Source organism: Streptomyces sp. NBC_00237, assembly GCF_026342435.1.
Classification (GTDB): domain Bacteria; phylum Actinomycetota; class Actinomycetes; order Streptomycetales; family Streptomycetaceae; genus Streptomyces.
On the sequence record NZ_JAPEMT010000009.1, the window covers coordinates 1 to 44432 of the forward strand.

Sequence of the window (44432 nt, forward strand, 5' to 3'; positions counted from 1 at the left end):
CCCGGCAAGCCGGGGCATAAAGCGACGAATTGCGCAAGCGCAATTCGAATTCCGGCGCAAGCGCCGGAATGGAATTCCGTAAACGGAATTCCGAACGGAATACAATTCGCGCAAGCGCGAATTGATGTGACCGCGCAAGCGCGGTCACTGGGGCTGGCTACGGGAGGAGGGTGCATCATGTGCGGGCCTGTGTAGCGTCTGGGATTCCCAGCCACCACCCCCGCAATGAGGGTGACGGGCCGTCGGCTTGATCAGGCGCTGGCCTTACCGTGGTGACGGGTTCCGCTGCGCTCCACCCTGCCCCTCCTCCCCCTGGGGCCGTCCGGTCGAGCCCACCAGCAGACCGCACCTTCGGGACGGAATCTGATACCGCGCTACTCACAGGAGCGGACGCGCCCCAGGGGTGGTGCATCACGTTGTCTGGCTGTGTAGCGTCTGGGTTCTGGCAGCACCACCCTGGACCGCGCTGAAAGCTCCCGGCAGAGTCCGGCCGAAGGCTTGCACCCCCGAACTCATTCCCTCGCTCTTCCCGGAAAGCAAGCCACGAAAAAGGGGCCGCACCCCCGGGCAAAACGCCCGGGGAGTGCGGGACAAATTCACGTCTCATTCGGCGGGTCTGGAATCCGCTTCATTTGCGTCCGGGCCAGTTGAAAAGCCGCTGGGCACGTTTCTGCTCGTCCCAGTACGCCTCTTCCTCCGCCCGCACCCGCTCCGTCTCGATGCAGCGTCCGCAGGGGCCGCCGGTGACCAGGCCGGGGGCGGGGTAGGGGCGTTCGTCGCAGGACGGGCAGAGCCATCGGAGCGTTTCCAGGCGTGCGGCCTTTGCCGCGCGCTCCTGTGCCTCGTGCTGCCGACGGGCGTTCTCGCGCTCCTGGCGGGTCTTCTCGGCGGCGCGGCGGGCGTCGTCGCGTACGCGGTAGGCGCGGTAGTCGTCGGGGTTGTCGAGGGCGTCAGCGAGCGTCTGCCAGCCTCGGTGGCCGTACCGCCACCAGATGGGCCCGCACGGCCCGTGGGCCGTCAGGCGGGCCAGGGTGGTGGCCAGGACAGGCAGCGCCTGGCCGTAGTCGCGGTAGCCGTCGCGTTCCTCGCCCTGCTGGTAGGCGGCCCGCCACGTCCCGGCCCAGTGCTCTGTCGAGAGTTCCGCGATCTGCCGCATCCGGGCGCGCATCGGTTCTTCGCCCATGGTCTTGGTGAACACCAGGGCGAGGGGCGGGTGTCCGTCGCGGCCGGGGTCGGGCCACACCGTGCGCCACAGCAGGGTGTCCTGCTGGCCCGTGGTCCCCCTGCCGCTCACGGTGACCCGGCGGGTGAAGAACTCCCGGTAGCGGGCGATCTTGTCCGCGAGGATCGGCGGGCCTTCGGTGCCGTTGTCGACCTCCACGAACAGCACGGGCACGTCCTGGCCCACCGCTGTGTAGACGAGGTCCGCGCGCACGCTGCGACGGGCCGGGGCCGCGAATGTCCCGCCCACAGGCAGCACCTCCTCCGTGGACCACGCCGAGAGCGGCCCGAGCCCCGCCGGGGGCATCACGAGCGGCCCGGCCGGGGCCGGGGCGGGCTGGTGTGGCTATGTACGTGGGTAGAGGGTTCTGGCACACATTCCGTGAGGGCGATCACCAGGGTTCCCGTGCAGTGACGTAGCGTCATCTGGGACCGTGGTGCGGTGTGACGAGCTAGTCCGTGTGCTGTTCCCGTACCTCGCTCCCGTGTGGGTGGACGACGTCTTCTCTGTGGACGACGTGGTTCATGTGGTGGCCAGAACCCGGGATACCGCTGTGTTGTGCCCGGACTGCGCGGCACCGTCTCAGCGGGTGCACAGTGCCTACGAGCGGCATCTTGCCGACGGCCCGGTGGGGGATCAGCCGGTACGGATCGACCTGTCTGTCCGGCGGTTGTACTGCGAGAACACCGCCTGCCCGCGCCGTACGTTTGTCGAGCAGGTCGACGGGCTCACCGTGCGCTACGGCAGGCAGACCCCGGCCTTCCGCCGGGTACTGGAGGCGGTGGCCGTCGCTCTCGCCGGCCGTTGCGGTGCTCGCTTCGCGACGATCCTGCACAGTGTGGTCAGCCGTATGACGCTGCTCAGGTTGGTGATGGCCATGCCCGATCCGTCCTGGACGGTGCCGAAAGTGCTGGGGGTCGACGACTTTGCCACGCGCAGAGGACAGCACTACGGCACGGTTCTGATCGACTGCGAGACCAGCCAGCCCTTGGACCTGCTTCCCGGGCGGGACGCGACGACGCTGGCCGTCTGGCTGCGCGCCCATCCCGGCTCGGAGATCATCTGCCGGGATCGGGCGGGCTCCTACGCCGACGGTGCCCGCACCGGGGCACCCCACGCAATCCAGGTCGCTGACCCCTTCCACTTGCTCCAGAACCTTGGCACTGCGGTCGAACGCTGCGTGCGCCAGCACAACGCCTGCCTCAAAACGCCCGAGGCCGACGAGAACGGCATCGTGCACATCCCCTTCGCCGAGCCGGAGCACACGACGAAGGAGATGTCGCCCATCGAGGCCCGGCTACGGCAGCGCCATGCGATCATTCACTCCCTTCTCGACCAGGGGCACGGCATCCGGGAGATCGCCCGCGAACTGCATATGGGCGGCAACACCGTCCGCAAGGCCGCCCGTGCCGAGACGCCTGAGCAGATACTCAACGGCCGTCACCAGCCCCGCCCGAGCCAACTCGACCCGTTCAAAGACCACCTCGACCGGCGCTGGGCCGAGGGCCAGACCAACGCCATCCTGTTGCACCAGGAACTGAAGGAACTCGGCTACCCGGGCAGCTACCAGATCATCAGCGACTACCTCAGGCCCCGCCGCCGACAGCGCATCCGCATCGTCGGCCCGGCACAGCCAGGGGTTCGCCAGGTCACGGGCTGGATGATGCGCAACCCTGACCACCTGCGGGACGACGAGCGAGAACAGTTCACCGGCGTCCTCGCACGCTGCCCTGAGCTGACCGCCGCCGAACGGCTCGTCCGCTCCTTCGCCGAAATGCTCGCCACACGCTCCGGCCAGCACCTCAAGGACTGGACCGTCGCCGTTCAGGCCGAAAACCTTCCGGGCCTGCACACCTTCGCGCACGGCCTGGAGAAAGACTGGGACGCCGTACTCCAAGGGCTGACCACCCGCTGGAACTCTGGACCCGTCGAAGGCCGCGTCAACCACATCAAGATGATTAAGCGCCAGATGTTCGGCAGGGCGAAACTGCCCCTCCTTCGCAAACGCGTCCTCCTCACCGCCGCTCGTCCGCAAGCACGTCCCGTAACCGCCGGGGAGGCCCGGTGATTCGTGACCACAGACGTAGAGTGACTTCCTCGACGGACCGGAAGGGGAGCGCCGTGGAGATCACCGTGCAATGGATCCGGACGTCCTGGACGAAGGATTCCCGGGGCGGCGAGCCGGCCGCGCGCAGGAACGCGGCTCCGGTCGGTTTCGCCCTCCCACATGCCGAGGCATCCTCCGCGCATGTGATCCGCATGCAGGAAAGCGACGGCTTCGTCCCGTATGACAGCTGGGAAGACCTGCGCAAGGTCGATGTCCAGCTTCGCGAGGTCGACGGAAAGTTGCGTGTCCTTCCCCGAGTGCAGCCCCTGTTCGGTCTGCCGCCCCGCCCCCGACGGCCTCCGGCCGTACGGCTCGTCCCCGGACAGTGGGTGCGCTGGCAGTTGAACTATCGGTTCAGCAGCGCGGCCGGAATCCGCGGCTGGTCGTACTGGCTCGACACCTTCAACATCGCCTACGGCCCAGTCAGCGCCGATGTATTCCTATCCGATCCCACCGTATTTATCGACGAGCAGGGGCCGCTGCGATAGCCCCGCAGCGAAAGTCGCCCCACCCTCAGATGACGCTACGTCACTGCACGGGAACCCTGGTGATCGCCCTCACGGAATGTGTGCCAGAACCAAGGAGAGGGCCCGCATGTCTGGGGCAGTAAGCAGGATGAATTGCATTTGATGCAACATCCCCCATGCGTGCGGGACGGCTGTTCTCGCTGGTCGTGGCCCTGAGCCTGAGTCAGCGGCCGGAGTCGTTCCGGTCGCTGACCTGCACCCTGGCAGGCAGACTCATCAATGTTGCGTCTGATGCAACAGGGTCGTGACCACCCAGGCTTGAGGAGGTTGCGGCCGAGGCGGTCGACTTCCTGGGCGGTGAGCATGTCGCCGTCCAGGAAGTCGAGGACGGAACTCAGGCCGGGCCGGCCGTCAACGGCGAACCTGCGGCCAGGGCCCGGACGGGCTCGACGGCGACATAGGCGGCGAGGACGAAACGGAAACCGCTCTGGCATGAGGAAGGGTGCGCCGGTGGTCAGCTTCGGACACCGACGTCATCCTCCCGAATCCGCGTCCCGGAACCTGCTGACGCCCCCTTCCAATGGGAGGGGGCGTCAGAGGCAGGGGCGGCCAACCGGTCTGCTGCGCGGCGTCGTGTGAAGTCCGGTGCTGCTAGTTCTTCTCAAGACGCGCGAGGACGTCGTGCTCGCGATAGATGAACAGTTCGTTGTCGTCGATCTCGACCTTGGTCCCCCCGTATTCGGGGAGGGCCGCGGTGTCGTCGGCACTGACTCCCATGGGGATGCTTGCGCTCCTGGCGCGAGTGGGCTGCTCCGCCGTGTAGGCGGCAACCCGACTTCCTGTCTCGTCGACCACCAGCAGCTTCACCGGAAGGGCCGTTCCGCCGCTGACCACGAGCCGGGCCACACCGTCCTCGTATCGCAGGCTGAGGCTTCCCGCATCCTTGGCCTCGACCTCGGATACCGGGGTCGCAGTCGACGGGATGTCGCCCAAGTTGGTTATCTTGATGCCGCTTTGCTCGTCAGACATGGCTGACTCCCTCCCCCTGACCGGCTCTCTGCCGACCATCTGCGATCTTGTCATGACGGCCCGTTACCGCGCCATCACCCTTGACAGACCCCCCGCCGCCAGGTCGGGCTTTCCGCTCCTGAAAAGACCAAGGCGGCCATCCGGCAGGGGGCCTGGGGTGGTCGTGGTCAGAAGTCGGCGGAGCGGTAGACCACGTGGAGTTCGCCGGTGCCGGAGGTGCCGACGGCAGGGCTGGAGAGGGTGATGGCGTCTTCGAGGAGGTGCCCGAATTGGGTCCAGGTGGTGCTGGTGCCGGTGAGGTTGCTCTGCCAGATCTTGTTGTCGCCGCCGCGGACGGTGCAGTGGAGGGTGTTACCGCTGACAGCGAGGGAGGGTGCGGAGGGGGTGGTGCCGGCGCGGGTGACGGGGGCGCCCCAGCTGTTGTTGGTGTGGGCGTTGATGACAACCCGGTCGGTCATAACATCCCGGTGGGCCACGTAGAGCGTGCCGCCGTGGACGGCCATGGCCGGGGCACTGTTGGCCAGGCCACCGTATGGCCCGCCGACCGGGGCAGGGCTGCTCCAGGTGGTGGCGTTGGCCGAGGAGTGGATGACGAGTGAGCCGTAGGAATTGCGGGTGTAGTACAGGAGCCCGTTGCGTACGGCCAGGGCGGAGCCGGTGACGGCGTAGCCGGGCAGCTGGATCCGCGAGTGCCAGTTGGTGCCGTCGGTGGAGGCCAGCAGGAGTGGCTCGTTGGCCATCCCGGTGTAGGCCAGGTACAGGGTGTTGTTGAAGACGGCCAGCGCCGGCGCGTGGGGGGTGGTCCGCTCCGGGATCGGGTAGAACCAGCTCCACCCGCCCGCCTCAAGGCGGCTGATGAAGATCGAGTTGCCGCCGCGGACGGCGCAGTACAGGACGCCGTTGAAAGTGGCGAGGGCGGGCGTGTCAGTGGTGGTGCCGGGGAGACGGACAGGAGCGCCCCAGGTTCCCCTGGTCTTCTTGACTGCGGTCACGGCGTTGGTGGGCGTGGCCCCCTGCCACTTGAGGTACAGGTCGAAGATGCCGCCGTCACCCTGGAACCGGAAGGAGGCGGACCGGTCGGGCTGGGAAGCGAGCTGGGCGAGCGCCGCACGGTCGAGGACGAAAGTGCGTTCCTGGACGAAGTCGTCGTCGTTGGTAAGCCATTCGAGCAGCTCGGCGATGAGGCGCGCGACCATCGCCGCCAGCATGATCCAGTCCGCTGTGTTCTCCCACTGGCCCGCGGGGAAATCACTGATCAAGTCGGAAAATCTCGTCAGCTCGAAGGAGATGCCAAGGAGCTTGCGGGACAGCTCCCTGGTGAAGTCGGCGCCGCTGTCGTCGGCTTCCCAGCAGGCGAGATGGAAGCCCACGGCACGCTGGATGGCCCCTTCGAACAGGACGTTCTCATCGCTCCGGATGGTCGCCCAGTCGCCCTGGGTGATCGAGCCGTACTCCCGGGTCCGGCGTGCCGTCCTCGTGTTGTCGTCGCCGCCCGCGCTCAGGCCCCAGTAGATCTCGTCCCGGGTGGCCTCGTTGGTGTCATCCACGCAGTGGAACTTGTCCAGGATGATCCGGGCATGGAACGGCGTCTCGGCCTGCCGGGCGTGCGCGGAGGAGGTCAGCAGGGTGACACCCCAGCCGGCCTCCTGCTGCCCCTGGCGGAACTCCTCGGTGTCGAAGGACTCCGTCCCCTCCCCGGCGCCGACGTCCACCACGTGCACGTTCGCCTGCGCGGAGGCGTCGCCCATCTCCGGCAGATCCTTGAGCAGATCCGCTATGGAGTACCCCTCGGTCGCCGACCGCCCGGTCAGTGCCGCAGGGAACAGCTCATCCACCCCGTGCGAGGATGCCTCCTCCGCGTACACCCGGCCCAGCTCACGGATCTCCTGCTCACCCAGCACGGACTCCAGCGGGCGCAGCAACCCCGCCTCCAGGTCGGTCAGCTCCAGGCCCGCGTCCAGCCGGGACGCCGCCCGCAACACCACCCCGTACAGCAGACCCGACTCCCGCGTCGACGTCGCCAGCCGCTGCCCCCGAGCCGTCACCGGCCGACCCTGCAACTGCGCCCGCAACCGCTCCACACGCTCCGCCTGAGACACCACAGCCACCACGAAAATCCCCCTCAACGGACGCCTCCGCCCTCCACACGGGACCGAGCTGCGCCATGATGATCTTCCCAGTGTCATGACCTGCCGCAATAGACCATTTACGGACAGTGAAAACCGGGCGGCCCGCGCGACCGTCCGGCGCGGCCAGGGCAACACCCTGCACATCAAGGCCATGCCCGCGATCCGCTGCCGGTTCGAGCCCGGAGGACAGTCACGCTCCATTCATGACGGGTAGCGGCAGCTTCACGAGTACAGGGGCATCTGCTTCGCCTTGGAATAACTCAGGGATGGAACACCGCCTCTTCCCCAGTCAAACTGGCAGCCCGCCATCGATAGCTCGATGGCGGGCTGAGAATGTACAGGAGGAACTACCTCAGAACAGCCAAGGCCGCATCGTAGTTGGGTTCTTGGGTGATCTCATTCACCAGCTCCGAGTACAGGACCTCGTCGTTGCCATCCAGCACGACGACCGCCCTGGCGGCCAGCCCGGCCAGCGGGCCCGAAGTCATATCCACACCGTAGTTCAGCTTGAACTCGGCGCCACGGAGCGTGGACAAGGTGACCACGCTGTCCAAGCCCTCTGCCCCACAGAACCGCGACTGCGCGAACGGCAAGTCCGCGGAGATGCACAGCACTACGGTGTTGTCCAGGCCGCTCGTCAGCTCATTGAACTGCCGTACGGAAGCAGCGCAGACACCGGTGTCGACGCTGGGAAATATGTTCAGGACCTTGCGCTTCCCGGCGTAACTAGTCAGACCGACGTCTGACAAGTCCTTAGCGACGAGCGTGAAGGGCTGGGCCTTGTCACCCGCCGACGGCAGGCGGCCAGCGACTGCGACTGGACTCCCCTGGAAGTAGACCGTCTCACTCACTCAGTTCCCCTAAAGGTAGGTCCCTATAAAACGCGTGATCATACTGTCGCACTCTGCCCTACCCCGCTCGGCTCCAAGTAAGCGGAGCTCGGCCCTTGATCAGCAGCGGAATAGTGTTGGGCGGAACACGGCCCCTTCGCCAGTCCCATGTGCGGACCATCGACTGCGTAGTGGGCGGGTGGGTACCGGGGCTCGGCTCCCTGTCCGGCCTGCCCGGCGCCGTGCTCCTGGGCGAGCCCCAGCCGGACGGCAGGCTGGAGTATGTGGGCAGTGTCGGCACCGGCTGGTCGACACGCGAACGGGCCGACCTCGCCCGGCTCCTGGCGGTGGCCACCGTCGACGACTGCCCCTTCACCACCGTCCCGCCCGTGCCCGGCGCACGGTGGGTCCTGCCCCGCCTGATCGGCGAGATCCGCTACGGCCACCCGCACCCGCGCCGGACTTCTGCGCCACCCCTCCTGGCACCGGCTGCGCCCCGACCTCGCCCTGCCGTGAAACAAGACGCGTCGGTAGGTGAGTGACTTCCGCTGCCCGCAGATAGCTCCCTGGTAGGGGCAAGGGTGTGGACGCCCATCGGTTCGACCCGGTGGGAGTGAGGTCCCTGCCCCCTTCAAATCGGCATACCTGCCAGGCGTCAACGAAGGAGGCGGCAGCGGTGCGTGGCTCTGCTCAGCAGCGTCAGCTCGGCCCATTGGAGTGGAGACGTTGCACAGGCACTCACTCAGAACGGCACTTGGACGGAGAAGCTGCTGGGGCGCCCTCGCCGGGCTGTGACCTCAGATGCCCTCTTCTTCATTTCGTCGTGATTTGAGTCGTAGATCAAGGACAGGGCATGATCCAAGAACTCGACCCCTTCCAAAACGTCACGGATGCGGAGAACGTCCTCGTGGCTACCCACGTTTCCGATCCACTTAACGGCCAGAAGCAGGTCAGCTGCGTCTGTGTGATCAGGCAACGCCTTGAAGTTCGCGATCCGTCTATCGAGGGTGAGTCTGACGGGCTTCCCCTTGGGGTTGAGTTGCACACGGAAGATCCCCCGGTCGTCCATGAGGGCCTCAACCGCCGCCCGGATCCTATTCGCAGCAGCGTTGGGGTCGATCCAAAGAATCTTGGCTGCGGCGTCCACTCGTTCCCCTACCTCTGAGGGGCAGAGGCTGCGGCTTTCAATCAGGGGCAGCGCCGGGAGGAACATGGTCGGAATCAAATACTGCTCGTACTGGTCGTGATTGTAATGACCGTTGTACCGACGTGCCAGACCGACAGACATCTCCCCGACGACACGAACGCGGTCGCAAGTCGCTCTCCTACACGTGAGCACGCAGTGGAAGCCCCCTTGGATCCACTCGGGCTCCCAAGCGTCGTGGGTATGCAAGGTACTGCTGGTAGCCGACTCCTCTGCCACGAAAGAGTCGGAGACCGGAAGCAGGGCCCCTCGCGTACACGTGGGACACGGGATATGAGGCCAGTCCTCAAGGTTCTCGGGGAAGCCCTCAGCTATTTCCCGCAGATCCTTAATCAAGAAGTTCGCCATGCCGCCTCATCTTGCCAGCGCCAACGGCCCAATGTGGAAGGTATTTCGAGTGGGCCGTCGGGCGCGGACTGCGTCCTGGCTACGGCCTGCGTTTGCCCTGCCGTGATGCAAAGCATCAGCGAACGCCGGAGCAGCCGCTGCCACCAAGTGGTCGCGCAAGGTAGCGCCTTGACGGGTCATCAGGGGGCGTCGCCCGACCAGTCCCACTGGTGTCGTGCCCCGGGGCGCGGGTCGTACAGGGCCCGGCCGCCGGGGCCGAACTGTCCGAGCTCGGTCATCAGCGCGGCACCGTCGCTGATCTCGTTCTCGGTCCAGTGGGTGATGTCGAGCAGCAGGCCGTCCAGCGGGCCGCCGACCAGTTCGGCGTAGGTGCGGCCGGGCTTGGGGCCGGGCCTGGGGTGGTCGTGGTCCTCGCCGTAGATCCGGCCGCGAAGGAGTTCCTCATCCCTGTCCATGTACCCCAGCCTTCCAGCCGCCACTGACAACCGGGCCCCGTCGCCCTACTCGCGCTACGGCGGTGCTCCCCCGTCCACGGTGTCCCAGCCCTCCAGGAAGGTCGTGAGGGTGCGGCGTTGGGCTTGCTCGCGGACGATCTGCCGGGCCAGGACGTCGCGGTCGACGTACGGGTCGACGGCGGCGAGCACCAGCCGCTGGAGCTCGTCCGGCTCCAGCGCTTCCACCTCCCACTGCACCGGGCGGCGCGGATCGAATCCGGCCGGGGGCTTGCCCAGGGTTGCTTGGGCCTGCCGACCCGGCCGGTGGCGGTACCGGTCAGGTGCGGCGTGAGAACCAGCGGCCGGCCTTCTTCTGCGGCGGCAAGATCTCCCCCTGCTCCTGTGGCTGTTCCTGCTTCTGACGCGGCTGCACGTGCTCCCAGGCGCTCTCTACGCTGGCGATGTACTCCTGGTCGCAGTCCTCGCACAGCGACGGGCGGGGCTCCTGGACGGATGTGCCCCAGCCGACGCACTCGGTCGCCTTCCACCGTTCGTCGGTGAAGGCAGTCCTGCACTCGGTGCAGACGGGACGGCGGACTGAACGCCGGAAGTTCCGCCAATCTTCCCCGTCACGCGCCGGTTCCTGGTGGTGTTCCTGCGTGCCAGCAACGCGGCTTCCACCAGTGCCCAGGGCCTGCTGCTTGCAGGCGTCGCACAGTTGAGGGTGGGATTCTCCCGGGGTGTCCCACCGCGCTGACTCCACCGCCTTCCAGCGGTGGTCGGTGAACTTCTCCCCGCAGCCGGCGCAGACGGGACGGCGGGCCTCCCGCTGGGCTGCCTCCTTCGCCTCCCGCGCGGCCTTCGCCTGCGCCTCGCGCTCCCTCTGTGCCCTGTACTGCGCCGCGCGAGCCTCTCGCTCTTCCGACTCGCGGGCTTCGGCAGCATCACGGCGCGGGTTGCCGATCGCCTCCAGGAGCGGTTGCGGGTGGCTGCGGCCGAAGCGGTGGAACACGGCACCGGCCGGTCCGTGCGCGCGGAGGTTCCGCAGGCCAACCGCGATGATCGGGATCTTCCTGTCGTAGAGGTGGTAGTCGCCCTGCTGCCACTCCCCCTGCCACAGGTGGCGGGTGAGTTCTTGCAGGCGCGGCTTCGTGCGGTTGGGGTTGCGCTCGCCGATGTGGTTGAACACCAGCAGCACGGGCGGGTGCGGCTCTTCGCCGTACCGGTCCTCGGGGACCGTCCAGCGGGTGCGCCACATCGGGCGTTCCTTGCCGTCGGTGTCCTTCGTCTTCCGCTTGACGAACCGGGCGTACTTCTCCAGCTTGGCGGCGAGTTCCTCGGCAGTCTCGTGGCAGTTGTCGACCTCGATGAACAGTAGCGGCACCCCATCCTGCGGGGCGGTGAGCACGATGTCGGCCTGGGCGCCGCCCTTGCCGGGGGCGTTCCAGGTGCCGGTGGCGGGCAGCGGGACCTCGGTCCAGTACGAGGCGATCGTGCCGATGCCGTCGGATGCGTCGACGACCGCCTGGGCGGCCGCCTGTATGTCGGCGGATTCGCGGGCGAGCTTGGCCATGTCCGGTTTCGGGCGCAGCATCGCGATCACGGTCTCGTTGACGGCCAGGGGGTGGGAGGCGCCGCTGGCGCCCGCGCCACGGGCGGTGGAGCCCATCTCCGATTCCGGGCGGCGCAGTTCGTAGGAGGCGGCCTTGAGGCCCTTGGGGGTGAGGTTCCGCAGGACGTCGCTGGTCTCGGTGGTGCCGCCGTTCTCGGACAGGCCGTGCTTGCGCATGTCGGCGAGCGCACCAGTGTGCGTGGCGGTGCGGGCCTGCTTCTGCTTCGCCGGGGTCGCCTTGTCTGCGTGCCGGAAGGTCAGGTGCGGCGCGCTGATCCGCTGGATCTGATCAGTGGTAGCGACCTTCAGCGCTCCGAGCACGCGCAGCACGTCGCCGCGGGAACTGTTCGTCGAACCCGCTGGATTGGTCTTCCGGTTGCCCGCCATCAGCTCTGCTCCCTCGTTGTGTACGACCGGCCGCCGGCTGTCTGCCGACCGCGATCGGTTGGGGAGGGCGTCCGGGCCCCCCGGAACCCGATGATCTTCTCTACTCCGGACAACAAGAGGAGAGAAGAGGGTTGTGACGGTTCGGATTTCGCGCAAATTCGTGGGCTGACCAGGGAGTTTGCCGTGCTCTTGGGTGCCGGGCACCAAAGGGGGTTCCCAAGGGGCCTCCCAAGTGGTGCCCGCAGGAGGCTGCTTCGGCTTGCCCACCACGAGCGGCTCGTCCGCCCTGATGGGTTCGCGGACGGCCTGCGCCTGGTCCGTGAGTAGGTGATCTCCATCGTTCCTCTCCCTCGCTGCCCCGGTATGGGGTTGATCCGAGGGAGCAGCGTGCAGGGACCCCCCTTGCCCGCGGTCTAACGGCGGCCGACAGCGCAGGTGGTCAAGGGGGTAGCAGCCGGGTTCGCCCTCAGAGGCGACACCTGGTCAAGGGGGCCAGGTTTGGGCCTTTCAGAACGGTTCGCCCCACCTTGGTTTCAGAAGCTCGTTTCCCTGCGCCTCTTGCACGGCGGCCGGGTCCGAGCCGGGTGGCAGGGCGTGCAAGGTGCGCTCGATGTGGCCGAACAGGTCGCCCTCGCAGTAGTCGGTTACGCGATCGAACGGGCTTCGGGCAGCTGCGGTGAGTTCCGTGGCAGCCCGGCCGAGCAGGCCGGGGCCGACAGGGGTTCCGTCGAGGCTGGCGAGGCGAATGAGGGCGGTGGCCGCGGCCCATCGCATCAGCGGATCTGTCGCATCCAGGTACGGGGCGATGTCCTCGGCCGTGGAGGAAGGTCCGACGATGCCGGCGGCGAGCAGTGCGGTGGCTGCGGTGACCGGGTCCTTCTCATGTGCGGCAAGGGCAAGGAGGCGAGGCAGGGTGGTAGTGGAGAGTTCTGGAAACCAGGCCAGGAGGTAGGCGATCCGGGTCCGCAGTCGTGCGTCATCGTCGTCGAGTAGGGCGAGAAGGAAGGGGAGTTCGGCGAGGACTGCGTCGTATGACTGGAGTGCCGACCACCGGGCGTCGGGCGAGTTACCGGCGGCCACCCAGTCCCGTATCTCCTGCAGCTGTGCGCGCTGATCGGCATCCGGTGCGGCGGCCAGCTGCTCCTCGTACCACGGCAGGAGTTCCTCCGGTCCGACCTCCGCCGCGGCCGCACGCCATCCGGCCACGTTGATGCCGGTGGTCACGTCGTACTCGTCGTGCCAGTCCACGGCCAGGCGGGTGAGCAGCCACATCGTGTCCTCGCGGGCGGCGGCAGGGCCTGCGAGGGCGATCCTCGCGAGGAACGGCACGGCGGCCGGAGAGGCCGAATAGCGGCTGCCCTGATGAAAGATGCTGCTGAACAGGCTGCTGAACGCTTGCTTGCGCGCCTCGTCGTCGCTCCCGCACAGGGTGCGTATATGCCCTGGAACGTCATACGCCGACTCGTAGGCGTGGGACAGGCTGGCCCAGTCCACATCGTCCAGCCCCGCCAGCAGCTTCTCGTACTCGTTGACCATCGAAGAAGGATCGCAGGAGGCACTGACACAGCCTCCGCGCGGCACAGCAACAGCTGGTCCTGCCCGCGGCACCAGTCCGCAACCTGCTGCAGGTGAGGAATCGCGGCGAGCAGGTCTGAGGAACTCCATGCACCTGGAGAGGGCCGCCCTCGCCACGTAACCCCGGTGTGCATCGCGGTCCATCCGGTGCGCATTGAGCGGGGTTGGTGCAGCCCGTTTCCCCTTGACACGGTCCCTGGACTCTGTTGGCCAATTCCGCTGAGTGGGTGTTGAGACTTTTTCCCTCGTGTCTTGGCAGTACTTCGGGGCCATCTTCTTCTTCGTTGCGAAATGACCTTGGGGGTAGCGCGAGGGGGTGCGAATCAGGTGCTGGCGGCTGGTGGCCTATGGGGCTCCCGGTGATGCGGGCGGGGTCAGCAGGTGTTCAGCGAGGGCACGTCGGGCCTAGAGCACCGCGACGGTGGCGGTCTTTGTGTCGAACTGCGAGTACGCCGCCTGGCCCACCCCGGGCAACCGTGCGAGGAACACGTTTGTCCCGCCGATCGAGGCGCGCGCCTCCGCCTTCCCCTTATGCCAGTTCTCCGGGGCGGAGGAGCCTTGCTGGCCGCTGTGCACTCGGAAGCCGATGATGTGCTTCTTGCCGTCGCAGACCGTCTTCGTCCCGCTGTCGGCGGCACGGCTGATCCCGTCCTGCGTGACGGTCAGGCTGAGGGCAGTATCGGGGAAGGTCTGCGCGAAGGCACCAAGGTCGCACGAGTAGGTGACAGGGACCAGGATGGTGGCCCTCGATTCCCTGTACGCATCACCAATCTCGTGGATGGTCGCGATCCTCCCGTCATCGGCCACGGCGGCAGGGGCCGCTGACAGCAACACCGGGAGGCTCAGGGCGGCGGCGGCCAAGGTGCGGCAGCGGCGCGAGGTCTTCGTACGGAGCATGTGGAGTCCCTGGGGGTTGTGCCCGGCGGGTGCCGGGACGCTCCGGCCACTTAACAATCGCCGCCCCGGCATTGTCCGACCGGCACGACCGCACACGGTCAAGCAGGCCCTCCTTCACCCGGCCAGGGGAAGGACCGACTCGCTCAGCGCTGAATGGTCAAACCCCGGGTCCTCAAGCTCCAGGCCAAGTGCGTACTTCCAGTCGATACGTGCCCTGACAGCCAGGGCAGCCTGACGATCGGAAAGCCCCTCGGCGAACTGCAGGGTCGACACCATCGCGAGAACCGCCGGCGACAGGGCAGGCCGTCCCCGCTGGGGAAACAGGTCAGCGAAGTCCTCGTCACGGAACAACTCGCCCAGCGCATCCCGCACCCTCATTGCCGGGCTGCCCTGAGGCAAGGCAGCTTCGGCGACCCTTCGTGTCATCTCCGGAACCCAACCTGTCCCGCCCGTACGCAGCGACACTGACGCCTCCCCGACGCTGTCCGCTCCCGGCACCGACACCGGCTAATTTGGTCAACGACGCCGGACCGCGAGGGACCACATCGAAATTAGACAACACGGTCCACCACGCCAGAGCAGCCGGTACGCGTGTGCAGAACGGCGTCGTCCGGGGTGAAGGCAGGCGAGCCAGCTCGAAGACGTTGGGTGCTGCTCCCCGGGAGTTGGTCGCTGAGCCAGCGGAGTGAGTTTGCGGCCGGGAAGGTGGGGTCTGGCTCGCCGACTTGAGGCCATGTGGTGGGTTTATCCCGTTATCCGAGATGCGGCCCAGAGAAACGCAGGAACGCATGCCCCTGGTGCCGCAGCCACCTACGAAGGGGAACGTCATGAGACTGAAGGTGCCCGTTCTCGCCCTCACCGCCGCACTGTCCGTCATGTGTACGACTGCCACCGCTGCCACCGAGCCCAGCAATGACGCCAACGTTCCGTCACTGCTCAGGGCCATCGGCAAGAGCAACCAGTGCCTCGACAGCAGCAGCGTGGGCAATGTCTACACCCGCAACTGCACCCGTCATCTGAACAACCCGCACATGAAGTGGCGTGTGATCTCGGTGAAAACCGGCGGGACGCTCTCCACTCCGTACACTCACGCATCGAACAAGTGGGTCCAGGTCCAGAACGTGGCCACGAAGCGGTGCCTGGCCGACACCGGCTACAAGATCGTCACGCAGAAGTGCAACGCCAACAGCGACCAGCAGCGGTTCAACTTCCTGCGCTCCAAGGACCAGGGGCCCGCTAGCTTCGACGTGTCGTCCATGGTGTTCGGGTCCCTCGCCTACGACCAGGACAGTGACAAGGTCACCAACGGCAAAGAAGTAGGCAACTCGTACTGGCAGGTCCTTGAAAGGGGAACCGGCAAGGTGCTCGACAACCTGGACGGCAACCCGACCTGACGGCCCGGTCTGACCCTTCACCCTGCCGTTGACAACACCTCCCCCGCTGCCCTCGGGTCAGCTCAGGGCGGCGGGGGCAATGCGGATGCTCTGCTCGATCGGACGAATGCGCACCCGTGGGAATGCGCATTCGTCTGGCGCGGGCACTGAGCGTGCCGTTGTAACCTGCCCGATCTGTACTGCTCCACCCTCGTCAAGTAGGCCAACCCCACGCGCAGAAGCAACCCTGCAAGACCCGCATGCCCCACACCACGAATCCCTGGGCCAGGCAGGCCAGCGGAATTGGCCAACAGAGTCACGGGCCCTGGTCAAGGGGAAACGCGGCAACGCGCACCGGGTGGATGCGCAACATCGTCCCCCTGATGTCGCACACTCCCCCACGATGTTCTCCACCCCCGGCCGGTGGGCTCCACTCGCTGAAGTGGATGCCGAACATCGCGGTGCGCACCGCGACATCGGATGCTCAGTGACCGGCTTCCCGGCCATGGTGCATTCCGGGTCCCTGCGGGCGGTGCGCCTGCTGGTCGTCCTGTAGCACCGGAGGCACTCCGTCGGCATGGCCCCCTGCGGTGTGGGAGTCCGTGCGGGCGCGGGAGTCGTCGGCCGCCTTGCTGAACACGTCCTGGAGGTGGCGCAGCCGTTCGTCGGTGAGGTCGAGGGCTTCCACGTCGGTGCGGGACTTCCTCAAGGCCCGCAGTGCCGTCAGGTCGATCACCTCCTGGCCCTGTTCGTCGTCGTCGTGGTCGTGGTCGGCGACCGCCGGTGCGAGCAGCTGCTCGGGCATCGCCGCCTGCTGGTGCCGGGCGACGTCGTACGCCCGGCCCCGCACAGCAACGCTGGTCGCGGTGCGCAGCTTCTCCCGCACCACCGCACCGGCAAGGACGGACCGCTCGTACTGCAACGGGATGCGGGGAATCTCCCACTCCCCCGCATCCTGACCCGGGGGCCGGGGCGCAATCGGCTCGCCGGGATCAGCCCGGGGGTACCGGTCCGGGTCGGGCCCGGGGGTGGGTGGGCGGCGGCGGGCAGGGAGGTCGGACAGCGCCCACCGGGCGGTGTAGAGGCGGGCACCGGCCTCCAGGCCGCGTATGGTCGTCGGCTCGCTGATGTCCAGACAGTGCGCGGAGATGGCGGCGGCCACGATCTGGTCGTCCAGGCCGCGCTCGCGGCGGCGGCCGCGCAGGACGAGAGCGAGGTGGCGTCGGGCTTCGGCGAGCAGGTGCCGGCGGTGGAAACGGCCGCCGTCGTTCATCACGAACACCGTCGCGGCGACGTCAACGGCCGCCAGGGCGACGTCGACCACGGCGGCGACCCGGGCCCGGATCACCGCGGCTGCGGCGCGGGCGTACTCGAGTAGGGAGGTGATGACGTCGGCGGCGACACCGGAGGTGAGGATCGCGCTCGCCTTCCACCAGACGCGCAACTGCGCGAGCGGCCGGGTCTGCTGCTTGGCCGGGCGGGTCTTGCGTGCGGCGATGGCGTTCAGCTTGGCGCGGGCTCGCTCGGAGACCACGGGCCGGAACTTCTGCTCGCCATCGTCGTCGACGGCGGTGACGTACTCGTGCTCCAGGTCCTCCCGGCAGGCGGCGATCTGATCGCTGCGCTTGGCGGTCCAGCGGATCAGCTCGTGCGGCACCCCGGCGATCTCCATCACGGGTCGGCGCCCCGGAGTGACGGTGCGCGGCTCGGTGGCCAGCCCGAGCGACTCGCAGACCTCTGCCGCCACGAGCTCGTTGTAGAGAGCGGAGGCGGCCACGGTGTTCTCGTGCAGGGCCAGGGAGTGAACCGACCCCCACCGCCCGTCCAGGCGCTGCCCCTTCACCGACAGCAGCAGATGATCGTGGAGCAGCGGCCTGCCGGAGCGGGCCTCGTAGTGGCGGAAGCGGGCGGCAACCAGTCCGCCGGGCGGCCGCACCCGGTAGATGCCGTCCTTGCCGTACCGGATCACCGCGACCTCGTCCTCGATCCACTCCACCACCCGCACGATCGCCCGCTCATGCGCGGCCTCGATCACCCGCCGGGTCTCCTCATCCCCCAACGCCCAAAGGAGGTAGATCGTCGGCTGCGGCCGGAAGACGAAGTCGACACCGGTCACCATCACCCGGCGTCCGAGGGCGCCCGCCTTGAACGCCTGCGTCGGGGAGTCGCCCTGGGCGAGCCGGTCGGCCTCAATGCGGTCCGCGTACGGGTGACGGCCCCGCTCGCCGAACAGGTTTCGCAGCTGCGCCTCAGTGACCTCCTCGCCTTCCGCCAGTCCGAGCGCGGCCAGGCCGCGACCCATCCACCGTCCCGCCGGGACACCGGCTTGCTCCTGAGCGGCGCGCGCGCCAGGCGGCGGCCGTCACCGACCACGGTCTGGCGCAGGTAGTAGCGGTACATCTGACCGGCCCGAATGACCTTGATATCCACCGTCATACAGACCACGTCACACGGCCCTGAACTGCGAGAAAAGGCCGACCAGCAGTACGTCCCGCAGGGCGGGAGCAACGGCCGAACTTTCTTCTCACGTGCCCGCCAGGCGGGAAGCAAGCGGCCCTGCGCCGAAGGCAAATGTCATCGCTCTCCGGCGGCCCTCACATCACAACCCGGACGACACCAACACGCACCACTGAACACCACCGCGTACCTACCAAGGAACGCCCACCACCAACGAGCACCACCTACCTCAGCCCCTGGCAACCGCCGGGGGCTTCGTCGTGCTGCCCGGAGGAACCTGTGCCCACCTTCGAGACCCTCCCCCGCTTCACCGCCGACCTCCAGCACCTCTCCCCCGCCCAGCGCCGGCGCTTCCGCCGCGTCGTCCTGGACGCCTTCGTGCCCGACCTGCGCCACGACCGTCCGTTCCGCCCCGGGTTACGGATCAAGGGTGTCCGCCGCGCTCCGGGCGTCTACGAGCTCACCTGGGCACCGGACGGACGCGCAACGTGGTCGTACGGCCGGGAAGTCGTCGCCGGGGTGCGGCACATCGTGTGGCACCGGATCGGGACCCACAGCATCCTGGACCGGCCCCTGGCCGAAGGCCATCTTGTGGGCGCGGGAGGCCGGTTGGTCGGCTGACGTCCTGAGTATGGGGCGGAGAAAGCGAGGGCGACAGCTTCCCGGTATGGGGGTACTGCGGTCTGTCAGGCCATGCCTGTCACGGGTGGATACCGAAGTTTCGTATTCGCAGAGCGTGTTCACGCTGGTGAGGGCATCCTCGCGGTACTGAGCAGGGCGGGATGCGGAACAGGGGGATTCGTGGGACTGCGAGATGGCCGGACGGCGGGCCGGGGTCGATGGCGGTGGGTACTGACCTTCTTCGCGAAGGAGAGCGATCGGTGAACGACACGTACGCGTTCATCGAGGCGGAGAAGACCACCCACGGCGTCGCTTTCCTGTGCCGGCTGCGGAAGGTGGCCCGCTCCTCCTTCTACGCCTGGCTCGCCGCGGCCAGGACGCGCTCGGCCCGCAAGGCAGCCGACGAGGCCCTGGCCCACGAGATCACCGTCATTCATGTCGCCTCCCGCCACACCTACGGGGTCCCGCGCATCCATGCCGAACTGCGGTGCCTGGGGCGACGCGTGAACCGCAAGCGCGTCGCCCGCCTGATGCGCGAGCACGGCATCCAGGGAGCCCACCGCCGCAGGCGACGGTCGCTGACCCGGCCGGACAAGAAGGCGAAGCCGGCCCCCGATCTGATCGGCCGCGACTTCCACGCCAAGATTCCCGGCACGAAGCTGGTCGGCGACATCACCGCCCTGCCCACCGGCGAGGGCTTCCTCTATCTCGCCTGCTGGCTGGACCTGGCCACCCGTGAGGTCGTCGGCTACTCGATGGCCGAGCACCACCGCGCCGGCCTCGTTGTCGACGCGCTGGAGATGGCCGCCGGACGCAGCCGTCTCCAACCCGGCTGCATAGTGCATTCGGACCGCGGCAGCGAATACACCAGCAGCCAATTCCGAGATGCAATAAGCAAGTTGGGCCTCGGGCAGAGCTGCGGACGCACCGGATCCTGCTTCGACAACGCCGCCGCGGAGAGCTTCTGGGCCTTGCTCAAAGAAGAGATCGGCACCCGCTTCTGGCCCGACCGGGCCACAGCCCGCGCCGAGGTCTTCGACTTCATCGAGAGACCCTGTTGCTCAATTCGAGGGAGTTTACGTCGATCACTCGGTCGGAGGCGGGCGGAGAGACGGATCCTGCTGGTCAGGGGTGCATGAAGGGGTCGCCCCGCGGCAGGGGGTGGCGACTGTGTCGATGGGGTCGGTTTCTGGCTGTGTTCCGGATGGGACGAGTGCGGTCGCGCATGCCGCGTTCCCGAAAGGGTGTCTTGCGATGCGGATCCGCGACCAACTCGGTTCAGTGTTCTCGAATGAGGAGTTCCGCGAGGCGTTCGGGGACCGCGGCCGTCCTGGCATCTCGCCCGGGCAGCTCGCCCTGGTAAGCGTGCTGCAATTCGTTGAGAATCTGACGGACCGACAGGCAGCGCACGCGGTGCGGGCCAGGATCGACGTGAAGTACCTGCTGGGACTGGAGCTCACCGATTCCGGCTTCGACTTCACGGTGCTGACCGGGTTCCGCCAACGACTGCTCGACCACGGCCTGGAGGAGCGGGTGCTGGACCTGCTGCTGGAGCGCCTGGCCGGTCAGGGACTGGTCAGCGCCGGAGGGCGGCAGCGCACCGACTCCACTCACGCCTTGGCAGCTGTCCGGCGCCTAAACCGATTGGAGTTCGTCGGCGAAACCCTTCGGGCCTGCCTGGAAGCACTGTCCGCGGCCAGTGCGCAGTGGCTCGTGAGCTGGATGGACCCGGCATGGCAGGAGCGTTACGGTGCCAGGACCGATGCCTACCGGCTGCCCTCCGAACGGTCCGAACGCGACCGGCTGGCCCAGCAGATTGCTGCCGACGGCTACCGTTTGCTCGCAGCCGTACGCACTTCCACGGCACCGACATGGCTGCGCGAGATCCCCGCAGTGACCGTGCTACGGACGGTCTGGATCCAGCAGTTCACACGCACCGTCACCGACGGAGTGCAGGAGGTGGGCTGGCGCGGCAAGGATGATCTTCCACCGGGCAGAGCGCTGATCGCCTCGCCGTACGATCCCGAGGCCCGCTATTCACACAAGCGCGGCTCGGCCTGGACCGGCTACAAGGTCCACTTGAGCGAGGACTGCACCGGCTCCGGGCAGCCGCATCTGATCACCCACGTGGTGACCACCGATGCCACCGCGAACGATGCCACCGTGGTCGACGCGGTGCACGATGCCCTCACCGCCAAGAGCCTCAAGCCCGCCGAACACCTCCTGGACTCGGGATACTCCTCCGCCGAACTCCTGTTGACCGCTCCCGTCGAACGCGAAATCTCCGTGGTCGCACCGGTCCGGCCGAACAGCACACCGCAACAGGTCAAGTCCGTCGGGTTCGGCAAGTCCGCTTTCGTCATCAACTGGCAGGAAAAGAAGGCCACGTGTCCATCGGGGCAGACCAGCCGCTACTGGACAGTCGGCTTCGACAACAACGGCCGCGACGCGATCAGAATCCGCTTCGCGGCCACAACCTGCTCCCCCTGCCCCGTCCGTGACCAGTGCACCCGCTCCACCCAGTACGGCCGGCAGCTCACCGTCCGGCCTCAAGAGCAGGACGCCCTGCTCGAACGCGTCCGCGCCGAGCAGACCACCAAGGCGTGGAAGGAACGCTACGCCGCCAGGGCCGGTATCGAGGGAACCATCCACCAAGCCGTCGCTGTCGGCGGCCTGCGCCGTACCCGCTATCGCGGCATGGCCAAGACGCACCTCGGCCATGTTCTGACAGCCGCTGCAGTCAACTTGATCCGGCTCGACGCCTGGTGGAACGGCACTCCGCTCGCCCAGACCAGAAGTTCCCGGCTCGCGGCCCTCGCACTCACTGCATGAACCAATTGGACAACAGGGTCATCGAGACCTTCTACAACCGCCGCCGCCTGCGCAAGCACAAGACCTTCGGCTACCTCACACCAGCCGAAACCAGGCAGCGGCACCACCACGACCTCGCGGCATAGAAAACGAGTGTCCAAGATCACGGGGAAGCTTCACCGCGCGGAAAACCCGGATGTCCGACGGGTCGTCCGCCCTCGCTGTGACAGGGCCCGGCAACCCGTCACGGTTCGTGTCCCACCGTCCCGCCGTCACGGCGGACCGGGGCCGGACCGGACCGCGGACCGGAGTGGGGACCGGACCGGGTGGGGGTGGGGACCGGGTGGGGGTGGGGACCGCGCTCGGTGAGCGTCCCCAGCGCCCGAGGGGGTTCACCGACGAATCCACACCAACCTGGCGAGGAGCCTGAAGCGCCATCACATGCCCACCCGGGAACCAGCCGAAGGATGCTCGCTGGCACCGATTCTCGGTGTCGTTGTAGGAAGCGCTGCGGGATACTCGCCCTGTGGAATGGCGCGAGCAGGCACAAGCGGCAGAAAAGATCAGTGATTGGGATGCAGCTATCGCACTGGTGAGCGCTCGTGCCGAGTGCTACTCCACCGATTTCCTCGCGCATGACAATCATCTGTGGCACATGGATCTGCTCGTTCATGCGCATCGATTCGAGCAGCTCACCGAACTCGCACTCACAGACGTCCACGCGCGTCGGCGACTCAACAGATCGCTTCACGAGCGGGGGTTGGACGCAGCGCTGCGCCACCGCGCTGAGGCTGGCGACAGTAGTGCCCTGTATCACCTCGTGAAGCTGCTGTGCGGAAGAGACCAGCTTCAGGAAGCCCACGAAGCGGTTGAGTGTCTAGATCCGGAGAACGAGTGCGCGCACCAACTTGTGGCCGACCTCCGGACGGCCTCGGGCGGCACTCGGTAGCTCTCAGCCGCGGAATGCCGTACGTCCCTATAACGATGCCACTTCCGGGCGAAGTATCAGCAGAAAACACCCTCTTACGCCGCTGAAGACGTTGTGGATGCTGCCTAGCGAAAGCCCCTGGGGGATTTCCCTCTCCTGGAAGGTCTCCTGGTCGGGGGTGAGCGGGCGGCCTGTGTTAGGTCGCGTATCGGGTCGTGATCAATCTGTGGGATGTGCCTTCGTGGCACGGCTCGGTCCGATAGACCGGCTGACGTGACGCGAATACAACTGACCGACGTGGAGTGGGAGTTCATTGAGCCGTACCTGCCGATCGGCGAGTACGGCCCGTACCCCGAGCGGCTGCGGCAGCAGTTCGAGGGAGTGATCTGGCGGTTCAAGACGGGCGGGCAGTGGCGGGAGATGCCGACGGAGTTCGGCGCCTGGTCGACTGTCCACAATCGCTTCCGGCAGTGGCGCGACGCCGGGGTCTTCGAGGCCCTGCTGGAGGGCCTGATCGCGGAGGCCGCGAAGCGCGGTGAGGGGGACCTGTCCCTGGTGAGCATCGACTCCACCACCGTCCGGGCCCACCATGACGCGGCCGGGATGCACCTCGACGAGGATGTCGTCACCGCACTGGAGAAGGCCGCCGCAGAGGAGGAGAAGGCCAGGTCAAAGGGGGTGGCCTCGAAGGACAAAGCGGGCAGGAGGCCGAAAGGGATCCCGCGCGGGAAGAACGAAGACGCATCCGGCGTCGGCGCAGACTCCGGCTGAAGGCCGCCCTCCTCGGACGCTCCAGAGGCGGGCAGACCAGCAAGATCCACCTCGCTGCCGATCGCAAGTGCCGCCCACTGGCGTTCATCCTGACCGCGGGCCAGGCGGCGGACAGCCCGCAGTTCATCCCCGTCCTGAACAAGGTGCGGGTGCGCGGGCCCGTCGGCCGTCCCCGCACCCGGCCGGACGCGGTCGCCGGGGACAAGGCGTATTCGTCCCGCGGCAACCGTGCCCACCTGCGCAAACGCCGCATCAAGGCGGTCATTCCGGAGAAGAAGGACCAGGCCGCCAACCGGAAGAAGAAGGGCTCCGGAGGCGGCCGACCCGTCGGCCACGACGCCGACCTCTACAAGGAGCGGAACACCGTCGAGCGCGCGATCAACAGACTGAAGGCGTGGCGAGGCATCGCCACCCGCTACGACAAGACTCCCGAGAGCTACCTCGCCGGCCTCCACCTTCGCGCCTCGATGATCTGGATCAAGGACCTCACACGAACCACCCCTTGATCACAACCAAATACGCTCCCTAGGGCGGGGCTGGCGCCGCCGCAGCGCGATGGCCGCGTCGGAGATTTGCCGGAAGGACGGGCTGTCTGCAGCGATCCGCAGGCGCCTGAGCTCTGCGGCGAACTCGTCCCTGGCCTGGGCGAAGGAGTCGTTCTCCGGGTCCAGGTCGGCGGCCTTCTTCCGTCCGCCGCCGGGCCGACGGACCCGCCCCAAAGGCTCTTCTCCCGCCTCCAACTCGTCCACACCCTTGCGAACTGTCGCCTCGCTGGCCCCGGCTGCCCGGGCGACAGCCCGGATCCCGCCGTGCCCCAGCACCCATGCCTCGGCTCCCATCAGCAGACGCTACTGCCGCTCGCCCAGGTGCGGGAACAACACCCCGCACTTCGCGGCCAGTTGATCTCGGATCTCCTGCGGTATGCCCATATCACGTCAACGAGCCGCACCACCGGAAGCAACACTTTGATTCTCTGCGAGCCCTAAGCGCTTGCTCAGCCTGTGTCAGTCGAATTGACTCATCGGTCATCCGGCCTGTCCAAAGTCCGAGTCTGTGATCCAGCGCCCTTCGGCGGAGTCGTGCACGTACGCCGGCCTCCCTCTGGTCCCGCTCGTGCGAAACGGCTTCCCGCTGTCCGTGATCCGCACCGTCCCCGTACGGCCCCCGGCACTCCACTCCAGCTCCAGGTACCAGCGGCAGTCGCAGCCCGCCGTCCGCGCGGAGACCAGCAGCTCCTCGGGGTCGGAGGAGGTGACCTTGTACGGGAAGGAGACGGCGGGGATCTTCCGGACCTTTGCGCCGGAGGCGTCAAGGCCGTCGACGGGCCTCGCGAGCGGGCGCGGCCGGTCGAGGTCCACGGCGAAGTGGCGCGGGGTGACGGCGCCGCCACAGCCGTTGTCCATCCGGTACGCGTTCCACGGCAGCGGCGCGGCGCGGTCGACCACGCGCACGTGCAGGGCATGGAGGACGACGGCGTCGGACGGCGACCGGCCCTGGACCGTGATCCGCACCAGCGCCTCCCCGCCGTGCACGGCACCGTGCGTCCCGGCCCACGCCCCGGAGTCGGCCGCGACCGGCGGCAGGGCGACCGCGCGGGGGGCCCGGTCCACGAGGTAGGTGTGCCCGCAGCCGCCCTCCCAGAGCTGGGAATCGATGCTCCAGGTGAAGGGGAGGGGGGCCGCGGTCCGCCCCGGAGCGGTGGAAGCGGGAGCGGGGGCGGAGGCCGTACGGGTGGGGTGGCCGACCAGGGCGGCGGCGAGGGCGAGCACGACGAGGGCGACGGCGGCAGCGACGAGGGGAACGGGGGCGCCACGACGGGGGCGGGCGCGGGGCGCCTCCGGCTTGGACGGATCCGCGGCGGACGGGTCCGGCGCGGTCGGGTCCGGGGCGGGGCCGGGGCCCGGCTCCGGCGCGGACGGTTCCGGGTTCGATTCCGGCGCGGCCGACACGGCCGGCACAGGCGTGGGCGCGGGCGCGGGCGCGGGCGCGGGCGAGGCCACTCGGCGGCGGGCGCGGTCGGCCTCCGTCCAGGCCGCTTCCAGGGCCCGCCGTTCCTCCTCGTCCGCCCCGCACAGCAGGGCGAGGCGGTCGACCACGGCGAACTCCTCCGGGACGGTCGCGCCCGAGCAGTAGCGGTGGAGGGTGGACGCGCTGACGCTCAGCCGCCGGCCCAGCGCCTCGTAACTCCTCCCGTCCCGCGCCTTCAGCGCGCGCACGAGCCTCGCGAACTCCTCGACGGCGGCGTCCTTCGGCATTCCATCCCCCTCGACCTTGCGTCCCATCCTTCACGTCCTTGCACGTCAGCGGGGGTGGAATGGTTCCGGGACGGCTGGTGGGCGCGTGATCGTTGCAGTCGGCGGGCGCCGGCCCCACGCTGGTTGAGCACTGACCGAACGAACGACCCGACGGGGGATCCACCACCATGAACACGCTCCGCACCGCACTTGCCACCGCAGCCGCTGCCGCACTGGGCCTCGCGGCCCTCGCCACAGCCCCGGCGCAGGCCGCTGCCCAGCCCGCCTTCCTCGCCGCCTCCCAGATGCCGCCGTCGTCGACGCCGTGGACCGCCACCCAGGTCTTCACCGGCGTCCCGGAGAACGGCGGCGTCCTCTGCGCCCCGTACAAGATCCCGGCGCAGAACACCCGTTACCGCGAGTTCAGCACCGAGCTCGACACCAACGGCGTCCAGGTCACCACCGTCGCCCGTACCGAGGCCGATGCCGTGAAGCTGGTCGACACCCTCCGCGGGGCCCTCGCCGGCTGCGGCCCCCTGCTGGAGCAGCAGAACCCGGGCCTGCAGGCCGTCAGCGCCTCCCACGGCAAGCTCGCCGTCGAGGAGGGCGCCTGGGTCTACAGCCTGGACACCGCCGACCCGCAGATCGGCATCTCCGACATTCACCTGTTCTCCGTCGGCCGCGACGGCCGCACCGTCACCCTCGTCCGCTGGGGCCAGATGGGCGACCTCAAGGACGCCCCGCTGACCGCCTTCCGCACCACGACGAAGACCGCCGTCAACAAGCTCCACTGATCCGGGGCTCCCCCGAGGGCTGACCACAGCTCGGCAGCGGCGCGGCCGGAACCCGGGCGCGCCGCTGCCGTGCCCACCTGCTCCGCCGGCGGCGACCATTTCCTGGCCTTCACCAGCATCGCCCGCACCCTCATCTGCTACCGCAGACTCATTCCGAGTACGACATAAGCGACCACATCTGATGGCCACCCCGATCCGCACCGTTCTCGGCACGAACGGCGACCCGCTCGCCGAGGCCATCGAGCTCACCAAACGGCTCAAACTCCCGCACATCCGCCGCTCGTTGACCGACATCATCCCCACCGCGAAAGCCCAACGCTGGGATCCGGCCGAGGTCGTCCGCGTCCTTCTTTCGGAGGAGGCCGCCGACCGCGACCGGGCCAACCTGCACACCCGCCGCAAGCGGGCCGAGTTCCCCACGGGCAAGACCTTCGGCGACTGGCACGAGTCCACGTCCTCCATACCTGGGGCCACCCAGGACGCCCTGAAGAGCCTGGAATGGGTCGGCCGACGGGAGAGTCTTTGTATTTGTGGACCGTCAGGGACGGGAAAGTCGCACTTCACCGAGGCTCTCGGACAGACCGCGGTCGAGGCCGGCCTGGCCGTCGCCTGGTTCACCATCGAGGACTTGGGGATGCTGGTCCGCCGGCACCGCGCGGACGACTCCATCGCCCGGGCCCTTGCGAAGATCGTCCGCTCGGACCTGATCATCGTCGACGACATTGGCCTGCTGCCTGTCTCCGAGGACGCCGCCGAGGGCTTCTACCGCCTGGCCGACGCCGCCTACGAACGGCGCTCGATCGCCGTCTCCAGCAACCTCCATCCCTCCGGATTCGACGAGATCATGCCCACGACCCTGGCCACCGCGACCGTCGACCGACTCCTTCATCACGCCCACGTCACCGTCACTCAGGGTGATTCGTTCAGGTTCACCGAGGCCACCACCGGAAAGGGAGTGAAGCCCTCCGGCTGATCCACACCAACCTATGGCGGGGAAATCTCGTGACCGCCAGCGGGAACCCAAGACCCGCCGCCAGTGCGGAGAACACTTGGCCGCCCACGGGGAACTACGAGGCCGTTGATAGAGCACCGAGGTGGCGTCCGCGTGTCTGTCGCCTTCTGGAGGGTGAAATTCCGCCTTGAGGCGCTTGGTCGGCGTGGCAGAATCGCGCGGTGATCGTTGACTTGGCTCCTCGCTTCCTGACCTGGGACGACGTGGACCCCGCCCGCCAGCCGTTCGACAGCGGGTCCGTAGCGCAGACGGTGCGCTCGCTCGGGCCGGCCCAGTGCGTTCCCCTGCGCTCCGACGAATCGACAGCAGATTCCTGGAGCGAGGAGAAGGCCCGGTCTTGGGCGGATGCCATGTCGTACGCCCTCGTCCAACGCTACGGCCGGTGGGCTGTCGGGTGGCGCTGGGCGCACGACGAGGGCGACTTCGACGGCGGTCCGGTAGGGAGCTGGTGCTGCCCGCAGGACTCGATCACTACCCCTGAAGAGACGCTGGCCCGGGTGGAGGCGGCCCTGTGCGAGTGGCGTGAGTGGCTGGAGCATCTCGCCGGCTGGTTCGATGCGTACGCACTAGACCTGAACCTCGTCACCGACCAGCGGATCCTGTGGGAGCGAGCGGCACGGAACCTCATCCTGCAGGTCGCCGACCGCACCGGATCCGGCAGCGGCTGGCACAGCCACTGCCGCCAGGTCCTCACCTGGTTTCTCGACCGGTGGCGTATCGCACCAGACGCGGCCCTGGGCTTGGTCGACAAGGCCATCGGCGGACGCTTCCACAGCTGGACCAGTCCAGACATCGAGGTGGTCGACGAAGTCGCGGAGCAACTCGCCCGCTCTCTGCGACCTGGGGATGCCGGCCCCCGCAGGGCCATCCCTCGTCACGACCACTTGGAGCGCTGGCTCGCGGTCCGCGCCTCGGTGCCGTGGGACGAGATACCGGACGGTGATGCTGGCGGGCCGGTGGTGCCCCTCCGCGACGGGGCGGTGGAAGACATCCGGGCTTTCGACGGTGCCATCGATCCTGCCCGTGCCAGAGGGCTGCTCAGCGCCCTGGAACTGGTCCGGGCCGACGCAGCACGCGGAGCACGGCTCGACTTCGCCCTGCTCAGCAGATGGCAGCAGCACATCCTCGGCACACCTGGTCCCCCGCCGTTCCGCACCGCGCCGGCCTTCGCCAAAGGCGGCGAGGAGCGCTACGGCATCGGACCGGATACGCCTACCCTCTTCGAAGCCAGCCTGGCCGAAGGCACACCCGGCGTCGGCCGCTCTCTCGGCCTGACGGCCCGCGCTGCTCGCGCCTACCTCGACGTCTGCTTCTTCCATCCCTTCGACGACGGCAACGCCCGCTCTGCGTTCCTCACGCTCATCTTCGTCCTGGCCCGTGAAGGCATCGCCCTCGATGGCGTTGGCCTGCTGCGCCGCGTCACCTTCGAAGCAGACGACCGTCAGGACCCACTCATCCTCGGCCGGTACATCAATATCCACCTGACGGAGACCCGGCGCAGCGTCGCCGAATCGAACAGCTCGGCATCCGAATAGGCGCCCGGGGCGGCCACGGCCGACAGCTCCGGCGCTCAGTTGCAGACCTGCGGCTTCGTCGTGGAAGCCACCCGCTCCGTGCTGCGATTCGCCGACAACGCGTCAAAGTCCTCGCCACCCGCGCGTCACATCGGCCCTTGAACTGCGGTGGTCCGGGCGGGCTTCGCCAACCACCACCCAAAGTCTCAGCCCGGTGCCGCAGGGAACCCCACGGGACCGCTCCGGCTGTTCGCGGATGCTGCTGGATCAGTCCCAGCGGCTGTCGAGGGCGAGGCCCCAGCCCGCGTCCCGGCGGCGCCACTTGATGTCCTCGTGCAGCTCCCCGTTCGGGTCCGTGCGCGTCATCGGGTTCCCCGCCCCTTGGTGTGCTGCAGAGCGCAGCAACGATCACGAGCGTACGCCCGCACCCTCCTCGCGGGCCTCCACCCGGCCCACTCTGCTGTTCGACGAAGACTGCGGGTTCTGCACCCGCGTCATCGACGCCGCCCAACGGCATCTGAAGCCTCGCGTCACCATCAGCGCCTGGCAATTCACCGACCTGCCAGCCCTCGGCGTCACCCCGGAACAAACAGACCGCGAAGTCGTATGGATGGACTCCCGCAACAGGCCACACCTCCGGAGCCGCACAGGCCATCGCCCCACTGCGCCGCCAGGGCCCGGCGCCCTGGCGGGCCCTGGGTCTCCTCAGGCAGCGAACCCCCGCCCGCCAACTGGCACACCTCGTCTACCGGGCAGTCGCCCGCAACCGCCACCGCATGCCCGGAGGCACACCGGCCTGCGCCATACCCGCCCCCTCCCGGAGAAGCTCCCCCGCCCCAGCCCTAACACGCCGCCCCGCACCCCTCGGAAGTACCGGGCAGCGGGCACCGGGACTGAAGCCTCCGCGCGGACCGTGACCCAGCCAGCAGGCAGGCCGTTGAAGTGGGCAGTGCTCAAGCACTACCTCCATCAGAAGGCCCCCGGTGAACGTGCACACCCCCGGGGGCCTTCCGGTCCTGGCGCACCGAGGAGTACCTCGGGCCGGGCGTCAGGAATTCCTCGTCATCGGTCGACGGCGTGAAGGCTCACAGCCTGGCCGGTCTACTCCAGGGCTGCAGTTCCTGGGTGAGCCGGTGGTGTCACTCCGTACGCCTCGGCACATGCGCGGCGGGGGCCGTTCCAGGACGGCCACCTGGTCGGTCACGCGGAAGGCAAGGACCTGCACGGCGTGATCCGCTCCAGGGCCTGCCAGGCCGGGGGCCCAGTGCGGGGCACGTCGAGCAGGTGGAGTCGTACGGCGGGTCGCGGGTCGGGAAGCGTTCACCGCGGCACAGGCGACCTTGCCGTGGTGGACGTGAAGCTGGGGATGGTCCTAGACAACATCCGCGAGCGCGCCGACAAGCTCAGCGGTGGACAACGGCGAAGACGGCGACGCGATGAGTACCAGAGCTGGCCCGTGCTCGATCGCAGGACCGCTGCCCGGTTCAGGCGGTCGACAAGTCCGTAATGACGCCCTTGGTGCTGACACTGAGGTGTACGGGCGCCTCTTCGTCAGCAGGGATGCACCGGCCAGTGGGCTGGAGATCGTGTTCGTCGAACGGCTCCAGCCTGTCCCGCCCCCGGGGCATCACCTGGTAGAACCAGTTCCGGAGCAGCGGGTCGGGCTGGCCGGAGTCGTACGAGGGGTAGTGCACGACGGCTTCGGATGCGACCAGGTCTTCGGCCCGGGCATCGGCGCAGTCCCGGATCACCACGATGTCCCCGCGCTGGAACGCAGGTGCGGTGGCGGCTTCCTCTTCGCCCATCTGAGCTCCGTAGACCGCGGGGTGCAGGAAGACGGCACCCTTGTGGTGGGGGCGTTCCCAGTCCTGCCACATCCCGTCCACGTCCTGGGTGCAGCCCAGGGAGTGGAGGCAGTCCGTGGTGGACAGCACGGGGGTCAGGAGGACGGAGAACTCCAGCATCTCCGGGGTCCGCCAGTACGGCCCGTTCGAGGTGACCTGTACCTCACCGTGCGGCGCGAGCACCGCAGCCAGTGCCTGGGCGAGTGCCGGGCCGTCTTCTACGGGGGCCTGAACCCAGAGACTGATCCAGATACGGCGATAGGGGGCAAGAGGCACTACACAGTCACATTCTTCGTCGCCAGAGGGGGCGTTCAGCATATTCCCTCATCCTGCGGCTGCCGGATCCTGCAGAAGACGGCGTGCGGAGACGCGCATGCGCGCCACTGAGCCGGTGGACCCGGCGGCGGACGACGAACATCCGCTGCGGCTCTCCCCTCGCTGCATCAGCACTTGACGCTCCGGGAGAGTGCGCGTGTGCGGTGGAAGGCCGATCCTGGCAGTGGTACGGCGACCGGGTCGGCGATGGGAAATCGTTCGTCGCGGGGAGGTGAGCGTCGCGGGGAGGCGAGTGACTTCCAGAAAGTGTGGTGGTCCGCACGAACAGCCTGGGCAGGGGCCCCTGCCCGGTGCCCAACCGCTGACCAGGCAGTTGGCCCTCGCAGATGCCTGCTGTTGACTCACGGCAGGGAGCAGGCACCCGGCTCGTGCATCGAATCGGACCTTTCAGGAAGGCCGTCAGGACGACCCCCGTGAACGGGTTGACCGGGGACTCGATGGGGCTGGCGACCGGGCAGGGTGACCGGATTCGAACCGGCGTCCTCGCAGTTCTGGAGACCGCGCGCGTCTACCTCTGCGCTACACCCCGCCTGAGAAACCAGGTTAGTTGGCAGCCAGGGATTCCCAAGCTGGGGGTGGAGTGTCTCTACCGCTAAGCGGCTTGGGTGAAGCTGAACGCTGATCCTTCTCGGCCTCCGCGCCCTCGACCGAGCGCGCCGCCCAACCGGGGCCCTGGCGCCGGGGGTGTCACAGCCACAGGAACAAGAAGATCGCCCAGGGCAAGCACCACACTCAGGCTCTGCTCTGCCTTGCCCGCCGCCGGGCCGACGTCCTCTTCGCCATGCTCCGAGACGGAACCTTCTACGAACCTCAACCCGTCAAGTCAGGCTGAATCGCCGAGAATCCGCCTTGCTTCGACCCACAGCCGCTCGAACTCCTCCGCGGAGATCTCGCCCGCCTGCGGCTGGCCCTGCCAGCCGTCCATAGGACCTTCGGCGAGAACGCCGTACTGCCGTTCATAGCAGCACATCGCCGCGAGATCGGCATGATCACGCAAGTGCAGCACCTCCTCCAGAGAGGCCGCCACCACCGGACGCGAGTCCTGCCCCCGGACCTCAACCTGCCGCGCGGCCCAGCCCTCGTCATCGGCCTCGAAATACAGCCACAGATCTTCGTCCTCGTAGTAGGTCCGGAACCAAGTCGCCATGCCGCAATCCTGACCCACCGCCTTGACCAAACAGATAGGGGAGCCCCCCACGCCGCAAGCCGACACACTTCCCTCCCCGCGTGACGCGGCCCGGCCGGGAACAGCCCTCCACGGCCAGGAGGTCCAGACGGAAGGCAGGGAGCGTGGCGCCGGGGTCCCGTGCGGTACGAAGCGGCGACGGTCCGGCAGCGTCCGGGGCCGGAGTACCGCAGGAGGGGCGGCAGGTCTGCGGGCCTGGCCACGAGCGAAGGAGATCTGAGTGCTGAAGCTGATGGGACGGGTAGAGGACGGTCTGCCGGTGCGGGAGTCGACCACGTACGCCGTGCTCTCGGAGCCGGACCTCGCGGGCGTCCTCTACGTGCCGACACTGACGGTCACGCACACGGATGAAGACGGGTAGTGGCCGACTCCAGCATGCTGCTCAGCCGCCTTCGCGAGCTGGGCTGGGCACCCGTGACCGAAGTCGCCGACTGGTCGGCGCCCTGCCCCGGCTGGGACGCCGTGCTCACCGGAGAGCGCTTCACCGTGACTCAACCCGACCAGGCCGCTTGGTACGACGGGAGTCTGCCGACCAGTCCGGCCTGGCGGGCGGCAGTGCAGCGGTCGGGGCTGCTGCAGCACTTCACCGCCGACCACAACGATCTCGACTCCGTACGCGAGGACATCGTCACAGGACGGGCCCTGGCTCTGGTCTCGTCCTGTCGTTGACGCAGAGGAAGCGCTTCACGGCCCGACGGGCCCCAAGTGGCTCATATCCCGAAGTGCCCCTCAGCCCGGGAGACGATTGTCCGGGCCAGCCGGGTCAGGTCCGGCACCGGCCGGCCCCGGTCTGCCGTCACCGGATCAACCGGGCACGCACCACGCCGGTACCGCCGGGCAGGGTCACCTCCACGGCAGGCAGTGCGGAGCGGGCTGTCCCGTCTCGAGTGATCTGGTTCACGGCCGGGGTGGGTGACCTGCGGCGATCAGATCAATGGAGACGCCGGACGGCAGAAATCTCAGTTGCTCTGGTCCTCGGCGAATGGATAGTGGGTGTTGTCTCAGTCGATCTGGTCCGGCTCCACTGTTTCGAAGGGATGGCCATGCCTGAATGGTCAGCCATGTCTGGATAATTCGTGAGAATCACCGACCGGTTCCCAGCCCCGTCCCGCACAACTGCGGCCTCGACGCGCACGACACCCGATGGGCACGGCGAAGGATTCTGTGAACAAGACCGATCTCATGGCGAAGGCGCCGTCGATCGCAGCCGCCATGGCCGCCGCCGACGTGAGCCCCGACATCCAACTGGCCCAGACCCACTACCGTGCGGCACTCGTCTCCGGCTGGGGCATCCCGGCCGGAGCGTCGGTCCTGGAAGTAGGCTGCGGGCAGGGTGACATGACAGCCGTCCTCGCCGAGGCCGTCGGCCCGCAGGGTCGGGTGGTCGCCGTCGACATCGCGGATCCGTCGTACGGCGCCCCGATCACCTTGGGGCAGTCGGCAGAGCACCTCAAGGCGACATCGCTGGGCTCCCGCATCGACTTCCGCTTCAGTCTGGACATCCTTGACGAGGCGGTTGCCTTCCCCTGCGGCGAGTTCGACTACGCCGTCCTGGCACACTGCTCCTGGTACTTCGCCTCCCTGGACCAGCTGCGGGAGAATCTCGCGCGGGTCCGCCGCTGGGCACGGACCCTGTGCTTCACCGAATGGGACCTGTCACCCCGTTCGGCCGACCAGCTGCCCCACCTGCTGGCCGTCCTGATACAGGGCCAGATCGAGGCGAGCGGGTCGCGGAGCGAAGGCAATGTGCGCACGCCGTTCTCGCACGAAAGCCTGCTCCGGATCCTTCCGGCGACAGGCTGGGACCCCGCCCCGGGGCAGGCCGTGGACACAACCGCCCTCCAGGACGGCGACTGGGAGGTGGACGCCTGCCTGGCACTGCTCGACGACGTCGACCGGATGGCCAAGCTGTCTCAGGCGGTACGGAACCTGGTGCAAAGCCAGGCGGATGTGCTCCGGTCCCTGGCCAAGGACCGCGGCAACACGCCGCTGCCGGCCTACTCGCTGACCGCCTGCTGAGCGGACCGGGACACCGGTCCGGGGCCACGACCCGCCCGACCGGCACGGCACGCTCGCTGTAGCAACGTGTATCCGGTAGCCCCCGACGGACCAATCCAATTGAGAAAGCGAGTGATCGAACAAGATCATTTGAGATCAGGGCCAGGTCGACTGAGACGGGGCACGGGCCGACGGCGCGGGCGCGGCGTCGGCCCGTGTCCCGTGGCAGCGGACCTTGGATGTTTGCCATCGAAGTTTGGTCACCCAGCTCGGGATGAGTACAGCGTCGAGGGCGGACATGGCGGTGGCCTCGCCAACGACGGGGCCACCGCTTCAACTCAGCGACTACGGGCCTGTCAGGCGTCTATATCCACTGCGTACCCCACTTTGTGGCCACCTTGCCTGGTGGCCAGTTGGGGGGCACCGTCGACTGTGACAGTCCCTGAGGTCGTGAGGGCGAAGGCGCGAGCGAGCTCCTCCAGGGCTGTGGAGGATTGCCCTGCAGACTTGGCTGCGACGAGCTGGGCCTCGGCACCGATGGCCCGCAGAAGAGCCTCACGCGTGTCAGCGGCAGCGGAAACCTCCCCCGCCCTGACCACAGCCGGAATCTGCTGGGCTCCCTCGCCGCTGACGTCAGTGGTGATCTCATCTACGTTGCTGGTCACGCATACCTCCTGGGTTGATCTACCGGCCCCCTGAAGGCGGGGCCCGAGCGGCATTCCTGGGGTCACCTCTACTGGGGGACGCGGTAGGGGTAGTCACACACCAATCGGTTCGGGTCGGAGTGCAGATCTGCCGGGCACTCCCGGAGCAGCGGCTGCCCGTAGTCGCAGTGGTAGAACGTGTGCGTAAAGCCCCTGGCTCGTGGGGCACACAAAGTCCCCCGCGGCTACGGCTGCCGTCGGGCCCTAGGCAGCGGGTGCGGCTCCGGCCGGAGCCGCACCGAGGGACAGCAGACCTCCTGCCGCCGCTGCGAGGGCCCCGTGGAAGGTCTTCGTCCGCCTGTTCATCATCAGCTCCTTTCCGCGTGGTGCACCGGGCGGATGTGTCGGCGCACTACGCGGGTGCTCCCGCAACTCGCCCCGCACACGCACCGTCACAGGAGCCACACACAAAGGCACCACTTCCGGCCACTGCCAATCCGTTCCGGAGCTGCACGACCACCCAGCCGGAGTGGTTGAAGCAGATGCGTCGGACCACCTTGTGCACCGCGACCCGGACCACCGCCCAGGGGCGGTGGGAAGTGCTCGGCGAATCCTCGGCGAACAATCCGGCCCCGTTCCCCACGGGGACAGCACCTTCTACGCTGGGCAGATTCGGCTCACGGAGGCCTCCTATGGGAAGGCCCGCGCAAGAGCGGCGGCCCAACGGGCTGCTGGCGCACTGGCTCCTGCGCACCGGCATGTCGAACGTCGAGCTGGCACGCGCCGTCACGGTGGCCGCCGCCGACCGCGGGGAGCGCGGGATCACCCCGGACGAGTCCCGGGTGAGGCGGTGGCTCAAGGGGGAGATGCCGCGCCCGCCGGTTCCCGCCCTCTTGGCCGAGGTCCTCAGCGCCCGTGCCGGACTGCCTCTGATCTGCTCAGATCTGGGCTTTCCCGGGCCCCACGGGGTTGCGGGCGCTCGCCATCTCGATCTGCCGTGGGAGGTGACCTGCACGATCGGTGCCCTGGCAGAGATCACCCGGAGCGAATTCATGCTGCCCACTTCCCACACCACCGACGAAGCCCACTCCGTCCGCGCCGGCGAGGACCTGCTCGCGCCGCTCCAGCGCTGGCCCTCCACCGCCCCGACCAGCGAAGAGCCCTCGCCGTTACAGGCGGTGGGGCAGCGAATCGGTACGGTCCAGGTCGAAGGGATCAGGGCGGTCACCGCGACCTTCCGCGATCTCGACAACCGGCACGGCGGCGCACTCTCCCGCAAGGCGGTCATCGGTCAGCTCAACGACGCCGTCACCCTCCTCGACACCGGCATGTACACGGCGGCCACCGGGAAAGCACTGTTCTCCGCGGTCGCCGACCTCGGATCGGTGGCCGCGTGGATGACCTTCGACGCAGGCCGTCACGCCAGCGCCCAGCGCCTGTTCATCACCGCGCTGCACGCCGCCGCCGAAGGCGAGGACCGGGCGATCGGGGCGCACCTGCTGCAGTGCAAGGCCCGCCAGATGTCCCACCTGGAGCACTTCGACGACGCCCTGGACCTGGTCGCGCTCGCCCAGTACGGGGCCCGCCGCCACCTGACCCCCGCCACCACGTCCGTGCTCGCCTCCCTCGAAGCGCGCTTCCACGCCATCCTCGGCAACCTCAACGACAGTGAACGCGCCGCCGACCAGGCCCAGGACGCCTTCACCCGCATCACCAGTGAGGAACCGGCCCACCTCGCGTTCTTCGACGCCGCCGAACTCTCCGCCACCCTCGGCATCGCCCACCAGATCGCCGCGAAGAACAGCACCGGCGACGCCCGCACCCGGCGTGCCGAGAAATCCGTCCTGCTGATCCATCAGGCGCTGGAGCACCGGCCCGAGCACCGGGTGCGCAGCAAAGCCTTCGACCACCTCGGGCTCGCTCGCACCCACCTCACCATCGGGGAAACCGACGGTGCGCTCTGGAGACCGAGCGGGCCCTCGCCCTGTTCGGCACGATCGCCTCCCAGCGCGTCCCGGGCCGCCTGGTCGAACTCCACGACGAAGCCGCGCCGTTCGGCGACGGACAGGCCGGCGGCGAACTCCGCCAGCTCATCGCCGCCGCCTTGAACAGCTGACGCAGCGGGGCGCTGGCGTACGCCGGACAGCGCCGGCCCCAAGCACGCCTGGGTCGGAACCTGGTGCAGTCCTACGCCCGGTACGACGCGTCGGCGAGTCGACGTAGGCGGAGGTCATAGCGGCGACGCCTGCGGCCGGAACACCGCGCACCAGGAGCTCCACCCGCTGCCCGTTGACATCGACACGGACCAGGCCCGAGCCCCACAGCGACATGCCGTCGCCTTCCTGGACCGGCCCGATCTCGGTTTGGATGATGCCGTCGTCGTGGAGAGGCCAGCGGGTCCAAGCCGTGTGAATGTGCATAAGACGCCCCGGATCCTCGTCCAGCTCCTGCATCGAGAACCAGGGGCGGCCTTCCATGAACCCCGCCTTGGCCGCCACGTCGTCGAGTGCCGCAGCAACCTCCGAAAGCCAGGCGCGCGACGGAGGGACCAGATCCAGATACGGCTCCCGGGAGCAGGGGCGCCGGGGATACGTGTGCTCACCCTCCGGGATTCTGCCGGGCTCAGGCGGACGTCTCCGGGAGGCTTCCCATCGAATAGCCGCCCGCCCGCACGGCCCTCAGCAGGCGGCAGCGCTGGAAAGATCCAGCTTGCGGTAAGCCAGCAGCCAGCGACCCACGTCGGCGCAGCGGAAGCGCGGACTGGCCTCCTTACCCTCAGCCGGTGCGAGGAAGCCGGGCAGGCTGCGCCACCGGGCAACAGCGGCCCGTCCCACCTCCCGCGATGCGGCCGATGCCGGCCAGCGGGACCAGGTGCTCGCCCTCGTCCAGGGCGAGCACGGCGAACGGGGAGCGGCGACCCCGGCCCGCCGAACGCAGAGCAGACCAATCGACTTCGTACCGTACGAGCGGGAGCAGCGCGACGTCGAAGGCCGGCGTCGACGGGAGCGCCGCGGAGGGACTCACGGACCCGGCGCCACAAGATACGAAACGCGGCCCCGGGCCCAGAAGCTGACGCTCCCGTGCCCGATGCGAATGGATCAGTCCCAGCGGCTGTCGGGCGCGATGCCCCAGCCCGCGTCATCGGCATGGCCCCAGCTCGAATCACCACGGCGGCCAGGCCACTTGATGTCCTTACCGCGCAGGCCGCAGTTCGGGTCCTTCTCCCTCATGCTTTTCCCCTCCCCTTGCGCTGCGGGGCGCAGCGACGATCACGAGCCTACGCGCCGCCTCCCGCGCCAAACCGGGGTTTCCGTGCCCTGTCCGCCCCGACCACCCGGTGCACCGCAACGTCGACCGCCTGCCGGTCGAGGGCGCTGCGGTCGGTGCACTGGCCCGACCTCGTCGTCATCCACCCCGACACCCATCTGCTGTTCGCGGTCGAGGTCGAACTGACCCCCAAGACCCCGGCCGCGCTGCGGCAGATCCCGCGCGGCTACCTCCAGGCCCGCCCCAAGGTCATCTACCTGGGCACCGACGCAGTCATCCCCCAGCTCGTCGGGCACCAGACACCGGACGGGTGGAAGGACGGGATCGCACAGCAAGTGCGACTGCTGCCGTCGGGCCCGCCGACCGGCGAGAGCAACCCGCTGCTGCACGTGAACGAGCTCCGCCTCCGCGACCCAGGCGTGCGCGCACAACTGGAGCGGCACACCGCCCACCACCGGGTCGGCACGTACGCGGTGCGCTGACCCGAACTGGCTGGGTCAGAGGTTCTCGGGCGTCAGGTCGGGGCGCAGCCGATGCCAAGCAGGGTGTCTCAGTCGTCCGGCCCGGGTACGGGTGGCATAGCGAACTTCGCCGACCAGGCGGGGCAGCACCCAGCGGGCACCGGGCACCTCCGGGACCGTGGTGAACGGGCAGTCCTCGACCTGGGCGACGGCCAGGAGGCGGGCGAGGTCCGCGCGCTCGCGCTCCGACCAGCCGGTGCCGACGCTGCCCACATACCGCAGCCCGCCGGGCCCGTCGCGCTCACCGAGGAGGACCGCGCCGGGCAGCCCGGACCGCGTTCCCCGGCCGGGCACCCACCCGCCGACCACGCAGTCCGCGGTCCGCACGTGCCGCAGCTTGACTCACGCCTTCGAGCGCACCCCCGGCGTATTGGGGCTGACCGCAGCTTCATCTTCCCCGTCAACTCCTGCGTGTTCAACCGTCTGGTCCGGGTTCATGTTCCCGTTGAGTCCGACGGCCCACTGCTCAGAGTCCTGTCCGGGACTGTCCTGGGACAAGGCTCTGAGCTGGACAGACACAGGCGCCCTGTCCGGGACAGCCCGTTCTTATTCATCTGCGCGCTCTGGAGCAACAAGCTCTTGGCGTCGGCCAACAGGCCCGGCCCTCCTGATGCAGGTGGGGAAGACGTACAAAGGAAAGAGGTAGTAGAAGTGTCGCTTACTCGCAAAATCCTGACACCCTTGGCCATGGTGATAGCGACGGGAGCCCTCGCCGCGGCTGGAGCCGTCCCCGCAGCGGCTGCCATCCCTGCACCGTCCGGAACCGAATCGTTCGTCGGCTGCGCCTCGCTGACCAGCAACGCCAACGGCAGGGCGCAGGTCAAGAACATCTGCAGCCATACGATCAACGCCACTGTCTCCGTCGACTGGTCCTGGGACCCCAGTTGCAAGAGCATCGGTGCCGGCCGCTCCGCCACCTTCACCTGGGACTCGACCAAGGGCAGGGCCGAATACGCCTACGAATGCTGATCCAGCATCTCCAGCTGTCCCGGGACCGGTGCACGGCTGGCACGGCCGAAGGCTGCCCCAAAGAGAGTTGACAGATACGCCTTCAGCCGCCCCATCCAGCGCGCAGGTATGACCGACTGCTCCGATCCCGGCGGGCGGGGGGGGACACAGTGTGCCTCCCCCCGCCGTACAGCGCTGGCCCTCCTGAACTCGTTCAACACGCTCATTCACCAGGGAATTGGGCACGATGCCCTCCCACTGGTGCTCACGCGTCAGCTCGTACGCCTCGCGGGCGTGACCGACCACCGCGGCCGGGGTCGACCAGTGCACCCCCTGGAGCCCAAGGCCCTCAAGGGCGTTGCGGCGGTGGGCGAGCGGGCGGTCGAGCAGACTGCGGCTCTTCAGGCGCAGGGCGTCGAAGAGCACCAGGTGCACCGAAGCCGTCGCGACGAGCCGGGCGGCCTTCGCCGGGGAGACACCCATCCGCGATTGGAGCCGCTCGATGTCGGGGCGGCCCTGCGGGTCGAGAGCGACGATCTCCCCGTCGAACACGGCCGACACCCTGGCGAGGACGTCGGCCAGGGCATGGAGCTCGGGGCATACGGCCGTCACCGGAGCACCCGATCGTGACCGGACGACCAGCGTCCCGTCGCCCGGCAGGTACACGAGTGCCCGCATACCGTCCTGCTTGGTCTCGACCGCGTAGAGATGCTCGCGCGCGGGAACGGGCAGTACCCCCGGCGCGGCCAGCATCGGCGCGATGCGCGGCAGCTCCCCCACCTCAGCGTCCAGGGCTCACAGTCGGCTGCCGCGGCTGCCCGCTGCCCCAGACATGCGGGCCCTCGCCCTCCCAGACCACCGCACCTGGAACGTCGACCAGGTCTTCCGCATCCTGAAGACCTGCCCGACGCAGTATCTCTAGCGACTCAACTGTTGTTGATGAAGGGCCACTTGTAACTTCTGTGCATGCGCGTTGTGTTGCCGCGAGTCGGCACCCCCAGAACCAAAACCGCGACAGAGCACAAGAAATGAACCAGGGCCACCACTCACGCTCTTTGCCGCGCATGTGGAATCACGCCACTCTCTGACTCTGCGCGTGATCTCCAGTCGGCCCCCGCGCCGGGAGATCCGAGCTGATCACGGGCGACTCCCGTGCGCGCACCCCTTCTTCTGCCCCGGCGCGCGGCGGCTCGATCTCTTCGGGCACTCTTCCACCGCCCCGGGCACCTAACGATGATCAAGGAAACGGGGGTGGAAATCCGTACCCCTGTTCCCAACAGGGGGCATGCATGACAACGCGTACGACATCACCGAAGGTTTCGCGTCCGAGAACCAAGCTGCTGCTAGGGAGCGTATTTGGTTGTGATCAAGGGGTGGTTCGTGTGAGGTCCTTGATCCAGATCATCGAGGCGCGAAGGTGGAGGCCGGCGAGGTAGCTCTCGGGAGTCTTGTCGTAGCGGGTGGCGATGCCTCGCCACGCCTTCAGTCTGTTGATCGCGCGCTCGACGGTGTTCCGCTCCTTGTAGAGGTCGGCGTCGTGGCCGACGGGTCGGCCGCCTCCGGAGCCCTTCTTCTTCCGGTTGGCGGCCTGGTCCTTCTTCTCCGGAATGACCGCCTTGATGCGGCGTTTGCGCAGGTGGGCACGGTTGCCGCGGGACGAATACGCCTTGTCCCCGGCGACCGCGTCCGGCCGGGTGCGGGGACGGCCGACGGGCCCGCGCACCCGCACCTTGTTCAGGACGGGGATGAACTGCGGGCTGTCCGCCGCCTGGCCCGCGGTCAGGATGAACGCCAGTGGGCGGCACTTGCGATCGGCAGCGAGGTGGATCTTGCTGGTCTGCCCGCCTCTGGAGCGTCCGAGGAGGGCGGCCTTCAGCCGGAGTCTGCGCCGACGCCGGATGCGTCTTCGTTCTTCCCGCGCGGGATCCCTTTCGGCCTCCTGCCCGCTTTGTCCTTCGAGGCCACCCCCTTTGACCTGGCCTTCTCCTCCTCTGCGGCGGCCTTCTCCAGTGCGGTGACGACATCCTCGTCGAGGTGCATCCCGGCCGCGTCATGGTGGGCCCGGACGGTGGTGGAGTCGATGCTCACCAGGGACAGGTCCCCCTCACCGCGCTTCGCGGCCTCCGCGATCAGGCCCTCCAGCAGGGCCTCGAAGACCCCGGCGTCGCGCCACTGCCGGAAGCGATTGTGGACAGTCGACCAGGCGCCGAACTCCGTCGGCATCTCCCGCCACTGCCCGCCCGTCTTGAACCGCCAGATCACTCCCTCGAACTGCTGCCGCAGCCGCTCGGGGTACGGGCCGTACTCGCCGATCGGCAGGTACGGCTCAATGAACTCCCACTCCACGTCGGTCAGTTGTATTCGCGTCACGTCAGCCGGTCTATCGGACCGAGCCGTGCCACGAAGGCACATCCCACAGATTGATCACGACCCGATACGCGACCTAGGAGTTCTGACGGCGGCATCCGTGGCCATCGGCGGCCTGACGGCGGGTCCTGTGGCCTCCGCCCAGGGCCCCGAAGACCCGGCTCGGACGAACACCAGCACCGACGCGGGCGCGAGGCTCGCGTCGAGCGAGCACGCGACCGGTGTGGACACCCCGGCCGAGGCCCGGAAGGTGGAGCGGTTCCATACCGCGTCCCAGTTACCGAAGGCCACCGCTGCCGACCAGGCCAAATGGCTCCCGAAACCCAGCCGGGCCGCGTCGGCGGGCCCCCGGGCCCAGGCGCCCACGGGCCCGCCCGGATCCGTCCCGGCAGCCGCACCCGCCGCGTCGGCACGGGAGTGGGCGAGGGGCCTGCCGAAGACTGCGGTGAAGGAGGCCGAGAAGGAGTTCGGCAAGGAGCTGGCGACCGGTCTCCCGCTGATCCGCACCGTGGGCAAGATCGAGTACACCAACCCCCGTGTCCCCGGGAAGGTGTTCCAATGCTCGGGCGCCTCCATCAACAGCCCGTCGAAGATGATGGTGGCGACCGCGGGCCACTGCGTCGCCATCGGGGGCAGCGGCAACGGCGGCGGCGACCCGGCGGACCGGGTATGGATGAAGAACTGGGTCTTCATACCCGCCTACAACACGGCCGGCCAGATAGCCCCTTACGGCAAGTTCACCGCCAAGTACTTCCGCACCTTCGACTCCTGGCTCGACGCCGGATCGACCCCCTTCGACTTTGCGCTGGTCACCGTGAACCTCAACGAGCGGGGCCAGCGAGTGGTCGACGCGGTCGGTGGCAACGGCCTGACCTGGAGCCAATCGTTCTACGAGGACCTCCTCATAGTCGGCTACCCCCTGAACCACGACAACGGCTACACCCAGGACCAGTTCAGCGGCCGCACGAAGACCTCCACCGTCAACTCGGCCAACATCATGATGGAGGCGGCCGGATTCAACGACGGGGGCAGCGGGGGACCCTGGCTGCGGTTGTACGACCCCGCGACCGGCCTCGGGAAGATCAACGGAGTGACCAGCTACATCCACAACGGCACCAGCAACAACAACGACAGCCCGTACTTCGACGGCGAAATGAAATGGCTGTGGGACCAGCAGGGCTCCCGCACGTAGGTCACAAGGCTGAACAGGGACCGGCGTACGCGTCGCCGTATGCCGGGCGCCCTGTCCCGTTTCCCGGGCCGGGCCCGTGAGGGGCCTCGCGTTTCCCGGACGGGTGTCTGCCGTTGATTTCACGCGATGACGTGCAACTTCTGGTACTCGGCGTGGACTTCGAGTGGTGGTCGATATCCCACCGCCGAGTGAAGGCGCTTGCGATTGTACCAGAATTCGATGTATCGGGTGATGCCCTGCCGGGCGGCTTCTCGGGTCAAGTACGCTACCCGGCAAACGCGTTCATTCTTCAGGACACCGAAGAATGATTCGGCCATAGCGTTGTCGAAACAGATGCCGGTACGGCCGGCAGATCTGCGGAGGCCGTAGCGTTCCAGTGTCTTCCCGAACTCGCCTGACATGTAGTTACTTCCACGGTCAGAGTAGAATATCGCCCCCTTGCTGAGCTTTCTGTTGCGTGCCGCGTTACGGATGGCCCGGGATATCAGCGGGGTCTGGTAGTGGTCGTCCATTGCGTAACCGATGACTTCTTTGGTGCAGCAGTCGAGGACGGTCGCGAGATACAGCCACCCCTCTCCAGTCGGTATATAGGTGATGTCTCCGACGAGTTTTTCCCCAGGGGCATCGGCGATGAAGTTGCGGCCGACGAGGTCTGGCACGAGGCCGGCCGCCCCGCAGGTGAGGCTGAAGCGTTTCGGCTTGGGCTGGCAGGACTCCAGGCCCAGCTCGCGCATGAGCCGACGGACCAGCTCCAGACCCGCAGCGTGGCCCCAGCGGTGCAGTTGGGCATGGATGCGCCGGTAGCCGTAAGTGCTGTCGGAGCCATCGAATGCCTTCTTCATAAGAAGCTTCAATTCGCCGCGCCGCTGGGACGTCGCGGAATCTGGGCGACCGCGCCATTCGTAGTAGTCGGATCTGGACACGTCGAGGAGATGGCATATGTACTCGACTCTGTACGCGTACTCCACCGTGTCGAGTCGCATCTCGTCGATGAACTCGTACTTGCTCGCTACCGGGGATCCCTCGCGAAGTACGCCGCGCATTTTTTCAGGAAGACGTTCTCCATCTCGACCTCCCGGATGCGACGCTCGAGCTCCTTCAGGCGAGCGCGCTCGCTCACCGTCAGATCTGCATCAGCAGGGGGCTCATACTGTTTCTGGTGCTTCTTCACCCAGCCCCGGAGCGTCTCCGGATTCAGCTCGAGCTCGCGAGCCGTTTCGGAAACGGTCTTGCTGGACCGGAGCGCGATCTGGACTGCTTCCTCACGGAACTCCAGTGAATATTTGCTGGGCGGTGCCACTTCGTGCTTCCTCGCTTCCTGTCCAGGGGAACCTTATTGGGTCCCTGTCCGGAAACATCGAGGCACCTCAGAG

The 44432-nt window shown here is 68.0% G+C and carries 37 protein-coding genes, 1 tRNA gene and 9 pseudogenes; 21 read left to right on the forward strand and 26 right to left on the reverse strand.

Translation table 11 applies throughout. From position 1 onward, the window contains the following. Positions 1-628: 628 nt before the first annotated feature. Complete coding sequence (locus OG897_RS40335; protein ID WP_266665419.1) at positions 629-1471, reverse strand: replication-relaxation family protein; 843 nt, start codon at positions 1469-1471, stop codon at positions 629-631. A gap of 235 nt (positions 1472-1706) precedes the next feature. On the opposite strand from OG897_RS40335, the gene OG897_RS40340 reads away from it, so the two are divergent. After that, positions 1707-3290 carry an ISL3 family transposase gene (locus tag OG897_RS40340; protein WP_266665420.1) on the forward strand — a complete coding sequence of 528 codons (1584 nt, stop codon included), beginning with the start codon at positions 1707-1709 and terminating at the stop codon, positions 3288-3290. Between the two features lie 53 nt (positions 3291-3343). Further along, complete coding sequence (locus OG897_RS40345) at positions 3344-3817, forward strand: hypothetical protein (RefSeq protein ID WP_266665422.1); 474 nt, start codon at positions 3344-3346, stop codon at positions 3815-3817. A gap of 630 nt (positions 3818-4447) precedes the next feature. On the opposite strand, the gene OG897_RS40350 is transcribed toward OG897_RS40345, so the two are convergent. The 3 genes from OG897_RS40350 to tpx all read right to left on the reverse strand — a co-directional run bounded on the left by OG897_RS40350 (position 4448) and on the right by tpx (position 7805). Continuing rightward, positions 4448-4825: a co-chaperone GroES family protein gene (locus OG897_RS40350; protein ID WP_266665424.1), complete on the reverse strand. Its 378-nt coding sequence runs from the start codon at positions 4823-4825 to the stop codon at positions 4448-4450. 167 nt (positions 4826-4992) lie between these two features. After that, on the reverse strand, positions 4993-6933 hold the full coding sequence (locus OG897_RS40355; RefSeq protein WP_266665426.1) for a hypothetical protein: 1941 nt from the start codon (positions 6931-6933) through the stop codon (positions 4993-4995). 368 nt (positions 6934-7301) lie between these two features. After that, positions 7302-7805: a thiol peroxidase gene (gene tpx / locus OG897_RS40360; protein WP_266665428.1), complete on the reverse strand. Its 504-nt coding sequence runs from the start codon at positions 7803-7805 to the stop codon at positions 7302-7304. A 134-nt stretch (positions 7806-7939) separates the two neighbouring features. Between tpx and OG897_RS40365 the strand changes: the two are divergent. Beyond that, a pseudogene (locus tag OG897_RS40365) lies at positions 7940-8300 on the forward strand (ATP-dependent DNA ligase); the annotation flags it as partial. A 226-nt stretch (positions 8301-8526) separates the two neighbouring features. Here the strand turns inward: OG897_RS40365 and OG897_RS40370 are convergent. The 7 genes and pseudogenes from OG897_RS40370 to OG897_RS40400 all read right to left on the reverse strand — a co-directional run. Beyond that, the gene (locus tag OG897_RS40370; RefSeq protein ID WP_266665429.1) at positions 8527-9336 is read right to left on the reverse strand and encodes a DUF4145 domain-containing protein; all 810 of its coding nucleotides are present in this window, start codon (positions 9334-9336) and stop codon (positions 8527-8529) included. Between the two features lie 179 nt (positions 9337-9515). Continuing rightward, positions 9516-9791 carry a hypothetical protein gene (locus tag OG897_RS40375; RefSeq protein ID WP_266665431.1) on the reverse strand — a complete coding sequence of 92 codons (276 nt, stop codon included), beginning with the start codon at positions 9789-9791 and terminating at the stop codon, positions 9516-9518. 54 nt (positions 9792-9845) lie between these two features. Further along, positions 9846-10016, reverse strand: coding sequence for a hypothetical protein (locus OG897_RS40380; RefSeq protein WP_266665433.1), 171 nt, complete (start codon positions 10014-10016; stop codon positions 9846-9848). Between the two features lie 91 nt (positions 10017-10107). Next, entirely contained in the window at positions 10108-11769 is a 1662-nt protein-coding gene (locus OG897_RS40385) for a replication-relaxation family protein (protein ID WP_266665435.1), read from the reverse strand. Between the two features lie 507 nt (positions 11770-12276). Further along, the gene (locus OG897_RS40390; RefSeq protein ID WP_266665437.1) at positions 12277-13305 is read right to left on the reverse strand and encodes a hypothetical protein; all 1029 of its coding nucleotides are present in this window, start codon (positions 13303-13305) and stop codon (positions 12277-12279) included. 444 nt (positions 13306-13749) lie between these two features. Further along, the gene (locus tag OG897_RS40395) at positions 13750-14241 is read right to left on the reverse strand and encodes a hypothetical protein (protein WP_266665438.1); all 492 of its coding nucleotides are present in this window, start codon (positions 14239-14241) and stop codon (positions 13750-13752) included. 138 nt (positions 14242-14379) lie between these two features. Beyond that, a pseudogene (locus tag OG897_RS40400) lies at positions 14380-14667 on the reverse strand (transposase); the annotation flags it as partial. Between the two features lie 401 nt (positions 14668-15068). Between OG897_RS40400 and OG897_RS40405 the strand changes: the two are divergent. After that, on the forward strand, positions 15069-15635 hold the full coding sequence (locus OG897_RS40405; RefSeq protein ID WP_266665439.1) for a hypothetical protein: 567 nt from the start codon (positions 15069-15071) through the stop codon (positions 15633-15635). A gap of 463 nt (positions 15636-16098) precedes the next feature. Here the strand turns inward: OG897_RS40405 and mobF are convergent. Further along, positions 16099-17934 (reverse strand): annotated as a pseudogene (gene mobF / locus OG897_RS40410) (MobF family relaxase); the annotation flags it as partial. Between the two features lie 416 nt (positions 17935-18350). On the opposite strand from mobF, the gene OG897_RS40415 reads away from it, so the two are divergent. The 6 genes and pseudogenes from OG897_RS40415 (at position 18351) to OG897_RS40440 (ending at position 23708) form a co-directional block, all read left to right on the forward strand. Continuing rightward, positions 18351-18692 carry a hypothetical protein gene (locus OG897_RS40415; RefSeq protein WP_266665441.1) on the forward strand — a complete coding sequence of 114 codons (342 nt, stop codon included), beginning with the start codon at positions 18351-18353 and terminating at the stop codon, positions 18690-18692. A gap of 260 nt (positions 18693-18952) precedes the next feature. Further along, a complete protein-coding gene (locus tag OG897_RS40420) occupies positions 18953-19831 on the forward strand; it encodes an IS3 family transposase (RefSeq protein ID WP_266665443.1) in 879 nt (292 codons plus the stop codon). Positions 19832-19868: 37 nt separating this feature from the next. Continuing rightward, positions 19869-21524, forward strand: coding sequence for an IS1182 family transposase (locus tag OG897_RS40425; RefSeq protein ID WP_266665491.1), 1656 nt, complete (start codon positions 19869-19871; stop codon positions 21522-21524). Continuing rightward, positions 21521-21649, forward strand: a complete 129-nt coding sequence (locus OG897_RS40430; RefSeq protein WP_266665445.1) for a hypothetical protein — start codon at positions 21521-21523, stop codon at positions 21647-21649. Before OG897_RS40425 ends, OG897_RS40430 begins: the two co-directional genes overlap by 4 nt. Positions 21650-22029: 380 nt before the next feature. Continuing rightward, the gene (locus OG897_RS40435) at positions 22030-22452 is read left to right on the forward strand and encodes a hypothetical protein (protein ID WP_266665448.1); all 423 of its coding nucleotides are present in this window, start codon (positions 22030-22032) and stop codon (positions 22450-22452) included. Between the two features lie 252 nt (positions 22453-22704). Then, positions 22705-23708, forward strand: a pseudogene (locus OG897_RS40440) (IS5 family transposase). 156 nt (positions 23709-23864) lie between these two features. Here OG897_RS40440 and OG897_RS40445 read toward each other — a convergent pair. Together OG897_RS40445 and OG897_RS40450 are read right to left on the reverse strand one after the other, a co-directional pair. Then, a pseudogene (locus OG897_RS40445) lies at positions 23865-24041 on the reverse strand (ISAzo13 family transposase); the annotation flags it as partial. 186 nt (positions 24042-24227) lie between these two features. Then, positions 24228-25457: a helix-turn-helix transcriptional regulator gene (locus OG897_RS40450; RefSeq protein ID WP_266665493.1), complete on the reverse strand. Its 1230-nt coding sequence runs from the start codon at positions 25455-25457 to the stop codon at positions 24228-24230. Between the two features lie 167 nt (positions 25458-25624). Here OG897_RS40450 and OG897_RS40455 point away from each other — a divergent pair, with 167 nt between their 5' ends. From OG897_RS40455 to OG897_RS40465, 3 genes are all read left to right on the forward strand, one after another. Then, positions 25625-26230: a hypothetical protein gene (locus OG897_RS40455; RefSeq protein ID WP_266665451.1), complete on the forward strand. Its 606-nt coding sequence runs from the start codon at positions 25625-25627 to the stop codon at positions 26228-26230. Between the two features lie 181 nt (positions 26231-26411). Next, complete coding sequence (gene istB, locus OG897_RS40460; RefSeq protein ID WP_266665453.1) at positions 26412-27203, forward strand: IS21-like element helper ATPase IstB; 792 nt, start codon at positions 26412-26414, stop codon at positions 27201-27203. 200 nt (positions 27204-27403) lie between these two features. After that, a complete protein-coding gene (locus tag OG897_RS40465; protein WP_266665456.1) occupies positions 27404-28777 on the forward strand; it encodes a cell filamentation protein Fic in 1374 nt (457 codons plus the stop codon). 1463 nt (positions 28778-30240) lie between these two features. Here OG897_RS40465 and OG897_RS40475 read toward each other — a convergent pair. Together OG897_RS40475 and OG897_RS40480 are read right to left on the reverse strand one after the other, a co-directional pair. Then, positions 30241-30876 carry a hypothetical protein gene (locus tag OG897_RS40475; RefSeq protein WP_266665458.1) on the reverse strand — a complete coding sequence of 212 codons (636 nt, stop codon included), beginning with the start codon at positions 30874-30876 and terminating at the stop codon, positions 30241-30243. A gap of 514 nt (positions 30877-31390) precedes the next feature. Beyond that, positions 31391-31465, reverse strand: a tRNA-Trp gene (locus OG897_RS40480). Positions 31466-31627: 162 nt separating this feature from the next. Here OG897_RS40480 and OG897_RS40485 point away from each other — a divergent pair. Then, positions 31628-31768 (forward strand): annotated as a pseudogene (locus tag OG897_RS40485) (IS110 family transposase); the annotation flags it as partial. On the opposite strand, the gene OG897_RS40490 reads toward OG897_RS40485, so the two are convergent. Continuing rightward, a complete protein-coding gene (locus tag OG897_RS40490) occupies positions 31760-32083 on the reverse strand; it encodes a hypothetical protein (RefSeq protein WP_266665460.1) in 324 nt (107 codons plus the stop codon). The pseudogene OG897_RS40485 and the gene OG897_RS40490 sit on opposite strands and share 9 nt — an antisense overlap. Positions 32084-32342: 259 nt before the next feature. Between OG897_RS40490 and OG897_RS40495 the strand changes: the two genes are divergently transcribed. The 3 genes from OG897_RS40495 (at position 32343) to OG897_RS40505 (ending at position 34141) form a co-directional block, all read left to right on the forward strand. Further along, on the forward strand, positions 32343-32483 hold the full coding sequence (locus OG897_RS40495; RefSeq protein WP_266665462.1) for a hypothetical protein: 141 nt from the start codon (positions 32343-32345) through the stop codon (positions 32481-32483). Continuing rightward, positions 32483-32791, forward strand: a complete 309-nt coding sequence (locus OG897_RS40500; protein ID WP_266665464.1) for a hypothetical protein — start codon at positions 32483-32485, stop codon at positions 32789-32791. Before OG897_RS40495 ends, OG897_RS40500 begins: the two co-directional genes overlap by 1 nt. A gap of 495 nt (positions 32792-33286) precedes the next feature. Beyond that, on the forward strand, positions 33287-34141 hold the full coding sequence (locus OG897_RS40505; RefSeq protein ID WP_266665466.1) for a class I SAM-dependent methyltransferase: 855 nt from the start codon (positions 33287-33289) through the stop codon (positions 34139-34141). A 335-nt stretch (positions 34142-34476) separates the two neighbouring features. Here OG897_RS40505 and OG897_RS40510 read toward each other — a convergent pair whose 3' ends face one another. Then, positions 34477-34785 (reverse strand): hypothetical protein, encoded by a 309-nt coding sequence (locus tag OG897_RS40510; RefSeq protein ID WP_266665468.1) that lies wholly within the window; start codon positions 34783-34785, stop codon positions 34477-34479. Positions 34786-34853: 68 nt separating this feature from the next. After that, positions 34854-34997, reverse strand: coding sequence for a chitin binding peritrophin-A domain-containing protein (locus OG897_RS41125; protein ID WP_353963772.1), 144 nt, complete (start codon positions 34995-34997; stop codon positions 34854-34856). 459 nt (positions 34998-35456) lie between these two features. Between OG897_RS41125 and OG897_RS40515 the strand changes: the two genes are divergently transcribed. Further along, positions 35457-36872, forward strand: a complete 1416-nt coding sequence (locus tag OG897_RS40515; protein WP_266665470.1) for a transcriptional regulator — start codon at positions 35457-35459, stop codon at positions 36870-36872. Between the two features lie 667 nt (positions 36873-37539). Here the strand turns inward: OG897_RS40515 and OG897_RS40520 are convergent. Continuing rightward, positions 37540-37788, reverse strand: a complete 249-nt coding sequence (locus OG897_RS40520) for a hypothetical protein (protein WP_266665472.1) — start codon at positions 37786-37788, stop codon at positions 37540-37542. Between the two features lie 74 nt (positions 37789-37862). Continuing rightward, positions 37863-37994: a hypothetical protein gene (locus OG897_RS40525; RefSeq protein WP_266665475.1), complete on the reverse strand. Its 132-nt coding sequence runs from the start codon at positions 37992-37994 to the stop codon at positions 37863-37865. Positions 37995-38147: 153 nt separating this feature from the next. Between OG897_RS40525 and OG897_RS40530 the strand changes: the two genes are divergently transcribed. Continuing rightward, on the forward strand, positions 38148-38513 hold the full coding sequence (locus OG897_RS40530; protein WP_266665480.1) for a hypothetical protein: 366 nt from the start codon (positions 38148-38150) through the stop codon (positions 38511-38513). Between the two features lie 15 nt (positions 38514-38528). On the opposite strand, the pseudogene OG897_RS40535 reads toward OG897_RS40530, so the two are convergent. After that, positions 38529-38918: pseudogene (locus OG897_RS40535) on the reverse strand (ATP-dependent DNA ligase); the annotation flags it as partial. A gap of 321 nt (positions 38919-39239) precedes the next feature. Here OG897_RS40535 and OG897_RS40540 point away from each other — a divergent pair. Beyond that, positions 39240-39521 (forward strand): hypothetical protein, encoded by a 282-nt coding sequence (locus OG897_RS40540; RefSeq protein ID WP_266665482.1) that lies wholly within the window; start codon positions 39240-39242, stop codon positions 39519-39521. 282 nt (positions 39522-39803) lie between these two features. Here the strand turns inward: OG897_RS40540 and OG897_RS41130 are convergent. Together OG897_RS41130 and OG897_RS40550 are read right to left on the reverse strand one after the other, a co-directional pair. Then, positions 39804-40253 (reverse strand): annotated as a pseudogene (locus tag OG897_RS41130) (ATP-dependent DNA ligase); the annotation flags it as partial. Positions 40254-40866: 613 nt separating this feature from the next. Beyond that, positions 40867-41870 (reverse strand): annotated as a pseudogene (locus OG897_RS40550) (IS5 family transposase). 97 nt (positions 41871-41967) lie between these two features. Here OG897_RS40550 and OG897_RS40555 point away from each other — a divergent pair. After that, positions 41968-43059 carry a serine protease gene (locus OG897_RS40555; RefSeq protein WP_266665485.1) on the forward strand — a complete coding sequence of 364 codons (1092 nt, stop codon included), beginning with the start codon at positions 41968-41970 and terminating at the stop codon, positions 43057-43059. A gap of 119 nt (positions 43060-43178) precedes the next feature. Here the strand turns inward: OG897_RS40555 and OG897_RS40560 are convergent, their stop codons facing one another. Next, the gene (locus OG897_RS40560; RefSeq protein ID WP_266665487.1) at positions 43179-44102 is read right to left on the reverse strand and encodes an IS3 family transposase; all 924 of its coding nucleotides are present in this window, start codon (positions 44100-44102) and stop codon (positions 43179-43181) included. Beyond that, complete coding sequence (locus OG897_RS40565; RefSeq protein WP_266665489.1) at positions 44069-44359, reverse strand: transposase; 291 nt, start codon at positions 44357-44359, stop codon at positions 44069-44071. The genes OG897_RS40560 and OG897_RS40565 overlap by 34 nt, the downstream gene beginning before the upstream one ends. Positions 44360-44432: the final 73 nt, after the last annotated feature.

Coding starts and splice junctions, on each gene's coding strand:
- OG897_RS40350 (WP_266665424.1), bottom strand. CDS start 4,825: ATGTCTGACGAGCAAAGCGGCATCAAGATAACCAACTTGGGCGACATC.
- OG897_RS40370 (WP_266665429.1), bottom strand. CDS start 9,336: ATGGCGAACTTCTTGATTAAGGATCTGCGGGAAATAGCTGAGGGCTTC.
- OG897_RS40375 (WP_266665431.1), bottom strand. CDS start 9,791: ATGGACAGGGATGAGGAACTCCTTCGCGGCCGGATCTACGGCGAGGAC.
- OG897_RS40385 (WP_266665435.1), bottom strand. CDS start 11,769: ATGGCGGGCAACCGGAAGACCAATCCAGCGGGTTCGACGAACAGTTCC.
- OG897_RS40390 (WP_266665437.1), bottom strand. CDS start 13,305: ATGGTCAACGAGTACGAGAAGCTGCTGGCGGGGCTGGACGATGTGGAC.
- OG897_RS40395 (WP_266665438.1), bottom strand. CDS start 14,241: ATGCTCCGTACGAAGACCTCGCGCCGCTGCCGCACCTTGGCCGCCGCC.
- OG897_RS40405 (WP_266665439.1), top strand. CDS start 15,069: ATGAGACTGAAGGTGCCCGTTCTCGCCCTCACCGCCGCACTGTCCGTC.
- OG897_RS40425 (WP_266665491.1), top strand. CDS start 19,869: ATGGGGTCGGTTTCTGGCTGTGTTCCGGATGGGACGAGTGCGGTCGCG.
- OG897_RS40430 (WP_266665445.1), top strand. CDS start 21,521: ATGAACCAATTGGACAACAGGGTCATCGAGACCTTCTACAACCGCCGC.
- OG897_RS40450 (WP_266665493.1), bottom strand. CDS start 25,457: ATGCCGAAGGACGCCGCCGTCGAGGAGTTCGCGAGGCTCGTGCGCGCG.
- OG897_RS40455 (WP_266665451.1), top strand. CDS start 25,625: ATGAACACGCTCCGCACCGCACTTGCCACCGCAGCCGCTGCCGCACTG.
- istB (WP_266665453.1), top strand. CDS start 26,412: ATGGCCACCCCGATCCGCACCGTTCTCGGCACGAACGGCGACCCGCTC.
- OG897_RS40490 (WP_266665460.1), bottom strand. CDS start 32,083: ATGGCGACTTGGTTCCGGACCTACTACGAGGACGAAGATCTGTGGCTG.
- OG897_RS40515 (WP_266665470.1), top strand. CDS start 35,457: ATGGGAAGGCCCGCGCAAGAGCGGCGGCCCAACGGGCTGCTGGCGCAC.
- OG897_RS40525 (WP_266665475.1), bottom strand. CDS start 37,994: ATGAGGGAGAAGGACCCGAACTGCGGCCTGCGCGGTAAGGACATCAAG.
- OG897_RS40540 (WP_266665482.1), top strand. CDS start 39,240: ATGGTGATAGCGACGGGAGCCCTCGCCGCGGCTGGAGCCGTCCCCGCA.
- OG897_RS40560 (WP_266665487.1), bottom strand. CDS start 44,102: ATGCGCGGCGTACTTCGCGAGGGATCCCCGGTAGCGAGCAAGTACGAG.